Raw genomic sequence first — 57,671 nt, 5'->3', positions numbered from 1 at the left:
CACCTACCCGCACGACCCCCAGGCCTTCACCGAGGGCCTCTTCTACCTGGACGGTTTCCTGTACGAGAGCACGGGGCTGGAGCAGCACTCCACCATCCGCAAGGTGGATCTGGCGACCGGCACGGTGCTGCAGAGCCGGGAGCTGGATCCCCGGTACTTCGGCGAAGGCATCGTCAACTGGAAGGACCGGCTGGTGCAGCTGACCTACCGGACCGAGGTCGGCTTCGTCTACGGCCTGGGGGATTTCAAGGCGCGGCGGGAATTCCACTATCGCGGCGAGGGCTGGGCCCTGACCCAGGACGGCCATCGCCTGATCATGAGCGACGGCACGCCGGAGCTGCGCTTCCTGGACCCGGAGACGCTGGCCGAGACGGGACGCATCACCGTCACCGACAGCGGCTATCCCATCCGCAACCTGAATGAGCTGGAGTTCGTGAAGGGCGAGATCCTGGCCAACATCTGGCAGACCAACCTGATCGCCCGCATCAACCCCACCACCGGCGCCGTCACCGGCTGGATCGACCTGACGCCGCTGGAGGCGCTGTCGGGCCGGACGCAGAACGTCGACAACGTGCTGAACGGCATCGCCTACGACGCCAAGGAGGACCGGCTGTTCGTGACCGGCAAGCGTTGGCCCAAGCTGTTCGAGATCAAGCTGGTCCCGGTGAAGTAGCCGTTCAGCCCTCGCCCAACGCCGCCGCCAGCTGGTGCAGGCGGTCACGCAGGTCCGCCACCTCGTCCAGCGGCACGGGGAAACGGCACAGCATGGCGCCGGGGATGGCCAGCGCCTTGTCGCGCAGCGCCCAGGCGGCGGGGGTCAGGTCGACCAGCACGCGGCGCTCGTCCGCCGGGTCGCGCCGCCGCGCCACCAGGCCCGCCGCCTCCATGCGCTTCAGCAGGGGCGTCAGGGTTCCGGAGTCGAGGTCCAGGCGGCTCCCCAGGTCACCAACCGTCAGGGGCGCCCCCTCCCACAGCACCATCAGCGCCAGGTATTGCGGATAGGTCAGGCCCAGCGCGTCCAGCAGGGGCCGGTAGGCGCGGGTGATGCGGTTGGTCGCCTGGTAGAGGGCGAAGCACAGCTGCCGGTCCAGCGCCAGCGGGTTGTCCACAGCCAGGGGGCCGGCCACAGGGCGGGCCGGGGACTCGGTATCAGGGACGGGGGACGGAACGTTCGCGGGTTTTGCCATCGGGACCTCAATCTATCCCGGAATAGGGGCAGACCTTAAGGGCGATGGCAATGGGGGACGCGGCGGCCCAGCCCGGAAGAATTCACGCCTGCAGAACCTCGACCTTCACGCCGTTGGCGCCGGTGACGCCCTCCACCCCCGTCTTGAGTTTGGACAGGAAGGTGAAATTGATGCCATCCCGGCCCGCCAGCAGGGTGGTCAGCTTGTGGCGCGGCAGGTCGATGCGCTTGGCCAGATCTTCCATGTAGCCGCCGCCGCGCAGGGACTTCACCGCGTCCGACGACAGCTCAGGATCGACGTAAAGCTTTCCTTCCTTGCGGGTCAAGTACAGCGTGCCGGTGGCCGGCCCGCCCGTGGGCGCGGGCAACGCGCCGGCATCACCGGGGCCACGCAGGTAGGCCCTGACCGTCTGTTCCTGCCGGTCGTTGGTGAAGTCGCGCAGGGCGGGGGCCGACTGCACGATGATCTGGGCCAGCGCGCGGGACCGGGCGACGGCGCCGGTCAGGCGGCCATAGCCGGCCATGGCAGCCTCATACGAGGCCTCGACGGCGTCCAGTTTCAGCAAGGGGGCCGCCGCCTCCCCCGCTGGAACGGTCTCGGCCAGTTCGGCGGCGTGGCGGACATCGACGTGCAGGCGTTCCAGGTCGGCCATGGACTGCGCCACCTCCTGCGCCGTCACGTCCATGTGGGTGACCCACTTTTCCATGACGTAGCCAGTACCCAGGCCCATGGGCTCCGCCTTGTCCACCATGGCTTGCAGGACCGGTTCGACCGACCGGATGTGCAGTTCCGTCACCGTCTGGCGCAGTTGGGACAGACGGATCAGGGTGGCCGGCCGCTTGCTCTCATCCAGGCTTTCGCCGCGCGAAGCCAGCACGGTGATGAAGGACAGGGTGTCGCCGACCTCGACCCACAGCTTGCGGAAGGCGCTCAGCTCCTTGGTCTGGGCCACCATCTGGCAGGTGCGCTGCAGCGCTGCCACCGACTGTTCCAGCTGGCGGATGTCCCCGATGATACGGGTGTAAAGCTGGCCCTTGTCGGGCTGCTTCTTCCAAGGATTGGGCGCGTCGGCACGCAAGGTGGGGAAACTCCAGAAGGCCGGGCCCGGAACGCCGTCCGGCACCAGGGATGGTATCAGGCGTACCCAGGCCTTCCCAAACCTATAAGGCGCGCATCCGCATAGGGTCAGGGGTGTGCCCCATCCGCGGTGGACTCGGAGGCCGAGCGACGGGGGGCGGGCAACCACCGGGCACGGCGCGCGGATCGGTACAGGCGTGGGTTGATCTTCCGGCGGCGGGGACCCGGGTGTCAATTCGCCGGTATTGTTTCGAAACCGATCCCATCCTGGCGGGCCGCCGATGCGCACGAAATGACTAGGCCACCTGGACAGGCAATACCGATCCGGTCCGACGGGGCCGGCAGCACGCATAAATCTGTCGCCGCCGGGCCGGTTCCGGAAAAGCTTAGCCCATCAACATTTTTGGTCGCCGTTTAAGGTGACAGCGCCCCCGACAGCGGGTACATCGACATCCAAGCAATGCGCGACAAGCGACGCGCGGGCAAGCAATACGCGGGGCATCACATCGTGCCGGTCGTGCCTGGGCGCCAGCAAGCGTCCGCCGGCCGGTTGGGCAGAGATACGGGAGAGGTGGTTTTGAGCCTTTGGACGAAAAAGACTATCGAGGAGGCCAGCGCCGACGGTGACGGCGATGAAAGCCGCCCGACCCTGGCACGCAGCCTGAACGCCTGGAACCTGACCGCGCTGGGCATCGGCGCCATCATCGGCGCCGGCATCTTCGTCCTGACGGGTTCGGCCGCCGCCCAGTACGCCGGCCCCGGCATCGTCCTTTCCTTTGTGCTGGCGGCCACCGCCTGCCTGTTCGCCGGCCTATGCTATGCCGAATTCTCGGCCATGGTGCCGGTGGCGGGCAGCGCCTACACCTACGCCTACGTCACCGTGGGCCAATTCCTGGCCTGGATCATCGGCTGGGACCTGGCGCTGGAATACCTGTTCGCCTCGGGCACCGTGGCCGTGGGCTGGTCGGGCTATTTCGTCAACCTGCTGAAACAGGTGGGCATCGTCATCCCCGCTGCCCTGACCTCCGCCCCGCTGACGGTGAAGGACGGCTTCCACTTCCAGACCACGGGCGCGGTGCTGAACCTGCCGGCCGTGCTGATGGTCGGCCTCATCACCCTGCTGCTCTACGTCGGCATCCGCAATTCCGCCCGCGTGAACGGCATCATCGTCCTGCTGAAGCTGCTGGTGGTGTTCCTGGTCATCGGTTTCGGCCTGTTCTACGTGGTGCCGGCCCATTGGTCGCCCCTGATCCCGGCCGAGGTGGTGGACGACAAGGGCTCCCACTACGGCTGGGGCGGCGTGCTGCGCGGCGCCGGCGTCATCTTCTTCGCCTACATCGGTTTCGACGCCGTCTCCACCACCGCGCAGGAGGCGGTGAAGCCCCAGCGCGACATGCCCATCGGCATCCTCGGCTCGCTGGTATTCTGCACCGTGCTGTACATCCTGATGTCGCTGGTGCTGACCGGCCTGGTTTCCTACACCGAGCTGAACGTGCCCCACCCGGTGGTGGTCGCCATCGAGGCGGTGCGGCAGCTGCACTGGCTGGCCTTGCCGGTGGACATCGGCGCCGTCGCCGGCCTGACCACCGTCATGCTGGTCATGATGCTGGGCCAGAGCCGCGTGCTGTACGCCATGTCGCGCGACAAGCTGCTGCCGCCGGTGCTGAGCAAGGTGCACCCCACCTACCGCACGCCCCACGTGGCCACGTTGGTCACCGGCGTCCTGGCCGCCCTGCTGGCCGGCCTGTTCCCCATCGACATCCTGGGTGAGCTGGTCTCCATCGGCACGCTGCTGGCCTTCGCCATCGTCTGCGGCTGCGTCCTGGTGCTGCGCATCACCCAGCCGGCCATGGAGCGTCCGTTCAAGACGCCGCTGTTCTGGCTGGTCTGCCCCCTGGGCGTGCTGGTCTGCGGCTATCTGATGTGGGGTCTGCCGGGCGATACCTGGCTGCGTCTGATCATCTGGATGGTCATCGGCTTCTTCGTCTACTTCGGCTACAGCCGCCGCCGCGCCGCCTAAGTTCGGCGACCGGTGTGACAAAAGGGGCCGGGCGACACGTTTGCCCGGCCCTTCTTGCGCCCGGCCCTTCTTATTTTCAGGCCGTCGTAGACCAAGATCGCGGCCACCCGGCGCCTGGGGTGCCTTACCTCCGGGCGAAGCTGCCCAGGGGGCCGCCGCTCGCGGCGGGCCAGCCGAAGCCCAGCACGGCCATCAGGTCGGCGGCGACGGCGTCGTTCACCAGGCCCTCGGCCAAGGCGGTCACCATGGCGGTGCGCACGGCCGCCATCATGCGGGGGCCGGCATCGGCCGGCGCGGGGTCATCCGGCGGGCGCTTCAGGGCCGCCAGCACAGCCGCGGCCCCCTCCTCCCCCACCAGGTCGGTCACGGTGGCGTAGCCCAGCCGGCGGGCCAGGGCCCAGGGGCCCTCCGCCAAGCCGGCGGCGCGGGCGGCGGCGTCAACGTCGGCGGCCCCCACGGTGGGGCCCAGATCCAGCGCGGCGCGGAAATAGGCGGCGGTCAGCCGGGCCAGGAAGCGGCCCTCGCCATCCTCCACCCGGAAGGGCGTGCGGCCCAGGCGCCGCGCGGCGTCCACGGCGATGGATAGGGCGGGCGCCGAGGTCGCGGGCCCCGCCACCACCTCCGCCACCCCGCCGTCGGCTGGCAAGTACAGGCCCACCAGCCGATCGGCCCAGGCCAGCCCCTGCGCCACCGCGCCAACGCGCAGGCGCGGCCCCGTCAGCACCAGCAGCACATCCTCGCCCAGCGCCGCCTCGGCCGTCGCCAGCAGGGCGTGCTTGGCCGCCACATCCTCGCGGCTGGCGTCGAACAGGATCTCGATCTTGCGCTCACCCAGCCTGGCGGGCGTCAGCTCGTCCAAGCCATCGGCATCGGCCACGGCATGCACGTCCAGGCCGGCGCGGCGGGCCGCCAGGGCCACGGCGTCGGCCGCCGGTCCCCGGCCCAGCACGGCCGCGCGCGACAACTCCGCCGCCGGCAGGGCCGGCCGCCAGGCGGCCTTGTCCGCCTCCCCCTTCGCCACCACCAGGGTACGGACCAGGGCCGCCACCTCCCCCCGGCGCAGCAGGCCGGCGGCCAGCGCCCGCTCCAGGGCCAAGCCCTCGTCCAGCGACAGGCCCAGGCCTTGGCTGACCGCCGTCTCGATGGCGGCGGTGGCGGAGGCCACGGCGATGGGGCGGCGCTTCTGCCCGACGATGAAAGGCGCCTCCACCGCGTTGCCCAGCCGGGCGCGCACCCACGCCTTGGCGGCGCTGCGCACGTGGCTGGCCGGCACCACCTCGTTCACCAGCTTCAGCTCCAGCGCCGCCGACGCCGTCACCATGTGGCCGCCCGACAGCAGGTCATGCGCGCCCACCCAGCCCAGCAGGCGGGGCAGGCGCTGGGTGCCGCCGGCCATGGGCATCAGGCCCAGGCGCTGGTCGGGAAAGCCGAATCGCGCGGCGGGGTGGTCGGTGGACACGCGGTAGCCGCAGGCCAGCGCCAGTTCCAGCCCCGGCCCCAGGGCGGAGCCGCTGAGCGCCGCCGCGATGGGCTTGGCCGTCCCCTCCAGCCGGCGCAGCGCGTCGCCGTAGGGAGCGATTGCGGCCAGCAGCGCGTCGTCGGACAGGCCAGGGGCCGCATCCGCCAAGGCGAGCAGGCCCAGCGGCTCCCGCCCCAGCAGGAAATGCCCCTTGGCCGAGGCGATGACCAGGCCCCGCACCTCCTCCCGGTCCTCCAGGATGGCAGCCAGCTCGTCCAGCGCCGCGATCAGGGCGTCGTCCAGCAGGTTGGCGCGCCCGGGCGCGTCCAGCGTGGCATAGGCGATGCCGTCGTCGTCGAGCGTCAGGTGCAGGGGGGACGGATGGTCGGTCATGTCCGCACTGTGCCGGGCGTCCGGTGCGGCGGCAAGTGTCCCCGATGCCGCAAAGCCACCCCGCGCGAAGGGAAAAGGGCGCCGGCGGTTGCCCGCCGGCGCCCCTCATGAACCCAACTGCCAGGTTGGTTCCAGTTATTTAGAACTCGCAGGTCACGCCCCACAGGAAGGTGCGGCCGCTGGAGGTGTTCACCTCGATGCGATGCGCGGTCAGGTCGGTGAACTGCACGATGTGCTCATCGGTCAGGTTCAGGCCTTCCAGCGTCACCTTTATGTGCGGGGTGACGTTGTAGTGGGCGGAGAAGTCGACGTTGTTGGTCGGCTCATAGGCCTCGCCCACGTTGCCGTTGCCGCCGATGCTGTCCAGGTACTGGCTGCGGTAGGCCTCCGAGATGCGCACGCCCCAGGTTTCAGTCTCGTAGTACAGCGTGGCGTTGGCCGAGAAGCGCGAGAGGTTCACCAGCGGCAGGTCGTAGGACTTGCCGTTGATGATGGCGGGGGAGCTGCCGTCGGCGAAGGTGCCGTTGGCGACCATGCCCAGGTGGTTGAAGGGAGCCGGCAGGAAGTCGAAGTCGCGCTGCACGGCCACTTCCACGCCCTTGATGCTGGCGCCGGAGACGTTCACCGGCTGGGAAACGTTGTAGGGCGTGGCGCCCGTCTGCCCCGGCAGCAGGAAGGACAGCGGATAGCCGGTGGCGGAATACGGCTCCGTCACCGTGGTGGCGCTGATGAAGGAGTTCAGCTTCTTGTAAAAGGCGCCGATGGATACGAAGCCGACCTTGCCGTCGTAGTACTCCAGCGAGCCTTCCACCGCGTCCGCCGTGAAGGGCTTCAGGTCGGGGTTGCCGATGGTCAGGCTGCCGCCGAAGGGGGCGGTGGTGATGGTGCCGGCGGCCTGCAGGTCGGACAGGGCCGGGCGGCTGATGTTGCGGTTGGCGCTAAGGCGCGCCACCAGGTCGGGCTCAACGAAATAGGCCAGGTTGGCCGCCGGCAGCACGCCGCTGTAGGTGTGCGGCACCGTCACCGGCTTCAGGACGCCGCCGGAGTTGATCGAACCGGCGGAGGTCAGGTCGGTGGAGTAGTAGCGCAGGCCGACATTGGCCTTCAGCCGTCGCTCCATGACGTCCGTGTCCAGGTCGTACTGGATATAGCCGCCCTTGGTGTCTTCCGTGACATGATAGTCCGAGCCCGGCGACAGGAACTTGGCGTTTTCGATGTCCCGCGTCTGACCGGTCAGCTTGTAGATGGCGTCCACGTCGCCGACGATGTAGGGCACCAGGGTGTCGTAGGGCACCGTATACTTGGTGCTGGCCGGGATCGCCCTGTCCGCCGGGACGTTGTAGAAGACCTTGTTGTTGTACTGCGCGCCTTCATCCTCGAAGCGCTTGTATTCGAAGCCGGTCTTGATGGTGGAGTTGTCGCTCAGCGCGTATTCGAAGTCCAGCTTGGCGTTCTTGTAGGAATTGATGATCTTGTTGGCCTGGGTGTCCAGGCGCATCAGGTTCCACAGCGACGGGTCGGTGGTGTTGAAGCTGTAGGTGTTGACCGGCATGGTGGTGCGATCGTCGAAACCGATGCCCTGGTTCTTCGCCTCCAGGAACACCTTGTCGAAGTAGGGCAGCTCGTAGTCGGAGCGGGAGTAGCCCACCATTCCCTTCACCAGCAGCCGGTCCGTGATTTGGTCGGACCCGTGCAGCACCGTCTGGTAGAAGTCGGTGCTGTCGCTTTCGGTGTTGTACTCGTTGCGCATGTCCACGCCGGTGTAGTTAGCGGCCACCAGGGTGTTGCCCTGGATGACGGCCGACTGCAGCACCTGGGTGCCCGACACGTTGCCGGTCAGGGCGTTGGTGCCGCCCGCCGCCATGGCGTAGTCCTTGCGGTCGTTGGTCAGGCGGCTGTACAGGGCGTCGAAGCCCAGCTTCAGGCCGTTCTCGGGCTCATACTGCAGGGCCAGCGTGCTGCCCAGGCGGGTGCGGTGATCGAACCAGGTGGAATAGGTGTCGGCCTGCGGGGCATAGATGGTGCCGGATTCCATCTTGGCGGCATCGGCGGCGCTGACGCCCGGGCCGATGTTGGCCGGGTTCACCTTGATCTGGCTCCAGCCCCAGTTGCGATAGCCGTACTCGTTGCTGTCGTTGGTGCTGTAGGCCACCGACACCAAGGCGCCGAAGTCGCCCCAGCGGTTGGACAGCAGGCCCACCATGCGGGGCGTCACGCTGTCGGTGTTGCTGTTGTTCTGGCCCTTGGCGGAAAACACGGCCTTGAAGCCGTCGTAGTCGAAGGGCTTGGCGGTGCTGAGCCCCACCGTGCCGCCGATGCCGCCCTCATCCTGTTCGGCGGCATAGGACTTCTCGACGGTCACGCGGTCGAACAGCTCGGAGGCGAACAGGCTGTAATCGAAGCTGCGGGTGCGGCTGACGGCACCGCGGTTGTCCATGCCCGAGGCCGTGTTGCCCAGCACCTCCATACCGTTCAGCTGGGTGCGGGTGAAGTCCGGGCCCAGGCCGCGCAGGGTGATCTGCCGGCCTTCGCCGGAATCGCGGTTGATGGTGACGCCGGGCACGCGCTGCAGCGATTCCGCCAGGTTCAGGTCGGGAAACGCGGCGATGTCTTCCGCGACGATCACCTCCTCCGATCCGACGGCCTCGCGCTTCAGGGCCTTGGCCTGCGCCAGGCTTTCCCGGAAACTGGTGACCACCACCTCTTCCAGCGGGTCGTCATTGACGCGCGCCTGCGGCTTGGGCGCGGCGGCCGGGGCCTTGGCCGGCGTTCCCACCTGCAGGACCACCACGGCACCGTCGTCGGACGACACCACCAGGGGCGTGCCCTGCAACAGGGTGGCCAGGGCCTTCTTGCGGTCCAGCTCGCCATGGATGGCCTGGGTGCTGATGCCGTCCAGCTGGCCCGCCGGCGCCACGATCTGGATGCCGGCCTGCTTGGCGAAGGCCGGGATGGCGCTGACCGCCGGCTGGGCCGGCAGGTCGAAGCTGCGCGTCTGGGCCACGGCGGGCGCGCTGAACGCGATGACGGCGGACGCCGCGCCGCACAGCAGCATCGGGCGCAAAGATTTGAACATTCTCACTGACTCCCCCAGCAATATCAGTGTCTGACTGCCATTCGCGGGGCGTTCATCGCCCTCACGCCCCTTAGATTATTTTGGGGAGCCAACCAAGCCATCCGTAATGAAACTTTTATATTTTGTTGTTCTCATTGTTTAATTTGGATGACGTGGGCATTTCGACTTCGCGTCATAACCGTTCATCTGGATGCCGGTCTTATTTATAAAGGGTGATGATGTCCCCTTCCCGCTTGCTTTTGATGCGCAGGCCCAGGGCGATGGCGCGGGCGAAGCCGGCGGGATCGGTGGCGGCAAACAGGCCGGAGATGCGCTCATGCGCCGGCGCCCCCTTCACCACGATCTTCTGGACGGAATAACGGGCGAATTCGGCCGCCGCCTCGGCCAGGGTGACGCCCTCGAAGGACAACAGGCCCTCGCGCCACATCAGGCTGCGTCCCAGGGCGCCCGGCGCCACGTCGCGCAGGGAGACCTGCACCTCCTCCACGCCGGCGGCGTTCAGGCCGATGCGCACCTCCGCCTCCTGGTTGGCGGTGACGTGGGTGCCGTTGGTGGCGCCGGCCGATGGCGTCCACAGCCGTTCCAGCGCCTGCCAGGCCGTGGCAGGCGGGGCGGGCGGCGGCAGTTCCACCGCCACCCGGCCACTGGTCACCTGCACGCGCATACTGCCCTTGTCATCCTCCAGCCGCACGGCATAGGCGGTGCCGACGGCCCGCGCCTGGGCCTTGGGGCCCTGGACGATGAAGGGGCGATCAGGGTTCTTGGCCACCTCGAAATAGGCCTCACCCTTCAGCAGGCGGATGGTGCGGCTGTCCTCGCGGTAGTCGACCTCCAGCACGCTGTCGGTGTTCAGAGTGATCCTGGACCCATCGGGCAGCGGGATGCGCCGCACCTCGCCCACCTCGGAGGCATAGCGGCGGCCGGCGGTCGGCGCCGGGCGGCGGACGAGAACGGCGGCACCCAGGACCGACGCGGCCGCGCCCATCAGTACGGCGCGGCGCGGCAGCGTGCCCCACTGGGCCACGGACGGCGCCGGCGGCCGGCGCAGCATGCGCATGGCCAATTCCATACGTGGGCTGATGAAATAGGCCTGGGCGCGGGCCAACGCGCCGACGCAGCGGATGTCGCTGTCCAGCCAGGCCGACAGGTCCGCTTCCTCGGCCGGGGTCAACTCACCGGCGTCCTGGCGGGCGACCCAGCGGGCCGCCGCCTCATCAATGGACTTTGCGCTTTGCCGCTGCGTGATCACGCTCTACCGACCTTGTCTTCTTCTTTTGATCCGCCACGCCGTCCTCATCGGCCTCTTCCCGGCCCAATTGGGCCAACAGCAGCTTGATGCCCCGCGCCACCTGCTTCTGGATGGTGTGCTGCGACAGGTTCATGCGCCGGGCGATCTCCTGCTGCGACAACCCCTCCACCCGGCGCATGACGAAAGCGGCGCGCGTCTTACGCGGCAGGGCCTCGATGGCGCGCCGCACATGCTCCAGTTCGGACCGGGCCAGCACCGTGTCCTCCGGCGACGGCTGATCCATCACCGCCTCCAGCGCGCCGATGTCGGACACGGCAGTGATGGGCACCACGCGGGCATGGCGCAGCTGCTGCAGGATGACGGAATGGGCGACCTGGAAGGTGTAGGTCTTGGGATCGAGGATGGCGTCCACCGAGGCCTTGGTGGCCAGGATGGCGTACGTTTCCTGCACGACGTCGTCGATATCGCAGTGCAGGCCCCCCTTGCGCTTCAGCCAGGCGCGCAGCGCCGGCTCATGCGGCACGACGTGCAGCGCCAGCCACTGCGCCCGCTCAATCGTGATCTGCTTGGTGGATTTCAATGTCGCCCCGCATCTAAGCACTGCTCCCTAGATGCGCGGACTTTGTGACAGACGCCATTTGTCATGAAAATTTAGGAATTGGCGTCTGGCGACATCGGCGCATAATCCAATCATATTGTTTCCATATCAGAACAACGGATGCCGTCATGGATTTGAACGCGGTCGCGATGTTCGTCGCCGTCATCAAAGCCCAAAGTTTTTCAAAGGCGGCCACGGAACTGGGCGTCACCAAGTCCACCATCTCCAAGAAGATCAGCGAGCTGGAGGCCTTCCTCGGCACCACCCTGATCCGGCGGACGACGCGCAGCCTGCAACTGACCCAGATGGGGGCGGAGTTCTACGAACAATGCGCCACCTCCCTCACCGCGCTGCGGGACGCGGCGGAAAACGCCCAGGCGGCGGGGACGGAACCGCGGGGGCATTTGCGCGTGACCTGCCCGGCGGACTTCGTGCCCGCCATCATGGGACCGGTCTTTGCCGGCTTCATGCAGGCCTACCCCAAGATCACGCTTGAGGTCATCCTGACGGACAAGCCGCTGGACCTCGTCATGGACAACATCGACGTGGCGATCCGGATTGGAAACCTGAGCGATTCCGCGCTCATGTCCCGCCGCATCGGGCGTGAGGTTTTCCAGTTGCTGGCCAGCCCGGCCTATTTCGACCACGCCCCGCCATTGCGCGAGCCGGGCGACCTGCGGGATCACGAATGCCTGATCTTCGCGCCCAAGCCCGAATTGCGGATCTGGCACCTGCAGGATGGTGAGCGCCGGCTGCGGATAGAACCGGGCATCAAGTTCATCTCGAACAACATCTCGATGATCAAGACTTTGGCCGTCCTGGGCGCCGGCATCACGCTGCTGCCCGTCTCAAGCTGCCAGGAGGAGATCGCCGCCGGGCGGCTGTCGGTCCTTCTCCCCGAACTGTCGATGGGCGCCACGCCCATCCACCTCGTCTACCAAAAGCAGCCCTTCAAGTCGCCCAAGATCCAGACCTTCGTCTCATACGTCGAAACGCACGTCCGGAGTCAATTTCCGTAAACATCAATAGTTTCTTATAAGAAACAATGTTTTCATGCTTTCGTTCATTATCAAACAATCCTCGCCGGGGTACGGTTTGCCCGGATCGAAACGGGCACCGACCCGTTACCCGTTGCCCCCGCGAAGGATAAAGGCGATGAAGCCCCCCTCGAAATTCGGCCTACTGATGCTGGCCCTCTTCTCCACGGCCGCCGCCCGTGGCACCTATGCCGCCCCGGCCCAAACGCAGGTGCTGGATACTGCGCCGGCGACGAATGAGCAGATCGCGGCCGCCCAGACGCTGATCGACAAGCATTTCGCGCTGTGGAACAGCAACGACATGTCGAAATACCGGCAGGCCTACGACGCGATCTACGCCAAGAATTTCCTGATGGCGGATTACAGCGGCGTGGCCCGGAGCTACGACGATGTCGTGGCGCTGATCCAAAAGGTGCAGGCGGCGCATCCCGGTTTCCATTTCACGCCCAAGCCCGTCGCCATCAACCATGGCCTGGGCCGCGTCACCTGGGGCTACGGCCCCGCCGACGACCCCACCCTCATCACCGGCGAAGACATCTTCACCATCGAAGACGGCAAGATCACCAGCCTTCGCGTCTTCCTGAACAAATAAGCCCCCAAGAGAGACATCATGAAATTCATCAACGCCTACCTGGTGGCCGGGCTGCTGGCCATCGGCGCCCCCGCCCATGCACAGGACGTGAAGGTCGCCGGCATCGACCATGTCGGCATCACCGTGCCGGACCTGCAGCAGGCGGAGGAGTTCTTCTCCAGCACCTTCGGCTGCGTGCCCGTCACCCACATCGGCCCCTTCCCGATGGCCACCTCCCTGTCGCCGGACCGCAAGCAGACCGTGGCCCCCCGCGCCACCAGCCTGTCGCTGGCCATGCTCCGCTGCGGCACCGGGTCCAACATCGAACTGTTCGCCTACAAGGACTCGACCGGTTCGACCATCATCCCCAATAACGAGGATCTGGGGCAGTCGCACATCGCCTTCTACACCGACGACGTCAAAGCCGGCGCCGCCAAGCTGAAGGCCAAGGGCCTGCAGATCATCGGGGAACCCATCACCATGCCCAGCGGCGACACCGCGGGGGAGACCTGGGTGCACTTCCTGTCGCCCTGGGGGTCGGAGATGGAACTGGTCGGCTATCCCAACGGCAAGGGATATGAAAAGACCGCCAAGGTTAAACTGTGGAGCGCCAAGCACCCGGCCGACTGACCCTGCAACAAAAAACGCCCCGACCGGTGTTCAAACCGATCGGGGCGCTTGTTCGGTAAAACGCTCACCTGCCCAGGGCCGACGCCTCGCGCGCCAGCTTGGTGATGCCGGCCCAATCCTTGGCCGCCACCAAGTCCGCCGGGGTCAGCCAAGAGCCGCCAACGCAGGCGACGTTGGGCTGGGCCAGATAGTCGGGTGCCGTCTTCACGGTGATGCCGCCCGTGGGGCAGAAGGTGATCCCCGGCAGGGGCGAGGCCAGCGACTTGATCAGCTTCAGGCCGCCCACGGCCTCGGCCGGGAACAGCTTCACATGGCGCAGGCCGCGGGCCTGCAGGGCCATGACCTCCGACGGGGTGGCGGTGCCGGGCAGGAAGGGCACACCCTGGGCCAACACCTCATCCAGCAGGGCGGGGTAGCAGCCTGGGCTGACGATGAACTGCGATCCGGCGTCGCGCACGCGGCCCACCTGGTCCGGCGTCACCACCGTGCCGGCACCGACCACGGCGTCCGGCACCTTGGCGGCGATGATCTCGATGGCGGCCAGGGCGGCCTCGGTCCGCAGGGTCACTTCCAGCACCCGCACGCCACCCTCGACCAGGGCCTCGGCCAGCGGCAGGGCGTCCTCGACCTTCTCGATGATCAGGACGGGAACGACGGGGCCCAGCGCCAGGATTTCGCCCACGCCGTACTTGCTCTGCGAACTCATGCGAAATCCTCTCCGAAGCTATGGGCGCCGTCCTCGGCGCCGGTCACATGGGCGCGCATGGCCCCGAACAGGTTGCGGCCCGTGCCCCAGGTGTTGGCGCTCAGGTCGGGCGTGGCGGCCGGGCGGGCGGCAAACTCGGCCGCGTCCACCAGGATGTCCAGCGTGCCGGCCTCACCATCCAGGCGCACCACGTCGCCGGTCTGGATGCGGGCCAGCGAACCGCCCTTCAGCGCCTCTGGCGTCAGGTGGATGGCGGCGGGCACCTTGCCCGACGCACCGGACATGCGCCCATCGGTGACCAGCGCCACCTTGAAGCCCTTGTCCTGCAGCACGCCCAGGGGCGGCGTCAGCTTATGCAGTTCCGGCATGCCGTTGGCGGCGGGGCCCTGGAAGCGGACCACGGCAATGAAGTCGCGCTCCAACTCACCGCGCTTGAAGGCGGCCAGCATCTCATCCTGGCTTTCGAAGACGATGGCCGGCGCCTCGACGACGCGGTGCTGCGGCTTCACGGCCGACACCTTGATGATGGCGCGGCCGGCGTTGCCGGTCAGCAGGCGGATGCCGCCCGACGGGTCGAAGGGGTCGCTGGCCGGACGCAGGATGCTGGTGTCGGCGCTGGTGGCCGTGCCGGGCCGCCAGGCGGCCTTGCCATCCTTCAGCCATGCCTCATGGCGGTAGGCGTCGAGGCCGCTGCCCTGTTCCGTGCCGTCCACCACCGTGGCGACGTCGCCGTGCAGCAGGCCGGCATCCAACAGGCTGCTGATCAGGAACTGCAGGCCGCCGGCGGCGTGGAAATGGTTCACGTCCGAGACGCCGTTGGGGTAGACGCGCGCCAGCAGGGGCACGGCCCCCGACAGGTCGCTGAAATCCTGCCAGTCGATATGAATGCCCGCGGCGCGCGCGATAGCTACCAGGTGCAGGGTATGGTTCGTCGACCCGCCCGTGGCCAGCAGGCCCACGATGGCGTTGACGATGCTGCGCTCATCCACCAGGCGACCGATGGGCGTGTAGTTGCCCGCCTGCTCCGTCAGCTGGGCCGCGCGCTGGGTGGCCGCCACGGTCAGGGCGTCGCGCAGCTCCGTGTTCGGATTGATGAAGGAGGATCCGGGCAGATGCAGGCCCATGATCTCCATCAGCATCTGGTTGGAGTTGGCGGTGCCGTAGAAGGTGCAGGTGCCGGGGGAGTGGTAGGACTTTGACTCCGCCTCCAGCAGGTCGTCACGGGTGGCCTTGCCCTCCGCGTACAGCTGGCGGATGCGCGCCTTCTCCGGATTCGACAGGCCCGACGGCATCGGGCCGCCCGGCACGAAGATGGCCGGCAGATGGCCGAAGGACAAAGCGCCGATCAGCAGGCCGGGGACGATCTTGTCGCAGATGCCCAGGTACAGCGCCGCGTCGAACATATCGTGCGACAGGGCGATGGCCGTGGCCTGGGCGATGACATCGCGGGAGAACAGCGACAGCTCCATGCCGTCGCGGCCCTGGGTCACACCATCGCACATGGCGGGGACGCCGCCGGCGAACTGGGCCACCACGCCCGCCTCATGCGCCGCCTTCTTGATGATGGCGGGGAAGCGCTCGAACGGCTGATGGGCCGACAGCATGTCGTTGTAGGCCGACACGATGGCGATGTTGGATTTGCGGTTGCCGGCCAGCGCCGCCTTGTCGTCGGCGGCACAGCCGGCGAAGCCGTGGGCCAGGTTGCCGCAGCCCAGCGCGCCGCGCCGGGGGCTCTGGCCCTTCTGCGCGTCCAGGCGCTGCAGGTAACGGGCGCGGCTGTCCGCGCTGCGCTGGATGACGCGGTCGGTAACCCGCCGCAGGGTGTCGTGTAGCGCCATGGGGTCCTCCCTGGCTGATGAGCCATGAACGTGGATACGCCGGCGGGACCGGCGATGCGGCGCCGGCCCCGGGGGCTGAAGTCGAATAAACGCCCGCGAACCCTTAGAGTTCGGGGTCGTGCCAACGGCGGCCGTCGCGGTCCAGCAGCAAGGCCGCGCTGATAGGGCCCCAGCCGCCGGCGGCGTAGGGGTCCGGGCGCATGTCCGTCTGCTCCCAGCCGGCCAGGATGGTGTCGATCCAGGACCAGGCGGCGTCCACCTCGTCACGGCGCATGAACAGCGACGGATTGCCCCGCACCACGTCCATCAGCAGCCGCTCATAGGCCTCGGGATACCGGTCCTTGAACGCCTCGGCATAGGAGAGGTTCAGCGGCACGGAGCGCAGGCGCAGGCCGCCCGGGCCCGGCACCTTGGTCATGATGTTCAGCTGCACGCCCTCGTCCGGCTGCAGGCGGATGACCAGGCGGTTGGCCATCAGCTCGCCCGAGCCTTTGGGGAAGACGCTGTGCGGCACGTCCTTGAACTGGACGACGATCTCGGAATAGCGGACTGGCAGGCGTTTCCCCGTGCGCAGGTAGAAGGGCACGCCGCTCCAGCGCCAGTTCTCGATCTCAGCCTTGATGGCGACCAGGGTCTCGGTGTTGCTGGACCGGGTCAACTCATCGGCGTAGCCGGGCACCGGCTGGCCGTTGATGGAACCGGCGCGGTACTGGCCGCGCACGGTCTTGACCTTCACGTCGGCCTGGGTTATGGGGCGCAGGGCCCGCAGCACCTTGATCTTCTCATTGCGGATCTGGTCGCCCGACAGGTGGGCCGGCGGCTCCATCGCCACCAGGCACAGCAACTGCAGGAAGTGGTTCTGCACCATGTCGCGCAGGGCGCCGGCCTTGTCGTAGTACTCGGCCCGGCCTTCCACGCCCACGCTTTCGGCGACGGTGATCTGGATGTGGTCGATCCAGCTGCTGTTCCACAGCGGCTCGAACAGGGCGTTGCCGAAGCGCAGGACCATCAGGTTCTGCACCGACTCCTTACCCAGGTAATGGTCGATGCGGTAGATGCGGTCTTCGGGGAAGACGGCGCCCACCTCCTCGTTCACCGCGTTGGCCGACTTGCCGTCATGGCCGATGGGCTTCTCCAGCACCACGCGGCAGGTATCGGTCACCAGGCCGGCGCTGGCCAAGTTGCGGCAGATGGCGCCGAACAGGCTGGGGGCCGTCGCCAAGTAGCAGACGCGGGCCTTGTCCTCATGCCCCTTCAGCAGGGTCTGCAGGGGTTCCCAGCCGGCCGACTTGGTCGCGTCCAGCGACACATAGCCCAGGCGGGCGGCGAACCGCTCCCACACCGCCGTCTCCAGGTCGGCGGCGGGGACGTGGCGCTGCAGCGCCGCCCACACCGTGGCCCGGAAATCCTCCACCGTCTGGTCGGTGCGGCTGACGGCGATGATGCGGCTTTCGTCCGTCATCTGCCGGTCGCGCTCCCGGTAGTAGAGGCCGGGCAGCAGCTTGCGCATGGCAAGATCGCCGGTACCGCCGAAAACGACGAAATCGAAGGGATTGACTTGCAGCACTTCAGCCATGATGGCGCCTTGGCTTGGTTTCCCAGGGATGGCAGGGCCATCCGCCCGTTATCGATTATGCGGTTATTTCACTACCACAATTCCCTGGAAGCGCCACCGGAAAATCACCTCCTATGTAATCCGGCGGGTGATTTTCCGGTAATTCCGTAACATGACAGCTATTCCGTAAGGCTTTCGGTCGGGATCGATCGAAAGCCCCCTCATGCGCCGGGCGCGGCCATCCGGCCGCTTGGCTTCCTCGCTTTCCAGTCTGCTGACGCGTCCCGGAAAGCTGCGGCGGCCCCGGTCGGGGCCTAGGCGGCATGAGGGAAACCTCACGCCGCAGCCCGTCACCTGCTCGTGGGGGCTCAGGCCTTCAGGCCGCCCATCAGCAGGTATTTCACCACCAGGTAATCCTCGATGCCGTACTTGGAGCCCTCTCGGCCCAGGCCGCTCTGCTTCACGCCGCCGAAGGGCGCCACCTCGGTGGAGATGATGCCTTCGTTGATGCCGACCATGCCGTATTCCAGCGCCTCCGCCACCCGCCAGATGCGGCCGATGTCACGGCTGTAGAAGTAGGCGGCCAAGCCGAACTCGGTGTCGTTGGCCATGCGGATGGCCTCGGCCTCGTCCTTGAAGCGGAACAGCGGCGCCACCGGGCCAAAGGTTTCCTCGCGCGCCAGGATCATGTCCGGCGTGGCGTCCAGCAGCAGGGTGGGCTCGAAGAAATTTCCGCCCAGGGCGTGCCGGCGGCCGCCCATGGCCACGCGGGCGCCCTTGGACACCGCGTCGGCGATGTGGCGCTCCGCCTTTTCCACCGCGGCGGCATTGATCAGGGGGCCGGTGGTCACGTCCTTGTCGGCGCCGTTGCCCACGCGCAGGCGGCCCACCGCCTCCGCCAGGCGGGCGGCGAACGCCTCGTAGACGCCATCCTGCACCAGGATGCGGTTGGCGCAGACGCAGGTCTGGCCGGCGTTGCGGTATTTGGAGGCCATGGCCCCCTCCACCGCCGCATCCAGATCGGCGTCGTCGAAGACGATGAAGGGCGCGTTGCCGCCCAGTTCCAGGCTCAGCTTCTTCAGCGTGTCGGCGCTCTGCTTCATCAGCAGCTTGCCCACCGGGGTCGAGCCGGTGAAGGACAGCTTGCGCACCAGCGGGTTGGACGTCATTTCCCCGCCGATGGGCTTGGGATGGCCGGTGATGACGCTCAGCACCCCCGGCGGCACGCCCGCCCGCTCCGCCAGAACGGCCAGGGCCAGGGCGCTGTAGGGCGTCACCTCCGACGGGCGCACCACGATGGGACAGCCGGCGGCCAGGGCCGGCCCCACCTTGCGGGTGATCATGGCGATGGGGAAGTTCCAGGGGGTGATGGCGGCGGCCACGCCGATGGGCTCCTTCACCACCACGATGCGCTTGTCACCGGCGAAGCTGGGGATGGTGTCGCCGTAGGCGCGCTTCCCCTCCTCCGCGAACCATTCGATGAAGCTGGCGCCATAGGCCACCTCGCCGCGCGATTCGGCCAGGGATTTGCCCTGCTCCGCCGTCATGATGCGGGCCAGGTCCTCCTGCGCCGCCATGATCATCTCGAACCAGCGGCGCATGACGGCGGCGCGGTCCTTGGCGGTGCGGGCGCGCCAGCCGGCCCAGGCGGCGTTGGCCGCTTTGATGGCCAACGCCGTCTCGGCGGCGCCCATGGCGGGAATGGTGCCGATGACCTCACCCGTCGCCGGGTTGTCCACGTCGATGGTGCCGCCGTCGTCGGCATCAATCCACGACCCGCCGACATAGGCCTGGTCGCGCAGCAGGTCGGGGTCCGCCAGCTCCAGCCGGCGGGCCGTCGCGGCCAGGGATGGATGGGCGGGACGGTGGGCGGGCATAGCCATGGGCGGTTTCTCCGATGTCGGGGCCGATTATGGAGTTGGTTAATAAATAGGACGCCCCGGCCGCCGATGAAAGCGACGCAAGGCACCCTCCCCAATCTCGCAACGGTCGGCCAACCCTACCGGTTCCCCAATGAGCATGACTGCCAGGACATGAGTCAAAATCATGACGGGCTGGATGTCTTCCGCGTCAAAATGAAAAGGTTGCGCCGCATGCCGCATGGCCTTAGACGGGAGATATTCTCTCTTCTGGTCGACGGCGGATGGAATGCGTTCTTGGATCGATGTCGCATCTCAATTGCCACTTCCGGATGCCGCGTTCCTATTGCTGATCCGCACAATCGACGTCGATAATTGGCTTCGAAAGCAAGTTGCCGCAGCGTCGACAAATAATTCCGTGCCTGACTTGAAATACAGCGATTCCCGCAGGGCCTTCACTGTGTTAAGGGCTATTCGTCAAGACGTCACCGACGATGAATTACACGCCGCCGTAGAGCGTGCGAAGAAATTCTGGATGGATTGCTGTAGTAATTACCGCGATTCTGCCGCAGGCCTCGTTTCGGATGCTCACCGAGCGGTCGATCTTGCCTTGCCAAATTATCCAGGATTTCTGAAAGAGACACGAAACTGGGCAATAGATCGACTTTGCTTTGAAAATAGGTAATCGCGCCCTCCCCCGGTTTCCATCCCTACGTCAGCCCTTCTTCTGCGCCGCCTTACGCGCCTTCTGAAATGCGGCGAAGGCGGCGGCCCAGCCTTCCTTCACCACCTCGCGGCCGCGGCCGATGGCCAGGGCGTCGGCGGGTGCTGGCTCGGTAATGATGCTGATGAGAGCGCCGTCACCCACCTGCACCGGGGCCACCAGGGTAGCGTTGGTGCCGACGAAGACGTTGCGGGCGGCCCACATGGGTGCGGTACTTAAAGGTGCCATCATAGTTGCAGGTGATGACGCCGTCGCCACCGACCCAGGCCCCGCCGATGTGGGCCTGGTCCTGCAGCAGGTCGGGTCCTTCAGCCCACGGGCCTGAGCCGTGTAGATGAGGGGCCCGTGGGGGGAGCGGACGGTATCCACCCCCAGCCTGTGTTCCCAGGCTGGGCTGAAGTCCGGATCCTGTGTCTTCCAAATCTTGGGGCTCAGGCCGCTTCGTGACCCGTGTCCGGCAGGTCCCCCGGCCGGCCCAAGGCACGGCGGACGCGAACCAGGGCCTGGTCCAGGGTGCGGCCGACATGAACCCGTGGCGGCTTCAGGCCTTGGGTCAGCAGCAGGCGCCGCGCCTCCGGATCGGCCAGGGCGATGGCCACGACCGCCCCCTGCTTGCGCGCCTTGGCAGCCAGCCCGTCGATGACGGTGACGGCCGTGGAGTCCAGCAGCGGTACCGCCGTCAGGTCCAGCACGTAAGCCCGCGGCCGGGCGGCGATGCGGTCGAACAGGGCGGACACGCCGGCCGCCGCCCCGAAAAAGAACGCACCGGACAGGCGGAACACCAGGATGTCGTCGTCGCGCGTCTGGGGTTGGTCCGGCAGCGGGCCGGCGTGATCGGCCACGTCGGGGGCCACCAGGGGGGCGTCCCCCTCAATCCGCAGGGTCCCGGCCATGCGGTGGATGAACAGCAGCGACCCGGTGGCGAAGCCCACGACGATGCCCAGCGTCAGGTCCCGCAGGATCGTCAGCAGGAAGGTGGACAACAGCACCGCGGCATCCCCCCAGGACGCCCTCAGCAACAGGCCGAAGGCATGCTTCTCCGCCATGTTCCAGGCGACGATCGCCAGCACCGCCGCCAGCGCCGGCAGGGGGATATAGCTGGCCAGCGGGGCGGCCACGGCCATGAACAGCGCCAGGAACACGGCGTGCGCCATGCCCGACACCGGCCCGCGCGCACCGGCCCGCACATTGGTGGCCGTGCGGGCGATGGTGCCAGTGACGCAAATGCCGCCGCAGAGCGCACTGGCGATGTTGGCGACACCCTGCGCCACCAGCTCGGCATTGGCGCGGTGGCGCCGGCCGGTCATGCCGTCGGCCACCACGGCGGACAGCAGGCTTTCGATGGCGCCCAGCAGCGCGAAGGACACCGCGTCCGGCAAAACCGCCAACACCAGGTCCGGCGACAGGGGCGGCAGATGGGGGGCCGGCAGGCTGCGCGGGATGCCGCCGAAGCGCGTGCCGATGGTCTCGACGGGCAGGTGGGCAACCGCCGCGGCCACACTGGCCGCCGCCACCGCGATCAGCAGGACGGGCCATTGCGGGCGCCAGCGCCGCAGCAGCACGATCAGGGCGATGGTCGCCACTGCCGTGCCCAGGGCGGCGGGGTTCAGCGTGGGCAGGGCCTGCCCCAAAGCCAGCAGCTTGGGCACGAGCGGCCCCGGCTCCTTGCCCGGCAGCGTCAGGCCCAGCAGGTCACGCGCCTGGCTGGCCGCAATGATGACGGCAATGCCGGCGGTGAAGCCCACTGTGACGGGATAGGGGATGTACTTGATGAAGGTCCCCAGGCGCAGGGCACCGATGGCCATCAGGATCAGGCCGGACAGGATCACGGCCAGCGCCATGCCCTCCACCCCCAGCCGCTCCACCGACGCGGCGACCAGCACGATGAAGGCCCCCGCCGGACCGCCGATCTGGAAGCGGCTGCCGCCCAGCAGCGAAACCAGGAAACCGCCGACGATGGCGGTGTACAGCCCCCGATCCGGTGTGACGCCCGAGGCGATGGCGATGGCCATGGACAGCGGCAAGGCCACGATGGCCACGGTCAGGCCAGCCACCAGGTCGGCCCGCAGGTCGCGCAGGCCGTACCCCTCACGCAGTACCGTGACCAGTTTGGGCTTATAAAGCTCCCGCCAGCCTGGCTCCGCCATCGTCCTGTGCATGACGCCCCCTGTCGTTAACGCGCCGCACCCATCCTTCGTCCCATACCATCATCGCCCAGCCGGGCCATCCCGGCCTAACCCTTTCCCGCTCAGCCCTTCTTCTGCGCCGCCTTGCGCGCCTTCTGAGATGCGGCGAAGGCGGCGGCCCAGCCTTCCTTCACCACTTGGCGGCCTCGGCCGATGGCCAGGGCGTCGGCGGGCACTGGCTCGGTGATGGTGCTGCCGCCGGCGATGAAGGCGCCGTCGCCCACCTTCACCGGGGCCACCAGGGTGGCGTTGGTGCCGACGAAGACGTTGCGGCCCACCTGGGTGCGGTACTTGAAGGTGCCGTCATAGTTGCAGGTGATGGCACCGGCGCCGATGTTGGTCCCCTCCCCTATGTCGGCGTCGCCGACATAGGCCAGGTGGTTGGCCTTGGCGCCCTGCCCGAGGGTGGAGGCCTTGACCTCGACGAAGTTACCGACGTGGGCGCCGGCGCCGATGTCGGACCCCGGGCGCAGGCGGGAATAAGGACCGATGATGGCGTCGCGCCGTACCACCACACCTTCCAGGTGGCAGAAGGGACGGATGGTCACGCCATCCTCCACCACCACGCCGGGCCCGAACACCACGTTCTGGCCCACGGTGACATCGCGGCCCAGCACCGTGTCGGCGGAGAACCACACCGTATCCGGATCGGCCAGGGTGGCGCCATTCAGCATGGCCTGGCGGCGCAGGCGGGCCTGCATCAGCTTTTCCAGCTTGGCCAGCTCGACACGGGAATTGACGCCCTCCACATCCGCCGGATCCCCCTCGGCCACGGCGCAGGCATGGCCCTGGGCGCGGGCCACGGCCACGGCGTCGGTCAGGTAGTATTCACCCTTGGCGTTGGCGCTGCCGATGGCGTCCAGGATGGCCCACAGGCGGCGGCCATCGAAGGCCATCAGCCCGGCGTTGCACAGGCCGATGGCCCGCTCCGCCGGCGTGGCGTCCAGGTATTCCACGATCTTGGTCAGGCCGCCGGCCTCGTCCTGCACCAACCGGCCGTAGGCGGCGGGATCGCTTGGACGCATGCCCAGCACCGCCACAGCCGGATCGCCGGCGCCGCGCCGCGCTTGGACCAGCAGGGACAGCGTCTCCGGTCGCACCAGGGGCGTGTCGCCGAACAGCACCAGCACGTCGCCATCGAAATCCCCCAGGCTCGCCCGCGCCGCTTTCACCGCGTCGGCCGTGCCCAGCTGCTGGGGCTGCAGCACGGTGGCGTGCGGCGCGACGGCCTTGGCCACGTCCTCCTGCCCGGGGCCCACCACCACGATGATCCGGTCGGGGTTCAGCGCCGACGCCGCCCGCAACACATGGGCCACCATGGGCTCATTGGCGATGGGGTGCAGGACCTTGGGCAGGTCGGACTTCATCCGGGTGCCCTTGCCCGCGGCCAGCACGATGCAAGCGAGGGCGGTCGACGTCTGAGCGGTCATGGCGATAACCTTATTCACGGCACTGTTTGGATTCACGGCACTGTTTGGGGCGCGACACGTCGTCAGATGGGATGAGCCCCAGCCCGACGCCATTGCCAGCGAGGCCCCCTTACTGCCACAACGATGGTGTCTCGCGAAACCGCCATCGCCCGGATGCCGCCCCATGAGCCTCATGCCCGCTGCCGTCCTGTTCGACTTCGACGGAACGCTGATCGACAGCGCGCCCGACATCCTGACCGGCATCAACCGTCTGCTGGATGAGGAGAACCTGCCCAACCTGGACCTGGCGCAGGTGCACCAGTTCATCGGCGACGGCGCCCCGATGCTGGTGACCCGCACCTTCGCCGCCGTCGGCCGGCCGCTGGATCCCGACTCGGTCCCCGCCATGACCGACCGCTACATGGCGATCTATGAGTCCCTGCCGGCCGATCCGTCCTGCGTCTTCCCCGGCGTGGCCGAGACGCTGGCGCGGTTGAGTGCCGACATCCCCCTGGCCCTGGTGACCAACAAGCCGGAGCGGGCGACCCACGCGGTGCTGGAGGCCATCGGCCTTGCCCCCTATTTCAAGGCCGTGGTCGGGGGCGACAGCCTGCCGACGCGCAAGCCGCACCCCGGCCCGCTGTTGCACGCCATGGCCCACCTGGCTGCCGCGCCCGGCAAAACCATCATGGTGGGTGACGGCGCCAACGACGTGACGGCCGGCCGCGCCGCCGGCTGCCAGGTCGTATGCGTTACCTATGGCTATCCGCGCATGCCCGTGGAACAACTGGGGGCGGATCGGTTGGTGGATCATTTCCGCGACCTGCCGTCCGCCCTGGCGGATTTGGCGGCGGGGTGACACCAGGCCGACGTCACCGGCTTATTGGGGAAAGTCGCATATGCGTGGTTTGGATTTGCGGGCCGATCGGGAGGAATACCTGGACGCCCTGCTAGTCACGGGCACGGCCTTCATCCTGGCGGTGGCGCAGTGGCGCCACATCGTCCACTTCTTCGATCAATACCTGCTGCAGAACCTGCAGGCTGAGGTGGGGGTGCTGCAAGGCTATCCGCACTGGCGCTTCTTCCAGTCGCGCGTACTGGCGCCCTTCCTGGAACATCTGATCGAGCTTACGGGCGTGAACCTGACCAGCGCCCACGCCGTGGTCGCCGTGTTCGGCCTGACCGGCGCCGGCCTGGCCCTGTTTTACGCCGCCCAGGCCGCGGCCGGCCAGGGAGCGGCCAGCCAAGGAGCGGACGGACGGCAGAAGGCCTGGACGGCCTTGCTGGCCATGCATGTCCTGTTCATGGCGCTGATGTCGAAGCCTTGGCTGTACATCTGGGACTTCGTGCTGCTGTTGACCACGGCGGTGTTTTACCTGTTGGTCCTGACCCGGGCGCCGTGGTGGGCCTTCCTGGCCCTGCTGGGCGTGGCCTGCTTCAACCACGAATCGGCCGTGTTCATCGGCGGCTACATGATGGCCAAGGCCGTCATCGACGCATGGGTGGAAAAGCGCCGGCCGGACTGGCGCTGGCTGGCGTCCGGCCTGCTGGGCAGCGTCGCCGCCTTCGCCATTATCGAATTCCTGCGCAAGATGCTGCTGAAGGAAGAAGTCGGCTATAAGATCTTCCGCGACATTCAGAAGTCATCCTCCACCACGTTCGACGCCTATTTCCATATCCAGGTGGGGGAGAATTTTGGCCAGTTCTACGACTGGATCACCGATCCCAGCCTGTCGCTGGATCTTCTGATCCCCATCTACCTGGCCACGGTGCTGGGCCTGACGGCGGTGATGGTGAAGCGGCACGGCGTCCGCGCCCTATCGCTTGCTGCCTTCGTCCTGGTGCAGGTGCTGGCCGTGCTGGCCTTGGGCCTGACCAATGAGACCCGCACCCTGTTGCACCTGATCCCCTTCGTGGCCCTGGCGGGCATCTGGCTGAAGAAGCCGACGGCGGAGGCGCCCGGCCCCTTCGCACCTTGACGCGGGGGCCCCCTGAAGCGGCCCTGGCGCGACCGGGCACCATCCTCAAGGTGCGATGGGCTTGGGCGGGGCAGCGCCCTGGACGTTGCCCTGAATGTTGATGGTGTAGGTCTGTTTCTGGGCCGTTCCCATGGGATAGAAAACCTGCACCTCCAGCACGTCCGCGCCGGTATAGCCGGGGGCGGGCTGGTACCACAGTTGTTGGGCGGGCATGGCCTTCTTGTTGCAGGCGGCGCGGGGATTGCCGGCGGGGAAGGTCGGATAGTCCGTCCCATCGCGCAAGCTGGCGGTGCCGTGGGCTGGCGCGGTGAGGATTTCCACCGTGATGCCAGAAATCGGGGCGCAATCCTCATGCAGGCCCTGATAGAAATTCAGCTCGCGCTCCTGTCCCACGGGAACGGTGCGGGTCAGCATGACCTTTTCCGGCGTGCCGACCGTACCAGCCGGCCGGGGCGCCGGGCCGCCGTTCATGGTGACGGGTACGACCTGCACATGCTGCACCGCGCAACCGGCCACGAGGGCCACGGCCGCCATCATCACCATCCAACGCCCAGCGGTCATCTCATCCTCAGGGTGGGAATCAGGACGCCGCCCTGCGCGGCACCTCCCGCATAGGTCGCATTATTCCAATGAATACATCCATGTGACAAACGGCCGCCCCGGGGCTTTTCCCGGGGCGGCCGTCCATCACATCATCCTTACCCAAGCGAGCCCGGCATCAGCCCAGGCGAGACAGCGCCTCGGCCAGCTTGGCACGGGTGCTGTCGGCCTCGGCCCGGCGCTCGCGCTGTTCCTCAATCACCTCGGGCGGGGCCTTGTCCACGAAGTTGGGGTTGCCCAGCTTGGCATCGACCTTGGCGATCTCACCCTCCAGCTTCTGGATTTCCTTGGCCAGGCGGGCCTTCTCCTTGGCCAGGTCGATGAAGTCCGCCAGGGGCAGAACCAGGGTCGCCTCATCCACCACCGCCTGCACGGCGCCAGTGGCCGGCGCCTCCTCCGTCAGGGTGATGTCGGACAGGCGGGCCAGCTTCAGGACCAGGTCGCGGTGGGTACCCAGGCGCGCAGCCGTCTCGGCCCCGGCGCCCTTCACCAGCAGCGGCAACTGGGCCGATGGCGGCACGTTCATTTCCGACCGGATGGTGCGGATGGTGGAGATGAAGCGCACCACCCAGTCCATCTCGGCCAGGGCGCCGGCGTCCTTGTAGGCGGCCGGGTACTGCGGCCAGGCGGCGGTGATCAGGTCGCCGCGCTGCTGGCCCTCGCCCAGCTTCTCCCACAGCTCTTCCGTCAGGAAGGGCATGATGGGGTGCAGCAGATGCAGGATCTGGTCCAGCACCCAGGCGGTGACGGCGCGGGTCTCGGCCTTCGCCGCCTCATCCTCGCCGTTCAGGATGGGCTTGGTGAATTCCAGGTACCAGTCGCAGAAGCTGCCCCAGGCGAAGTGGTACAGGGCGTTGGCGGCATCATTGAAGCGATAGCCCTCCAGCGCCTCGGTCACCTGCGCCGCGCAGTCGGCCACGGCGCCCACGATCCAGCGGTTGACCGTCTGGGTCAGGCCGGTAGGGGCGAAACCCGGGACGGGCGCCACCTGGTTCATCTGGGCGTAGCGGGCGGCGTTCCACAGCTTGGTCGCGAAGTTGCGGTAGCCCTCGACGCGCGAAGTCGCCAGCTTGATGTCACGGCCCTGGGCCGCCATGGCGGTCAGGGTGAAGCGCAGGGCGTCACAGCCGTACTGGTCTATCAGATCCAAGGGATCGATGACGTTGCCTTTGGACTTCGACATCTTCTGCCCCTTCTCATCCCGCACCAGGGCGTGGATGTAGATGGTGCGGAAGGGCACGTCGCCCATGAAGTGGATGCCCATCATCATCATGCGGGCGACCCAGAAGAAGATGATGTCGAAGCCGGTGACCAGCACATCGCCGGGGTAATAGCGCGCCAGCTCCGGCGTCTTCTCCGGCCAGCCCAGGGTGGAGAAGGGCCACAGGGCGGACGAGAACCAAGTATCCAGCACGTCGGCGTCGCGGGTCAGGGGCGTGGCGGCGCCGTAATGGGCATCCGCCTCGGCCTGGGCTTCGGCCTCCGTCTCGGCGACGAAGAACTTGCCGTCCGGCCCGAACCACGCCGGGATCTGGTGGCCCCACCACAGCTGGCGGCTGATGCACCACGGCTGGATGTTGCGCATCCACTCGTAATAGGTGTTTTCCCACTGCTTGGGCACGAACTGGGTCCTGCCCTGCTCCACCGCCTCCAGCGCGGGCTTGGCCAGGGTGACGGCGTCGCAATACCACTGGTCGGTCAGCCAGGGCTCGATGACCACGCCGCTGCGGTCACCGTGCGGCTGCATCAGGGTGTGCGGGTCGATCTTCTCCAGCAGGCCCAGGGCCTCGATCTCCTCCACCACCTTCTTGCGGGCGGCGAAGCGATCCAGCCCCTGATACTCGGCCGGCGCATGCTCGTTCAGCTTCGCGTCGCGGTCGAACAGGTTGATCATAGGCAGGTTGTGCCGCTTACCCACCTCGAAATCGTTGAAGTCATGGGCGGGGGTGATCTTCACCGCGCCGGTGCCGGTCTCCGGATCGGCATACTCGTCGGCGACGATGGGGATGCGGCGGCCGGTGATGGGCAGGATGACATGGCGGCCCACCAGATCCTTGTAGCGCTCATCGTCCGGATGCACGGCGACGCCGGTGTCGCCCAGCATGGTCTCGGGCCGCGTGGTGGCAACGGTGATAAAGGTGTCCGCCATGCCTTCCACCGGATACCGGAAGTACCACAGGCTGCCCTTCACCTCCTTCTGCTCGACCTCCAGGTCGGAGATGGCGGTGTGCAGCTTGGGGTCCCAGTTCACCAGGCGCTTGTCGCGATAGATCAGGCCCTGGCGGTACAGCTCGACAAACACCTTGCGGACGGCGGCGTTCAGCCCCTCATCCATGGTGAAGCGCTCACGCGACCAATCGGGCGAGGCGCCCAGGCGGCGCAGCTGGCGGGTGATGGTGCCGCCGGACTCGGCCTTCCACTCCCAGACCTTCTGCAGGAAGGCCTCACGGCCCATCTCGGCCCGCGTCTTGCCTTCCTTGGCCAGGTTGCGCTCCACCACCATCTGGGTGGCGATGCCGGCGTGGTCCGTGCCCGGCTGCCACAGGGCGTCGCGCCCGCTCATGCGGTGATAGCGGATCAGCAGGTCCTGCAGCGTGAAAGTCAGTGCGTGGCCCATGTGCAGGCTGCCCGTCACGTTGGGCGGCGGCATCATGATGGTGTAGGGCTGGGCGTTGCTGTCCACATGGGCGGCGAAGGCGCCGGAGCGCTCCCAGCGCTCATAGCGGCTGCGTTCGACATCGGCGGGGGAGAAGGTCTTGTCCAGCATGGCGGGCACCTGAATCACGGGCTCAAAACAAAAGAAAAGGGCGGCGCGGGGTAGAGCGCCGCCCCCTATGAAATTACCTGGGGCTTGGCAAGGTTTATCGAAGCGGCGCGCCTCAGTCGAGTCCGCGCCGTACCACCTTTTCAATCTCGCGCTTGACCAGGCGCTCGACCAGGGAGGGCAGGTTCTCATCCAGCCATTCGCGCAGGATGGGGCGGACCAGGACGTGCACGATCTCCTCCAGCGTAACGTCGGAGCGGCCGATGGGCCCCTCCCCCGTCAGGCTGGGGCCGCCGCGACGGAAGCCCGACAGACTGGAGAAGGCGCGGCTGGCGGCTTCTTCCGTGAACTGCGACATCAGCCGGTCGTCGTCCATGGGCGGCGGCGGGCGGCGCGGCGGCGGGGGCGGCGGCTCATACGCGAAGGGGTCCGGCAGGGGCTCGGGCTCCGGCTCGGGCTCGTCCGGGATGATGTCCGTCAACTCCAGCACGTCGTCCTCCGGCGGCGGAGGCGGAGGAGGGGGAGGGGGAGGAGGAGGCGGCGGCGGAGGCGGCATGGGCACCGCCTCGAAAATGTCGTCCTCCGGCGGGGGCGGAGGGGGAGGAGGAGGAGGAGGCGCCTCCGGCTCGGGCGGCGGCGCGTCGGTGTCTTCAGAAATGATCCGCCGGATGGAGGCGAGGATTTCCTCCATCGAAGGTTCTTGTTGTGACTTGTCAGCCATTGTTTGCCTAACCTGACCTGTAACGGCGTGGACCTGTAAGCGCGCCGGCCCCGCACCGACGTATGGGTACCGACATTCGGGGCAGCCTAGGGCAAGAACAGTAAAAATGCCATTGGGTTAATCACGGGCGCGCCGGTCGCCAATGCTGGCCCGCGTCATCCCACCCTGCCCTATTCGCCCCCGCTATTGCTTCTCCTCAAGAATAGGGTGCGCCGCCGCCTGTCCACAAAAGAAAAAGGCGGCCCCAAGCCATGGAGCCGCCCCGTCCGGCGCGTGCGATCAGGCTCGATCGCCGCTTACTTTTCGATGGAAGGGCCCCAGAGCTTGTCCTTGACCTCTTCATAGTGGGCCTTGGCGTCGTACAGCGGGACGTTCAGGCCCAGCTTGGCGGCAGTCAGGTCGCCCACGGCCGACAGCACCTCGTAGGACGCCACCTGCTCGTCATGTTGGGCGCGAACCAATTGGACCTTGGCGTTCACCAATTCCTGCTCGGCGTTCAGCACGTCGAGGATGGTGCGGGAACCCACCGACTGTTCCTGACGCACGCCTTCCAGCGCGATCTCGTTGGAGGCGACGGCGCTCTTGTAGGCCTCGATGGCGGCGCGGGCCGTCACCAGGGCCTGCCAGGCCTTCACCGCCGTCTCGTCGGCCGAACGCACGGCCTCCATCACTTGGGTGCGGCGCTGCTGTTCCGTCTGCTTGGCGCCGCGCACCTTGGCCGAGGTGCCGCCGCCCTCATACAGCGGAATGGTGACGCGGGCGGAAATGACGGCCGTGTCGTACTGCACGCCCGGAAGCGACTGGTCCCAGTTGCGGTAGTATTGGGCGCTGGCCGACAGCTGCGGCAGCATCTGACCAAAGGCGCCGTCAACCGCGTCCTGCGACGCCTTGTGATTGTAGCGCGCGGCAACGACCACCGGGGCCGATACCTCGGCCGCGGCCATGGTCTCTTCCTGGTTCACCGGCAGGTGCACCAGGCGGGTCGGCTGCTTCAGCGTGCCGGGCACCTGGCCCATCAGCTTGGCATAGGTGGCGCGGCTGGCGGCCAGGGCGCCCTGGGCCGAGATGCGGTCGGCGGTGGCGCCGGCCAAGCGCGACTCGGACTGGCTGACGTCGGTGCGGGTCAGCTCACCCACGCGGAAGCGATCGCGCGACGCCTCCAGCTGCCGGGTCAGCACCTGTTCGTTGTTGATGTTCAGGTCCAGAACAGCCTGGTCGCGCACCACGTCCAGATAGGCGGTGGCGGCGGCCAGCAGCACCTGCTGTTCGGTGTCCAGCAGGCTGGCCCGGCCGGCCTCCACCTGATTCTCAGCCTGGCTGATGCCGGCCTGGATGCTGCCGCCGGCGTAGATCGCCTGGTTGATGGTGACGCCGGTCTGCGCCGGATTCATGTGCGTGATGGCGTTGCCCTGGCTCAGCCGCTCCTTGCCCAGGTTGCCGTCGGCCGTGACGGTGGGCAGCATGCTGGCGCGGGCCTGGGGCACGCCTTCATCCGTGGCGCGCTGGCCGGCGCGGCCGGCTTCCAGCGTTGGATTGTTCTGGTAGGCCTGGCTCAAGGCGTCTTCCAGCGACTGCCCGTGGGCCACGGACGCCACGGTAAAGGCCAGCGCCGTCAGCGGCAGGGTGGCGGCCAGCCGGCGCGCCCGCTTCACCCAATGTCCGGTTCCCATGCCCTCTGCCCCACATCCAGCGGTGTTCACTTGCATCGCCATTTTCCCCAAACACCTTAAATAAATATTATAGGCGGGGCGCGACCGACGCACGCGACCGTAGCGGAACCGCACCCCGAATCCCCATCGGCGCCAACGCGCCCCTTAAAAAACACTCTGTAACATGATCGGTGGAACCGCAAAGGTCCACTTAAGGCCATGTTTCGGGGGACCGTCTCTCCCCCAATCCGCCCCTTCCCGGCCCAGGTCGGCCGTGAAAGGGGGAAACGAAACCCCACGGCGGACAGCGAGCATCCGGCCGTGAGGCTTCGGATCAGAACACGAATTCGGCACGACGCTCGAAGCCCGGCAGGGGCCGGACGGCGGCGTCGAACAGGATGCGGTGCGACACCACGCCACCCACCTTGCGGTAATAGCGCGCCTCGCCCAGGCCGGCGGCGTTGATGACCACCGCCACCAGGCGCCCGCCCTCGGGCAGCTGGTCCAGCAGGCTGGCCGGCACCTCGGGCACCGAGCCGTCGATCAGGATGGCACCGTAGGGCGCCTTGGCGGGGTGACCGGCGGCCAGGTCACCCTGCACCACGGTGACACCCGCGACACCGGCCAGGGCCTTGCGCGCGGCCTCGACCAGGGCGGGGTCGCTTTCCAGCGCCACCACCGAACCGGCCATCTCGGCCATGATGGCGGCGGCGTAGCCGGTGGCCACACCCACGGCCAGCACCTTGTCGGCGCGGGTCAGGGACAGTTCCTGCACCAGGCGGGCCAGGACCATCGGCTCCATCAGGTAGCGGCCGGGGGCCACGGGCACATCCTCGTCGACATAGGCGACGCCGGCCAGCGCCTCGGGCACGAACCGCTCACGCGGGATGGCCAGGAAAGCCTCAACCACGAAGGGGTCGGTGACCTTGTTGGGGCGAATCTGCCCCTCGATCATGTTGACGCGGGCGGCGGTGTAGTCGGCGGCCATGGGATATACCGATCTGATGGAAACGAGGCGGAGGAAGATGCGCGCCACAGGGCCGTTCGGCCCGCACACGCTTGAAAAACCAGGATCGGTATATATCTCCCCCGCCGCCCGAAGACAATTGATGCCTGCACCGGGCGTCCATCCGCCGCCCCCCGCCAAGCCCTCGGCCCGGCCGTGGCCCCGTGCCGTCACCGAAACGTCAGAAAGCGACGCCAGCATGCTTGACCGCCCCGACGGGCGACGCTATAGAGGCGCCCTGCCCTGACCGCAGGCGCCGCTGGACGGCCCCTCCGGTCGGTTCTCGTGGATGGCGCGGTGGCAGAATGGTGATGCAACGGACTGCAAATCCGTGAATCCGGGTTCGATTCCCGGCCGTGCCTCCAACTCCCTTTTTATATATTTGTGTTAAGCGGCCCAAAGGTTGCGCAAAACGGCGCATAATCCTGCGCGATTCGGCGCATAGCCGGCCAGTCCAAGGCGCGCAGCGTCCAGAACGAAGCCGGCGGCACGGGCAAGACCGCACTATCTCGTCCGGGGGATGAAGCCGGGCACCCCGGTTTCGACCACTGTATTGAACCGGATGTTCGTCCCGATATCGTAGCGGATCTCCTGCATGGCCGCTTCCGGCAGTGCCGTGATCTCGAAGTTTTCCCGTATATGGTCGGGATTGATCGATGTCGTCAGAAACGCGGTGCCCCGCTGCACGGCCCAGGCCAGCGCCACCTGCGCGGGCATCCGGCCAAGACGGGCCGCGATGGCGACCAGCACCCTGTCGTCCAGCACACGGGGTTCCATGGCGTGCCCCAAAGGCGCGAATGCCTGCATGAGGATGCCGTGCTGCCGGCAGAAATCCAGCAATTCCCACTCCTGCAGATAGGGATGGGATTCCACCTGCACCATGGCGGGCTTGATCCGGGCGATGGCGACGATGTCCTTCAGCGCCTCCAGCGTAATGTCCGACAGGCCGATCGAACGGCACCGTCCCTCCTCCACCAGGCTTTCCATCGCCCACCAGGTGTCCGCCAGCGTGACATCGGGATCATAGATCACCTGCCCCTGCGCATCCCGCGGATCCTGCTCCTCACCTGGGCGAAAGGCGAAGGGCGTGTGGATGATGTAGCAGTCGATGTAATCGACCCCCAGCCGCCGGCAGCTCGCCTCGAAAGCGGGGCGGACGCGCTCCGGGCGATGGTTCGTGTTCCATAATTTGGTGGTCAGGAAGACATCTTCACGCTGAACCCCGCCCGTCCGAAACGCCTCCTGCAGCGCCTCGCCCACCGCCGCCTCGTTGCGGTAGCGTTCCGCGCAATCGAAATGCCGGAACCCCGCCTCCAAGGCGGCCTTGACCGCCCGTTTCGTGGCCGCGGCGTCGGGGATCAGGGTACCGAAGCCCATGACCGGGATCTGTCCCGCCCCATGGTTGGACGGGAAGGTCGTACGGAAAAACGTCTCATTGGTGGTCATGATCATGGTTCCTTGCTTGCGCTGGCCACACGCCCGTAAGAGCCGGAGGCATTGCCGCCGAGCGCGATGAAGAATTGCACCGTGTCCAGATACCGGGCCGTCTTCGCCCGGATCTGGCCCAACAGAGCGCGTTGATAGGCCCGTTCGGCATCGAGCACCTGCAGGACACCTGTCTCACCCGCCCGGTAGCCGTCCCGGTTCAAGCGCAAGCTGGTCGCCGCGGCGGCCAGCGCCCGCTCCTGGGCCCAATACTCGTCGCCGTCGTGGTCGAGCGCCTGAAGCACATCAGCGACCTGTCCCAATGACCGGACCACGGTCCGCTGATAAGTCGCACGCGCCGCGATGTAGCCGTCAACCGCGGCCCGGCGGTTCGCTTCCAAGGCACCGCCGTGGAAAAGGGGGCCGGCCAGGCCGGCGGCGACACCCCAAAGCGAATTGCCGGCCTGGAACACCGATGTGGGATCGGCACCGGCCTGGGTCAGCGAGCCAGACAAGGTCAGGTGGGGGTAAAGGTCGGCCGTGGCCACGCCCACGGCCGCGCTGGCGGCCCGCAGGGCGGCCTCGGCCTCAAGCAGGTCGGGGCGGTCGTGCGCCATTTCCGACGGCAGGCTGAGCGGCAGATCCAGCGGCAAGGTGAAATCATCCAGGTCGAAGTCCGGCACCATCCCCTCCGCCGGCCCCTGCCCCGCCAGGACAGCCAGCGCGTGGCGCGCCGCGTCCCCTTGCTGAGCCAGCGGCGGCAACAGGGTCTGGTCCTGCGCCAGCTGCGTTTCAGCCAGTGCGACGTCGGGCTGGGCGACACCGCCCTGCATGTGCGCCCCGCGCAGAAGGGCCAGCGTGCGCTCGTCGTCGGCCAGCAAGGTCCGCACCGCCGCGATCTGGGCCTGTGCGGATGCCAGCAGAAAGGCTTGGCTCGCGACATCGCCGGTCAAGGTTAGATAGGCCGCGTCGAAACGATGTTTCTGCGCGTCGGCCAAGGCACCCTGTTGCTCGATAAGCCGCTTCGTCCCGCCGAAAATATCGAGGTCGAAGCTGACCCGCGGGCCGACGGCATAGAAGGTGGAGGTCGCAGGCGTCGGCGCGTCCGACCGGCCCCGGCCGATCTGGGCCCCCCAATCCACTTGCGGATAGAGATCGCCCCCAGCCGCCCGGACGGCCTCCGACGCCTGTGCTATCCGCGCGTCAGCGATCTTGAGATCGAAATTCGCGTCGATCGCCCCGCGCATGGTGAGGTTGAGCCGCGGCGAGTGGAACACCGTCCACCAGTCCCCGTCCAACGCTTCGCCAAGCTTGATGCGCTGGTCGCCCGGCCGATCACCGCCAGAGGCGAGCCGGCTTTCCGCCTCGCGATCATAATGCGTCGATACCGGCGGCGCCGGCGGCGTGTAATCGGGACCGACGGTACAGGCCGGCAGGAGGACCAGAGACAAGGCCGCCGCCACAGCCGTCCGGGGAAGCCGCCCGTCGGGCAGGGATGCAAGGGACGCCATTTCACAGACCTCCTGGATTAGCGGTTGGCGGAGCGCGGCGTGCGGAGAAGCGCGACGAGCGGGCTTACGGCCAGCACCGCAAGCATCAGGATCTTGAATTGGCCGACAATGGCGACCGTGGCCGCCTGGCCAGTGACCAATTCATTGAACCGGGCCAGCGTCGGTCCGGCGGCCCGCGCCAGACCATGGGCCGCGGCGCGATAAGGCGTCAGATCCTTGGCCAGCGCCAGGTGCATGGCCTGGGTGTTGCCGTAGAAGAAGATCTGGACCACCGCGATGCCGATGGTGCTGCCGTACAGGCGCGACAGGTTGAAAAGCGCGGCACCGTCCGGGTGGAACGTCCGATCGAGCGTGCTGAACGCCGCCCGCCCCAGTGCCGGCAGCACGATGCCAAGGCCCAGACCTTGCAGCAGGCCGGCAATGGCAACCGGCCGCCAATCCATCGCCGGCGAATAGCCCAGCATGCGCCAGTTGGCGTACACCACCAACGCCAGGCCAATCAGGATAAGGACGCGATTATCCACACGCGGCGGCATCCGGCCGGCCAGCATCAGCGCCCCCACCAACGCGACGCCGCGCGGGATGGCCATATAGCCGGTGGTATCGACCGGATACCCGAAGAGTTCCTCCAGCATCGGCGACGTCAAGGCTAGGGTCGGCAGCAGGACGAACCCAGCGGCGAAAACCATGATGACCGACAGGACGAAATTACGATCCTTGAACAGCGCCTTGTCCAGAAAGTGGGCCTGCGCCGTCAGGACATGGACGATGAAAAGATAGAAACCGAGCGCCGCGGCGATGGCCTCCGCCCAAATCTCCGGCGCGGCGAACCACTCCAGCCGCTCACCCCGGTCGAGAAGCATCTGCAGACCGACGATGCCCAGGGAAAAGGCCGCCCAACCGAAGAAATCAAAGTGCGGGTTCCGCTCGGCCTTCTTCTCCGGCAGCCAGAGCGCCATCGCCAGGAACACGAACCCCGCCAGCGGCAAGCTGATATAAAAGATGGAGTGCCAGCCGTGATAATCGCTGAGCCATCCGCCGAGAGGCGGGCCGCTGCTGATGCCGAGCAGCGTGCATGCCGTGTGCGCCACCCCGGCCTGGGCGTGCCGCGCCGGTGGCTGCACATCAAGCAGGAGTGCCAGCGCTAGGGGACCGAGCGGGCCACTCGCCGCCCCCTGGATGATGCGGGCCAGGACGAACTGGGTGGAGGTCTGTGCCAAGACATCGAACACGAGGCCGGCGGCAAAGACAGCGATTGACCACTGGAAGAGTGCCTTCTGCCCCAAGCGGCCGGCGAGCCAGCGTGTCATGGGCAGAACAACGATGCCGGCCGTGACATAGGCGGTGAATATCCAGCCGATCTGATCATCCGCCATCGACAGCGTGCCCTGCATGTGCGGCAGGGCGGCATTGGGGATAGATATGTTGACGCCCTGCATGAAGGTCGCCGCGAAGGCCGCGATGGTGAGCACCCGGCGGCCTTCGGAAGGGGCTCCAGCGGTCATTTGGCGCCCCCCGCCCCGGACGCGGGCTCAAAAGGTGCGAACCAGTTACGCCGGTGCGCGGTATCGACCCGGGCCGTGACGCTGATGCCGGAGAACAGCGGCCCGTTTGGCGTCGGGCCATCGAGTTCCAGGCGCACCGGCAGGCGCTGCACCACCTTAACCCAATTGCCGGTCGCGTTCTCAGGCGGCAGGACGGCGAAGTCCGACCCCGTGCCCGGGCTCATGCTGACGACATGGGCGCGGAAGCGGCTGTTGGGAAAGGCATCGATGCGGATGGTCGCGGACTGGCCAGGTTTCATATGGGTCAGGTCGGTTTCCCGGAAATTGGCTTCCACCCAGACATGCTGGCTGGACAACAGGGTGAACACGGGCGCGCCGGGGGTGACGAAGTCACCGACCTGCAGCTCATCGACCCGAGTCACGATGCCGTCGTCGGGCGCGGTCACGGCCGTGTAGGAGAGGTCGAGCCGGGCCCGGTCGAGTTCGGCCCTGGCCGCACGCACAGACGGGTGGCGGTCGATTGCGACATCCGGATCCCCGTCCAGGGCGACCACGGTGCTCGCCATTTGTTGCTCCAGGGATGAGATGCGCCGGCGTGCGACCTTGAGGTCCGTCTCCGCCCGCTCATAAACGGCGCGCGAGGCGAAATCCGACGCGACGAGCGCCTTCTTACGGGCATAGTCGCGATCATAGAATTCGGCGGAGTCCCTGGCAGACTGCAGCTCCGCCAACTGTTGGCGGTAGGTCGCCTTCAACGCGCCGATCTGAAGGCGCGCCGTGTCGAGCCGCGCCTCCGCTTGGTCGACCACCAAGCGGTAAGGCTGGGGATCGATCTGGAACAGCAGTTGCCCTTTGCTGACGCGCTGATTGTCCCTGACGGCTACGTCGACAGCCTGGCCACCAACACGGGCGTTGACCGATTCCTTGGCCATGCGGACGAAGGCGTCGTCAGTCGAAACATAGGGTTCGTCGGCGATGTACAGCCGGGCGCCCGCCGCGGCCAGCACCAGAGGGAACGCCACAAACAGGGGCAGGCGCAGTCGTTCCCTGAGGCTCTTCCCCGGCTTCGCCGCCGCCGTCCCCGGCGGGTGAACATCAAGCGGCCTTTCGATTTGCGCGTCCATCACGGGACCTCCCGTTCGAGGATGGTTGATCCGGCGGCCGCGCCCCCTGCCGCGGGGACGCGGGCCGGAACCAGGTCAATTGGGGGCCAGGCGGGCCTGGATCAGCGCGCCTTCGAGGTTGGCGGCACAGCGGGCATAGCCCGCGCTGCCGGGCAGCAGGCCGACCTCGGTGCAGGCGGAGCTGCCGCCGGGCGCACTGTGCCGCTCTGCAGGCAAGGCCACGGCCAATGCCTGTTCCAGCGTGGTGACGCAGGCAGCATAGTCCACGTCGTTGATCGTCAGGCCCAGGGTCTGGTGGCAGGTGTGCCGGACGGCGGCGGCGTCCCCGGCCGCGATCGGCGCGGTGGCCGCCGCGGCGAAGGCAGCCGGAGCGCCCAGAACCGCTGCCCCCGCCAGCACGGCGGCAGTGATGTATTTGATCGAATTAGACAAAGTCCGGGTATTCATGGCCTTTACTCCATGGTCGAGTGGGTCGGATTTTCAGTGGGGTGATCTTCAGCGTCGCCCATGACGGCGACGGGCAGTCGCCTCAGCCGGGGGGACTGGAGCCGGAATGCCGAGGCGCCGAATGGCGCGTCGGCGGCCCTTCACGTTGCGCGTTCATCATGGAACCTCTTTCAGGAAGGCGGCACTGCGCTGCCCTTGTTTTTGTACTGCTCAGTATATATATCCATCCCAAGACCCGCGCCAAAGGATTTTATGCGATATGGTACAAAAAAAAGATGGCGACGAAGCGAAGCGTCGCGGCCGCCCCCGCGCCTATGACCCGGAGGAGGCCCTTCGGCGAGCGATGGACGCATTCTGGAAAAGCGGCTACTCCGGCACCTCGCTCGATGACCTTTCCGCCGCGACAGGCATGAACCGGCCCAGCCTCTATGCCGCGTTCGGCGACAAGCGCTCGCTCTATCTCAAGGCGTTGGCTTATTATTGGCAGGTCGCCTTGGGCACCATGCGCGCCGATCTTGCCCAGGACAGGCCCTTGGCGGATTCGCTGATGCGGGCCTATGAGGGGGCCCTATCGATCTATTTTTCGGGAGACGATCGCCCACGCGGCTGTTTCGTGGTGGGCACCGCGGTCACGGAAGCGATGGAGGACGCCGAAATCAGAGAAAGCCTGATGACGGGCTTCCTGGAATTCGACGCGGACTTCGAGGCGCGGTTCCGGATGGCGCGGGACAATCGCGAGCTGCGGGAGGACGCGGACCCGGCCACGCTGGCGACGCTCGCGACCGCGGTGATGCACACCATCGCCATCCGGGCCCGGTCCGGCACCCCTCGCGCCGACCTTGCGGAATTCGCACGCAAGGCAGTCAGTGCCATTTGCGGATGACGGTAACATCGACATTGCCGGACATCCTGGCGCCCGACCTGGACGTCGTCTTCTGTGGCATCAACCCTGGCCTGGCCGCCGCGGCGGCCGGCCACCATTTCCTCGGCCGGGGGAACCGTTTCTGGCGTGTCATCCACCTCGCCGGCTTCACACCGGTGGAAATCCGGCCCGAGAACGACCGGTCGATCTTGCAGTACCGGTGCGGATTGACGGCCGTCGTTGATCGCCCAACGGCCCAGGGGGCGCAGGTGGCGGTGCAGGAGTTCGTCGCCGCGACCGCACGCTTCGAACGAAAGATCACGCATTATGCGCCACGCTTTGTCGCCTTCCTGGGAAAGGCCGCCTATGCCGCCCTGTCCGGCCAGGCCGCCCCCGCGTGGGGCCCTCAGAAGCAACTTTTTGGCGGGGCGACCGTGTGGGTTTTACCGAATCCCAGTGGGCGGAACCGGGCCTTTACCGTCGAACAGTTGGTAAGCGCCTACCGCCGTCTCCATCGGGCGGTGGCCGAAGACCGGCAAAGCGGCATGCCTCTTGCCACCCGGCCATAGGCGCGCCGTCCGTCGTGATTCGGCCGCGCCGCCCCTGGCCTCATGCCCCACCCCCGGTATCCGCGATGGAACCAGCGGGCAGGGATGACGGTTGCCACCGCCGAGACCACCGTCCGCGGCCCCCATTTCCATTTCCCGACAGGGCGTCGCATGGCGGCGCGTCCCCCGCAAAATATTGTCATATCAAAGAGGTGACGCGGGCGGGTGGCGGCCTATCTGATGGTGTCGGTCAATATTGCCGCGGTGCAACAGACATGCAAAGCTGATGCGGCGATGTCTTGCTTCGAAAGGAATGACAGCGTGATCGACCAGCCTGTCCCGTCCGTCCCCCCAGAAGACTCCGTCCAGGCAGACCCCGTCCCTATCGCTGATGAAGCGGCGCCGCCGGCGCCCGTGGACCGTGACACGATGCGCGCGGCCATCGTCGCCAAGCTGATGTACGCGGTCGGCAAGAATCCCGAGGTCGCCAGCCAGCGCGACTGGTTCATCGCCACCACGCTGGCGGTGCGCGACCGCATCGTCGACCAGTGGATGGCTTCCACCCGCGCGACCTACGAATCCAAGCGCAAGCGGGTCTATTACCTGTCGCTGGAATTCCTGATCGGCCGCCTGCTGGTCGACGCCCTGATGGAAACCGGCCTGACCGAGCCGGTGCGCCAGGCGCTGGACGACCTGGGTGTGGACCTGGATCAGCTGCGCAAGATCGAGCCGGACGCGGCCCTGGGCAATGGCGGCCTGGGCCGCCTGGCCGCCTGCTTCATGGAAAGCATGGCGACCCTGCAGATCGCGGCCCACGGCTACGGCATCCGCTACGACCACGGCCTGTTCCGCCAGGTGATCAAGGACGGCTGGCAGCGCGAATATCCGGAAAACTGGCTGACCTTCGGCAACCCCTGGGAATTCGAGCGGCCCGAGGTCGACTATTCCGTGGGCTTCGGCGGCACCGTGGAGACGGTGGAGGTCAGCGAGGAGATCACCCGGCACTACTGGCGGCCGGAGGAGACGGTGGACGCCATCGCCTTCGACACGCCGGTCCCCGGCTGGCGGGCGCGCCACGTCAACACCCTGCGCCTGTGGTCGGCGCGCGCGCCGGACGCTCTGCGGCTGGACGCCTTCAATCAGGGCGACCACGTCGGCGCCCTGGCCGCCCGCGTGCGGCTGGAGGCCATCTCCAAGGTGCTGTACCCCAGCGACGCCACCCCGGCCGGCCTGGAACTGCGCCTGCGGCAGGAGTACTTCTTCGTCTCCGCCTCGATGCAGGACATCATCCGCCGCCACAAGCAGCACCATGGCGAGCTGGAACTGCTGCCCGAGAAGGTGGCGATCCAGCTGAACGACACCCACCCGGCCATCGCCATCGCCGAGCTGATGCGCGTGCTGATCGACCTGGAGGATTTCGGCTGGGACGAGGCGTGGGAGATCACCAAGGCCGTCTTCTCCTACACCAACCACACCCTGCTGCCGGAGGCGTTGGAAAGCTGGCCCGTCCCGTTGATGGAACGCTTGCTGCCCCGCCACATGCAGATCATCTATATGATCAACGCCCGCCACCTGGACCTGGTGCGGTCGAAGGGCGAGCATGACGGCGGCGTGCTGTCGGAACTGTCGCTGATCGACGAGAGCCACGGCCGGCGCGTGCGCATGGGCAACCTGGCCTTCATCGGGTCGCACAAGATCAACGGCGTGTCGGCCCTGCATTCCGACCTGGTGCAGCGCACCCTGTTCTATCAGCTGAACCGCTTTTATCCCGGCCGCATCGTCAACAAGACCAACGGCATCACCTTCCGCCGCTGGCTGTTCGAGGCCAACCCCGGCCTGACCGAGCTGCTGGTCGATTGCTGCGGCTCGCGGGTGATGGACGACCCGGCCGCCCTGATCGACTTCGAGAAGTACGCCGGCGACGCGGGCGTGGTGGACCGCTTCCGCGCCATCCGGCGGGCCAAGAAGGCGGAGCTGGCCGGCCTGATCCGCCGCCGGCTGGACGTGTCGGTCAGCCCCGACGCCCTGTTCGACGTGCAGATCAAGCGCATCCACGAGTACAAGCGCCAGCTGCTGAACATCCTGGAGATCGTGGCGCTGTACGACGCCATCCGCGCCAACCCCGGCGGCAACTGGGTGCCGCGGGTGAAGATCTTCGCCGGCAAGGCCGCCGCCAGCTATCACCAGGCCAAGCTGATCATCAAGCTGGCCAACGACGTGGCCCGGCTGGTCAACCGCGACCCGGTGGTGCGCCGCCTGCTGAAGGTGGTGTTCCTGCCCAACTACAACGTCAGCCTGGCGGAGGCCATCATCCCCGCCGCCGACCTGTCGGAGCAGATTTCCACCGCCGGCATGGAGGCGTCGGGCACCGGCAACATGAAGCTGGCGCTGAACGGTGCGCTGACCATCGGCACGCTGGACGGCGCCAATGTCGAGATCAAGGAGCATGTCGGCGACGACAACATCTTCATCTTCGGCCTGACGACGGAACAGGTGGAAGAACGCCGGCGCAAGGGCATCGACATGAGCGACGTCATCGCCGCCTCCCCCCTGCTGGAGGAGGTGCTGGACGCCGTCGGCGCGGGTGTCTACTCCCCCGGGGAGCCGGGCCGCTTCGGCGACCTGGTGAACAGCGTCCGCCACCACGACTATTTCATGGTGGCCGCCGACTTCGACGCCTATTACGCCGCCCAGCGCGCCGTCGATGCCCGCTGGCAGGACACGGCGGCGTGGTGGCGCTCGGCCATCATCAACACGGCGCACATGGGCTTCTTCTCGTCCGACCGGGCCATCGCCGAATACGCGACGGACATCTGGGGCCTGCCGGCCCCCCGCATTGGTTGAGGGAGGCCTGATGGCGCGGACCAAAGGCGAGGCATCCTGGACCGCCCGGCAGGAGGACATGGACGCCTTGCTGGGCGCCCGGCACGACGATCCCTTCGGCGTGCTGGGGCCCCACGTGTCGGAGCGGGGTGTCACCATACGCGCCTTCGTGCCCGGGGCGGAAACGGTGGAGGCGGCGACCCCCGACGGCACCCTGGTCCTGCCGCTGACCCGTGTGCATGACGCCGGCCTCTTCGAAGGCCGGGCCGCCCGGCGCAAGCGCCCCTTCCGCTACCGCCTGCGCTGCGCCAACGCCGGCGGCGCCTGGGAGTTCGACGACCCCTACAGCTTCGGCCCCCTGTTGGGCCCCATGGACGACTATCTGTTCGCCGAAGGCACGCACAAGCGGCTGTATGAAAAGCTGGGCGCCCATCTCAAGACCCACGAGGGCGTGGACGGCGTGCACTTCGCCGTCTGGGCCCCCAACGCCCGCCGGGTGTCGGTGGTGGGCGACTTCAACGGCTGGGACGGACGGCGCCATCAGATGCGGCGGCGGCTGGACAGCGGGGTGTGGGAGATCTTCGCCCCCGGCCTGGGCCAGGGTGCCGTCTACAAGTACGAAATCGTGGGACCCGACGACACCGTGCTGCCGCTGAAGGCCGACCCCTTCGGCTTCGCCAGCGAGTTGCGCCCCTCCACCGCCTCCGTTGTCACCCGCACCGACAATTTCACCTGGGCTGACGACGCCCACATGGCGCACCTCAAGACCATGGACGCGCGCCGCTCGCCCATCAGCATCTATGAGGTGCACCTGGGATCCTGGCGGCGGGGTGACGGCAACCGCTATCTGACCTGGGATGAGCTGGCGGACCAGCTGGTGCCCTATGCCGCCGACATGGGCTTCACCCACCTGGAATTCCTGCCCATCTCGGAATTCCCTTTCGACCCCTCCTGGGGCTACCAGCCCATCGGCCTGTTCGCCCCCACCGCCCGCTTCGGCACGCCCGACGGCTTCGCCCGGCTGGTGGACCGCGCCCACCGCGCCGGCTTGGGCGTGCTGCTGGACTGGGTACCCGCCCACTTCCCCACCGACGTGCACGGCCTGGCCCGGTTCGACGGCACCGCGCTGTACGAACATGCCGACCCGCGCCAGGGCTTCCACCCCGACTGGAAGACCGCCATCTACAATTTCGGCCGGCATGAGGTGGTGAACTACCTGGCGGCCAACGCCCTCTACTGGATCGACCGCTTCCACGTCGACGGGCTGCGCGTGGACGCCGTCGCCTCCATGCTCTACCTCGACTATTCCCGCAAGGACGGGGAGTGGATCCCCAATCGCGAGGGCGGCAACCAGAACCTGGAGGCGGTGGCCTTCCTGCAAGCCGTCAACACCCTGGTCTATGGCGAGCATCCGGGCGCCATGACCGTGGCGGAGGAGTCCACCTCCTGGCCCGGCGTGTCGCAGCCCACCTACGCCGGCGGCCTGGGCTTCGGCTTCAAATGGAACATGGGCTGGATGCACGACACCCTGGAATACGTGTCCAAGGAACCGGTCCACCGCAAATGGCACCATGACAAGCTGACCTTCGGCCTGCTCTACGCCTTCTCGGAAAACTTCGTCCTGCCGCTCAGCCACGACGAGGTGGTCTACGGCAAGCGCTCCATCATCGAGAAGATGCCGGGCGACGACTGGCAGAAGTTCGCCACCGCCCGCGCCTACTACGCCTTCATGTGGGGGCATCCCGGCAAGAAGCTGCTGTTCATGGGCCAGGAGTTCGGCCAGCGTGCCGAATGGAATTTCCAGCAGAGCCTGGACTGGCACCTGCTGGCCTATCCGGCGCATGAGGGCCTCCGCCGCCTGGTGCGCGACCTGAACGCCGGCTACCGCCGGGAACGCGCGCTGTATGAGACCGATTGCGTGCCCGAGGGATTCCGCTGGATTGTCGCCGACGACAAGGACCAGTCGGTGTTCGCCTTCCTGCGCTTGGGCGGCGAGGGCGCGCGGCCCGTGGCCGTGCTGTGCAACTTCACCCCCGTGCCGCGGCCGAACTACCGGGTGGGACTGCCCAAGGCGGGCCGATGGCTTGAGATTCTCAATACCGATGCCGGCGGCTATGGCGGCACCGGCATGGGCAACCTGGGGGCGGTGACGGCCACCGACCAGCCCGCACACGGCCTGCCGGCCTCGGCCGTGGTGACCTTGCCGCCCTTGGCCACCCTATGGCTGGCTCTTGACGAGCATCAAAGCTAAGCGACGGATAAAACTTGATAATTTCAGGCGGCGCGAATAGCCGCCCCAGGGAGGAAGAACGTGACAGGACCCGCGAAGCGTTTCAATAGGGCAACCAGCGATCGTCACGCCGGCCGCGGTCCCCTCGCCCGACATGCCATGGCCTATGTGCTGGCGGGCGGGCGCGGGTCGCGCCTGATGGAATTGACGGACCGGCGGGCCAAGCCGGCGGTCTACTTCGGCGGCAAGTCGCGCATCATCGACTTCGCCCTGTCCAACGCCCTGAACTCCGGCATCCGCCGCATCGGCGTTGCCACGCAGTACAAGGCGCACAGCCTGATCCGGCACCTGCAGCACGGCTGGAACTTCTTCCGCCCGGAACGGAACGAGAGCTTCGACATTCTGCCCGCGTCCCAGCGCGTGTCGGAAGAGCACTGGTATGAGGGCACGGCCGACGCCGTCTACCAGAACCTGGACATCATCCAGGACTATGAGCCCCGCTACATGGTCATCCTGGCCGGCGATCACATCTATAAGATGGACTACGAGTTGATGCTGCAGCAGCACGTCGACTCCGGCGCCGACGTCACCGTGGGCTGCCTTGAGGTCAGCAAGGAAGAGGCCAAGGGCTTCGGCGTCATGCATGTGGATGCGGAGGACCGCATCATCTCCTTCGTGGAGAAGCCCAAGGATCCACCCACCATGCCGGGGTCCACGGACCGCTGCCTAGCCTCGATGGGCATCTATGTCTTCAACACCGAGTTCCTGTTCGACCAGCTGCGCCGCGACGCCGCCACGCCGGGATCCAGCCGCGATTTCGGCAAGGACATCATCCCCTACATCGTGAAGCACGGGAAGGCGGTGGCCCACCACTTCTCCCGCTCTTGCGTGCGCTCCAGCTCTGAGGCCCAGCCCTATTGGCGCGACGTCGGCACGGTGGATGCCTATGCCGAGGCCAACCTGGACCTGACGGACCTGGTGCCGGGCCTGGACCTTTACGACCAGGACTGGCCCATCTGGACCTACAGCGAGATCACGCCACCCGCCAAGTTCGTCCATGACGAGGAGGGCCGGCGCGGCCAGGCCATTTCCTCCCTGGTGTCGGGGGGCTGCATCGTCTCCGGCGCGTCGCTGAAGCGGGCGCTGCTGTTCACCGGGGTGCGCATCAATTCCTTCTCCTCCGTGGAAAACGCCGTGCTGCTGCCCTATGTCGATGTCGCCCGGTCGGCCCGGCTGACCAATGTCGTCGTCGACCGCGGCGTCCACATCCCCACCGGCCTGGTAGTGGGCGAGGATCCGGAGGAGGACGCGCGCCGCTTCCGGCGCAGCGCCAACGGCACCTGCCTCATCACCCAAGCCATGATCGACCGCCTCGCTTGATTTGCCTGCCCTGATCGCCTGCCCTGATCGCCTGCCCTGATCGCCTGCCCCGATCGCCTGAAGGACTGATGCCCCATGCCGATTTCCGTGCTCTCGGTCGCCTCGGAGGTGTTTCCCCTGATCAAGACCGGGGGGCTGGCGGATGTGGTGGGGGCCTTGCCCGGGGCGCTGGCGGCCGAGGACGTGGCCGTCACCACCCTGGTGCCGGGCTACCCCGCCGTGACCGAGGCCCTGCAGGACGGGCAGGAGGTGCATGCCTTCGCCGACCTGTTCGGCGGGCCGGCACGGCTGGTGGCCGGCACGGCCCACGGCCTGGACCTGATCGTGGTGGACGCCCCGCACCTGTATGCACGGTCGGGCAACCCCTACATCGGCCCGGACGGGCGCGACTGGCAGGACAACCCCCTGCGCTTCGCAGCGCTGTCGCGCGCCGCGGCGGAGATCGGCCTGGGCCGGGGCGGCGTGCCCCAGCCCGACATCGTCCACGCCCACGACTGGCAGGCCGGCCTGACCCCGGCCTATCTGGTCTATGACGGCTGGCAGCGGCCGGCCACGGTGATGACGGTGCACAACCTGGCCTTCCAGGGCCAGTTCGAAGCGACGCTGCTGCCCCGCCTGGGGCTGCCGGCGCACGCCTTCAACATGGAGGGTGTCGAGTATTACGGTGCGGTGGGCTACCTGAAGGCGGGACTGCAGCTGGCCGACCGCATCACCACCGTGTCCCCCACCTACGCCCAGGAAATCCGGGGGCCCGACGCCGGCATGGGCCTGGACGGCCTGTTGCGCGCCCGGGCGGGTCAGCTGAGCGGCATCATCAATGGCGTCGACACCGCCATCTGGGACCCAGCCGCCGACCCCTTCCTGCCCGCCCCCTTCTCGCCCAAGCAGATGAAGGGCCGGGCGGCCGCCAAGGCCGCGCTGCAGGAGCGCTTCGGCCTGGCCACCAACCCCAACGCCCTGCTGTTCGGCGTGGTCAGCCGCCTGTCCTGGCAGAAGGGGCTGGACCTGCTGCTGGAGGCCATCCCCACCCTGATCGCCGCCGGCGGCCAGCTGGTGCTGCTGGGCGCCGGCGAGGCCGCGCTGGAGCGCGGCTACCGCAACGCCGCCGCGGCCCACCCCGGCCGCATCGGCTGCGTCATCGGCTATGACGAGCCGCTGGCCCATCTGATCCAGGCGGGGGCGGAGGCGCTGATCGTGCCCTCGCGGTTCGAGCCCTGCGGCCTGACCCAGCTGTACGCCCTGCGCTATGGCGCCATCCCCGTCGTCTCCAGCGTTGGCGGCCTGGCCGACACCATCATCGACGCCAACGAGATGGCGCTCGCCAGCGGGGTGGGCACGGGCCTGCGCTTCCAGCCGACCACCACCCTGGCGCTGGAGGGGGCCATCCAGCGCGCGGCCGCCCTGTATGCCGACCAGGCGGTATGGAAACGTCTGCGCCGCAACGCCATGGCGACGGATGTGTCCTGGACCAATCCGGCCCGCCGCTACGCCGCCCTGTACCGCGACCTGGTGGGGAATCGCGCGCCGTGAGCGTCCGCCGCCCCGCCGACGGCCCCGGCACCCCCGAACCGCTGGGCGTCACCCTGACGGCGCACGGCATCAACGTCGCCGTCCATTCCGCCCACGCCACGGCCATGGAGCTGTGCCTGTTCGACGCGGGAACCGAAGGCGAGGCGCCGACTGAAACCGTCCGCGTCGCCCTGACGGAGCGTACGGGCGACGTCTTCCATGGCTTCGTGCGGGGCATCCGCGCGGGGCAGCGCTATGGCCTGCGGGCCCATGGCCCCTTCGATCCCCGCGCCGGCCACCGCTTCAACCCGGCCAAGCTGCTGCTGGACCCGCACGCCACCCGGCTGGACGGGCCTTTCCTGCCCCATCCCGCCCAGTTCGGCCACAAGCCGGGGGAGCCGGACGCCGACTTGGCCGCCGACACGGTGGACAGCGCCCCCTTCGTGCCCAAGGCGGTGGTGGAGGGGCCGTTCGATCCCGGCCCGGTGACGCGCCCGCGCGTACCCTGGGGCCGGACCGTGATCTACGAATGCCACCTGAAGGGTTATACCGCCCTGCATCCTGAGGTGCCGGAGGAACTGCGCGGCACCTTCGCCGGGCTGGGCCACCCGGCGGCGGTGGACTACCTGAAGCGGCTGGGCGTCACCACGCTGGAAATCCTGCCGGCCATGGCCTGGGCGGACGAACGCCACCTGGCGCCGCTGGGCCTCCGCAACGCCTGGGGCTACAACCCCATCGCCTTCTGTGCGCCCGACCCTAGGCTGGCACCGGGCGGGTGGGCGGAGGTGCGCGCCGCCGTGGCCGCCCTGCATGCCGCCGGCATCGAGGTCATCCTGGACGTGGTGCTGAACCACTCCGCCGAATCCGACGAACTGGGTCCCACCCTCAGCCTGCGCGGCCTGGACAACGCCAGCTACTACCGCCTGCGCCCCGATGATCGCCGCTATTATGTGAACGACACCGGCTGCGGCAACACCTTGCCTGTCGAGCGGCCGGCAATGATGCGGCTGGCGCTGGACGCGCTGCGCACCTGGGCGACCCGGGCTGGCCTGGACGGCTTCCGCTTTGATCTGGCCGCCACCCTGGGACGGACGGACAGTGGCTTCGACCCCAACGGCGCCTTCCTGTCCGCCCTGTCCCAGGATCCGCTGTTGCGCGACCTGAAACTGATCGCGGAGCCGTGGGACATCGGCCCCGGCGGCTACCGTCCCGGCGGCTTCCCCGCCGGCTGGGGCGAATGGAACGACCGCTTCCGCGACGACGTGCGCCACTTCTGGCGGGGCGACGGCCACAAGCTGGGGGCGCTGGCCACCCGGCTGGCGGGGTCCGCCGATCTGTTCGGGGCCAAGCGCCGACCTTCGCGCAGCATCAACTTCATCGTCGCCCATGACGGCTTCAGCCTGGCCGATTTGGTGAGCTACCAGGCCAAGCACAACGAGGCCAATGGTGAGCACAACCGCGACGGCACGGACGACAACTCCAGCTGGAACCATGGGGTGGAAGGTCCCAGCGACGATCCGGCCGTGATCTCCGCCCGCCGCCGCGACATGCGGGCCCTGATCGCCACGCTGACGGTGGCGCGGGGCACGCCCATGCTGGGCATGGGGGCGGAGGCGGGACGCACGCAGGACGGCAACAACAACGCCTACGCCCAGGACAACCGCCTGAACTGGCTGGACCATGGCGCCATCGATGCCAGCCTGTACGATTTCACCCGTCGCGTCATCGCCTTGCGGCAGGCACACCCGGCCCTGCGCGCCGACCACTTCCTGACCGGTGAACCGGATACGGCCGGCGTGCCCGACGTGGAATGGCTGCGCGCCGATGGGCACGCGCTGTCCGGCGGCGACTGGGATGGCGAGGGCCCGCTGGTCGCGGTCTTCGCCGCACCGGCCGGGACGGGCGACATCGACCGCGTGGCCGTCATTGTCAACCGCGCCTGGGAGGCACGGACCATCACCCCGCCGTGGAACCGCACCGGCCACGGCTGGCGCCGCGTCCTGGATAGCGGCACCGAGGCCGACGGCGATGGCGACGACACCCCCGTTGACGGCCCCTTCCCCGTCGGGCCGCGCAGCGTTCTGGTCCTGGCGGAGCAGCCGGCCGACGAAGGCCGCCGGCGCTCCCCGCCCACAGCCGACCTGCTGGACCGCTACGCCCGCGCCGTCGGCATCGCGCCGGACTGGTGGGATGAGATGGGCGGCCACCATCCCGTGCCAGACCAGACCAAGCGCGCGCTGCTGGGCGCCATGGGCCTGGACGCGGAAACCCTGGGCGCTGTCCGCGACGGGCTGGAACGGCTGTCCGAAGAGGGACCGTTCCGCCCCCTGCCTCGCACCGTGGTGGGCACGGCCGCGCGACCGCTGCGCCTGGTGGTGCCCCTACCGGACATGCCGGCGCTGGACCTGGCGCTGCGGCTGGAGGACGGGACGGCCCGCATGCTGAAGGTGGCGCTGGATGGCCGGCGCCTGCCCGTCACCGCCCCGGACGGGCGCCGGTGCACGATGGTGGAGGTGACGTTGGACGCCTTGCCGGCGGGCGTGCACCGGCTCTGCCTGGCCAACAGGCCGGAGATCGCGGCCACCCTGGTGGTCGCCCCGCCCCGGGCCTACCAGCCGCCGACCCTGGTCGGCGCGCCGCGCTTCGGCATCGGCGCCCATCTCTACGCCCTGCGACGCGCGGGCGACCAGGGCGTGGGCGACTTCACCACCCTGGCGCGGCTGGGTGCCGGCGCGGGCGCGCAGGGCGCCGCCACCGTCGGCATCAACCCCCTGCACGCGTTGTTCGGTGGGGACCGCGACCGCGCCAGCCCCTACCAGCCGTCCGATCGCCGTTTCCTGGACCCCCTCTACATCGACCTGGCCGACCTGGGCGAGGCCGATCCCGCCGGCGCCGCCGCCGCCACGGTGGCGGCCGAGGGGGCGGCGTTGGACCAGCTGTCGGCCCGGCGGGCCATCGACTATCCGGGGGTGTGGGCCTTGAAGCGCCGGGCCTTGGCCGCTGCCCATGCCGGCTTCCGTGACCTGACACGGTGGCAGCCGGACCACGCCCTGGCGCGGGACCTCGCCGCCTTCGTCCACGCGGGCGGCGAAAGCCTGCAGCGCTTCGCCCGGTTCGAGGCCTTGGCCGAGATGCATGCCGGCCCTTGGGCGCATTGGCCCGAAGTGGCGCGCGTGGCGGACGCCCCCGTCGCCCCGGAGGGCATGGACTTTTCCCTCTGGCTGCAATGGCTGGCCGACCGCCAGCTGGCCGCAGCCGACCAGGCCGCCCGCCAGGGCGGGCTGCAACTGGGCTTCTACCGCGACCTGGCGGTGGGGGCCGCCTTCGACGGGGCCGAGACCTGGGGGAATAGGGCGGAATTCGCGCTGGACGCCTCTATCGGCGCGCCGCCGGACCTGTTCTCGGCCGAAGGCCAGGTGTGGAACCTGCCGCCGCCCAATCCCCTGGCGCAGGAAGCCAATGCTGGCGCCGCCTTCGCGGAGTTGCTGGCCGCCAACATGCGCCATGCCGGCCTGCTCCGCATCGATCATGTCATGGGCCTGAAACGCCTGTTCTGGGTACCCAAGGGGGCCGCCGGCCGCGACGGCGCCTATGTGGCCGCCCCATTCGACCTGCTGCTGGCGCGCACGCTGCTGGAAAGCCAGCGGGCCGGGGTGGTCGTGGTGGGGGAGGATCTGGGCACCGTACCCGAAGGCTTCCGCGAACGGCTGGGCGAGGCCGGCATCCTGTCCTATCGCGTGCTGTGGTTCGAGCGGGAGGACGGGCGCTTCCGTGACCCGCCGCGCTGGCCGGCCAACGCCGCCGCCTGCGTTTCCACCCACGACCTGCCCACCTTGGCCGGCTGGTGGATGGCGGCCGACATCGCCGAGAAGCGCGCCCTGGGCCTGCTGGACGACGCGGGCGAGGCCCAGGCCCGGGCCGCCCGGAGGGAGGAGAAGCGCGGGCTGCTGGACCAGTTGACCGGCGCCGACCTGCCGGGCGCCAACGATGTCGACTTGGACGGCCCGTTGGACGACACCTTGGCCGCGGCCATCCACGCCTTCGTCGCGGCGGCACCCTCAACCCTGATGCTGGCACAGGTTGACGACCTGGCCGGCGAGGTGGACGCCGTGAACCTGCCCGGCACGGACCGGGAGCGGCCGAACTGGCGCCGCCGCCTGGCCCCAGACGTGAACACACTGCTGTCCACCAGCCGCAGCCGCGCCATCATGGCAGCGGTGGCGCGGGAGCGCCGGTAGGGCCACCGCCTATCCGGCGAACCCGGCCGCCACCAGGGGCGCCAGATCGGGTGGCAGCGTGCCTTCCAGGTGCATGAGGCGCACCCGCAGCAGGGCGGCGATGGTCATGGCATCGAGAATCCCGCCCGACAGCGCCATGTCCAGCGCCGCGCGCAGGGGCAGGCGGCGGATGGTCAGTTGCTCCGTCTCATCCGGCGCCACCGGAACCTCAGTCAAATCCCACGCCAGATAGAGATGGGCATGCTCGTTGCCGACGCTGTTGGACATGTCCATGCGTTGGATTTCCAGCCAGCGGCCGGCGCGCAAGCCCGCCTCCTCCCGCAGTTCCTCGGCGGCGCCGGCCAGGGGTCCGATCGCCTTGGGACCCGCCAGGGGTATGCCGCCCTCCACCATTTCCCAGCTGTAGCGGCCGGCGCCGAAGCGCCACTGGCCGACCAGCCAGGTGTCGCCGTTGGCGGCCACGGGCAGGACGCCCACCGCCACGGTGGCGAACTCCACCGTGCCGAAGATGCCCGGGCTGCCGTCGGGGCGCAGGACCTCATGATGGAACACGCGCAGCCATGGGGTCTCATACCGCAGGTCGCGCGACAGCACGGTCCACGGGTTCTGCTCGGACGATGGCGGCGGGCGGGCGGGGTCGGACATGGGCTTTCGGATTCCTGATGGGGCATCGGCCCTAGGGATACGGCAAACGGCGCCGGGGTTCACCCCCTATCCGGCGATGCGCCATCATCCATTGCTTCGGCCACCACCCGCAAAGGACTGTTTTCCAAGCTTTTCCCGAAGGGGGCACCCCGCCCCCACCCCTCTCCATCCGGGGTCCGCCATATTTTTTTCGATTTTGCCAAACAAAGGGGTTCCCATCCCAAAAACGCTTTGCTATATCACCGCCCACCGCAGCGCCGCTGACTGATCGGTCAGACGAAAACGAAGCAGGCGCGCTGATCCCAGGTAGCTCAGCCGGTAGAGCAGGTGGCTGTTAACCACCGGGTCGGGGGTTCGAGTCCCTCCCTGGGAGCCAATAGGGCCCCCGGAACCGCAAGGTTCCGGGGGTTTTTCTTTGCCTAATGGCCACCATCTCCTTAATTACATGATATTTCTGGTACGTCGTCGCACCGGGTCGTTGGCGAGCGCAGGTGGTCCAACGAGGGTCGCTGTACGAAATTGTTGGTATCCTGGCTGTACCGACGTCGCCGCGTTGGTATCCTTGGCTGTCACTGGACAGGTGATGGCCATGGCCCTTAACGACTTGAAACGTCGCGTGCTTCGGCCCACCGGCAAGCTCAAGAAGCTTTCGGGGGTCGGCGGTCTGTAAATCATCAAGATAAATGACCTTGCTGATTTCAATAAAATCAGACGGTTGCTCTTTTTTACTTCTTCAACTGCCTTGGTACGTTGCCTCACCTTTCCCAAGAGGCCCACTTCGATGCCGGTTCACACTTGGCGGAGAGATCGACTGGGGCTTCCTGGAACAACGCCTGGGCGGGGTCTATCGCGACGACCTGGCCCTCCCGCTTAAGCTGGCGTCAGACCTTGCGTACGCCATGGACGGCCAGCCTACGCGCATAAGTGTGCCCAACCCCCTAGATCCGAAGGGGTTGGGCACCCATTCAGTGGGTCGGAAAGTCCTTGGCCTCTTCCAGTACCGGCAGCGTGACGGCACCGCTGGCGGCCCATTCGGTTCCCCGGAGCATCAAAGTCTGCAAACCTGCGAAATGCAGTGAAACCTCGTCGTGCCCCAGCGTGATCGAGAAGACGCGCCCTTTGCCATAGTCCGCCGTCCAGACCTGTGGATGGTCGGCGTCCATGCCTTTCATCGCCTTGAGCTTATCAGGAGTATAGGCCGCGACTGGATATTTCGGCCCGGCCAGTTCGGGGGCGTAGCTGGCCGAGGAATCGTGGGCCGTGGCCAACACGTGGATCTTCGCCTCGGGATCCATCTGCATGTTGGTGTACATGTCGTCGTTGTACGTCCAGATATATTCCCGCATCCCCTGGGTGATGGGATTGGTGCGATCGACGATGTGGACCGGGAAGGCACCAGGCGGTGACCGGCGGCTGTCATGCGGAGTCATCACCGCACCGATCAGCTTCCGATACTCTGGAATGTCTCGGCCCCAGGTGAAGGACGAGTGATAGGCGACCAGGCCGCCGCCCTGACGCACATAGTCATAGAGGGCTTTGAAGGCCTGGTCGGACCAGAGGTGCTGTGAGGCGTCTGCATAATTCCACCGGCTTGAATAGTTCAGCAGCACGACATCATAGGCCTTGAGCATTTCCAGCGTGCCCTGGTCGAAGTCCTCCGTCACTCGGACGTCGAAGCGTCCGGTGTCCTGCATCAGGGTGCGCAGCATGTTGTTCACGCCGGTCCAGTCATGCTCATAGCTGTTTTGGCCGCTGATAATCAGCACCTTGAGGCGCTTCTCCGCCGGGTTTACCGGGATGGCCACGCGCTGCACGGTTTCAGGGGGCCGATAGTTGATCGTCACGATGACTTGCGCGCTGGCGGTCGTCGCCACCAGCGTCAGCGCCGCGATCTTCAGAGCCTTGCCTACATTCATGATTTTTCCTCCCGGAATGGTTGATTGCCTCACCGCCATCAGGTACCCGCGGCGGTTCTAAGTTGTCTGCCCTCCATGGGTTTGTCTATATAGAATTAATGTTCTCATTATAATGTAAGGGCGCCGCTAGGGCCATCTCGGTTTTAAACGGGCGAACCGCGCCTAACCGGCTGACCGAAAGCATTTTCGCGTAGCTGAAGAGGCTGAGAGGCCTTAAATCGCTTTCCCGCCAGGGGAGAAATGTGGAAGCCCCTTGACAGGAGACGCAGCATTTTAGAAATTAGAATTCTAATTTCATGGTTCGGAAAGCGCATTGCCGTCGAACCATTACGCAAAAAAAACCGGGGAGGGATTGCCTATGTCGAAAATGTTCCTGAGAGGCATTTTGCTGATCGGCGCGTGTGGCTGCGCCCTGAACACGGCCGCCCGCGCACAGAGCGTGCCGACGGCCGACAGCGATATTCTTCAAGAAGTGATCGTCACCGCGCAGCACCGTGCAGAGAACGTGCAGGATGTTCCGATTGCCATGTCCGTGGTTTCGGGTGAGGCGCTGGCACAGAAGGGCGTGACCGATTTCACGTCGATGCAGAAGCTGGCGCCATCGCTCAACATCACCAACGACACCAACAACACCCGCGTCAGCGTGCGCGGCATCGGCACGCTCAGCAATAACGAAGCCCAGGACCAGTCCATCGCCGTCAATATCGATGGCGAGTACATCAACCGCCCCACCATTCTGAACGCCGCGATCTTCGACGTCGATCGCGTGGAGGTGTTGCGCGGCCCCCAGGGCACGCTCTATGGGCGGAACACCACGGGCGGTGCCGTGAACTTCATTACGCGCAAGCCCGGCGATACCTGGGGCGGGAACGCGGCGGTGACCTACGGCAACTACGACCAGGTCATTGTCGAGGGCGGCATCGACATCCCGCTCGGTAACGTGGGTGGTCTGCGCATCTCTGGCGTCCACCGCTCGCACGACGGTTATGACGAGCATACCAATACGCCATTCAGCCCGACCTCGGCCTATATCCCCAGCAACGCCAACCGCAGCGACACCGACGACACCAACGCTGGCCGTGTCACCTTGGTCCTGAAGCCGGTGGAGGGCTTGACCGTCCAGGCAGCGGTGGAGCGCATCGTGCAGGACATCATCCCGGCCTCCCAGGCCTGGGCCGATATGACCAGCGCGCAGAACAACCCCGGCACCAGCACCACCACCTGTGGCAACGGCTGGGTATCGGCGGGCACCGCGGGCGGCAGCGTGGCCTGCATACCGCAGAACACCCATGCCCTGTCCGGCATCAATCGCCATACCTATGATTCACCGCTGATGGGCGTGGGCTGGCTGCAACAGCATTCCACCGCGGCGCGCGGGCAGATCGCCTATGATTTCGGGCCGGCCACGGTGACCTACACCGGCGGCTACCGCACCACGGCAGACACCAACGTCCTGACCTTGGCGCCTGCCTTCCTCTTCACGCACTACAACGAGACGGTGGAAACCCAGAGCCACGAGTTGCGTTTCAATGGCGTGTGGGACGGTGTGCTGTGGCAGGGCGGCGCCTTCTATTTCCGTGAGTTGCAAGCCACGAATGGCGGTCTCTACACGCCCTTCGTCAGCGACAAGGGCTCCTACGTGAACTACTTCCAGCACCCGACCGACAGCCGCAGTTGGTCCGGCTTTGGGCAAGTCGAGGTGCCGCTTTTCGATGCGCTGACCGCCGTGGTCGGCGGCCGCTACACGTCGGATGTGCGTACGGCCACCTTCGCGAATTTCAATCCGTTCTACTATGTCTTCTCCGGCGGCACCGGCGCCTACAACACCGGCCCGACGGACCTGTCCGGCATCGCCAGCTCGATCGGCGCCAGCCGGTTGCCGCTGCATTACGAAGGCAGCAAGTTCACCTGGCTGGCTGGCCTGAACTACAAGCTGGACGCCGATACACTGATCTACGGCAAGGTTTCGACCGGCTTCAAGGCCGGCGGCTTCGACGGGACGGGAAATTCGTTCCGGCCGGAGACCAACACGGCGTACGAGGGCGGCGTGAAGCTGACGCGCGGCGACAACAGCCAGTACACGCTGGACGTCGCCGGCTTCTATTACGACTACAAGGACCTGCAGAACGACGTGCTGCTCAATCCCGCCGCCGGCGCACAGACCTTCAATGCCGGCAAGGCGACCATCTATGGCATCGAAGTGGAGGGCAAGGTGCGGCCGACCCGCGACGACACCATCTCCGCCTCGGTGAACTGGCTGCACGCGACATACGACAAATTCCTCGGCAGTGTCAGTTATTACAATGAATCAGGCACCGAGGCGCCGACCATCGACTTGTCCGGCAATCGCCTTCCCCAGGCGCCCGAATGGGTGCTGACATTGGGCTACGACCACGTCTTCCATCTCGGCACTGCCGGCAGCCTTACGGCGTCGGCCTATACGCGATATAAGGGCGACTACTATCTCGACTTCTACAATTACAACGACTCCCATCAAGTCGGGCATACCGAGACCGACCTAAGCATGACTTACAAGCCTGAGAGCAAGGCCTACAGCGTTCAGCTGTATGTGCACAATCTGGAGGACTACCGGTCCCTTGCCTACGCCGGTAACACCGTTGTCCCCGGCCAAGCGAATATCTGGAACTGGCAGTTCGGCCCGCCGCGTACCTTCGGTGTCCGCGCATCGGCCGACTGGTAAGCAATCCCTCCCGTTGCTCCCGGTCCTCTTCTCACCCGGCGCCGCCTCCCTGCGGCGCCGGGCTTTCTTTTGGTTCATCGCGGAACACCGGGGCATCGGAAGAGCGAGGCAACAGACTGAAACAGCTGAAGAAAGTAGCAGAGGAGTTGGGCTCCGACGAGTGCCGGCCGGGACCCGGCCTCTATACAATTTCTGCTGATTTGTCAGGCTGTTGAGTGCGAGCAAGCTCGGGGGCCCTTTCGGCGCCGGTTTACAGTGGGGCTGGGCCTTATGCGGCAGCGGCCCGCAAGAAGGCGCCCATGCTGGCCGCACAACAAAAAGCCCCGCCAGATCGCTCCAGCGGGGCTTTTTGTTGTGCGCTCGACCCCGCTGGTGACCGTGGCACCGGCGTAGTTGGACCCCGTGCCGCCCTGGATCAGGGTGACCCGGTCGCCGGCGATGTAGTTGCCCACCGCGCTGACCCCGGCGTTGACCACGCCGCCCGCCACGGTGGCCGCACCGCTGACGGTCAGCA

The 57,671-nt window shown here is 67.3% G+C and carries 41 protein-coding genes, 2 tRNA genes and 1 pseudogene (1 of these 44 running past the window's edge); 18 read left to right on the top strand and 26 right to left on the bottom strand.

Annotated elements, in window-relative coordinates; translation table 11 throughout:
* Window positions 1-673: the 3' portion of a glutaminyl-peptide cyclotransferase gene (locus P5F91_RS24585; RefSeq protein WP_277908536.1), read on the top strand. 134 nt of this gene lie to the left of the window's left edge; 673 of the gene's 807 nt are visible here — the last part of the coding sequence; its start codon lies off the left edge, out of view; it ends in the stop codon at window positions 671-673.
* Window positions 674-677: 4 nt separating this feature from the next.
* Here P5F91_RS24585 and P5F91_RS24580 read toward each other — a convergent pair whose 3' ends face one another.
* Together P5F91_RS24580 and P5F91_RS24575 are read right to left on the bottom strand one after the other, a co-directional pair.
* The gene (locus tag P5F91_RS24580) at window positions 678-1,187 is read right to left on the bottom strand and encodes a MarR family winged helix-turn-helix transcriptional regulator (protein ID WP_277908535.1); all 510 of its coding nucleotides are present in this window, start codon (window positions 1,185-1,187) and stop codon (window positions 678-680) included.
* A gap of 82 nt (window positions 1,188-1,269) precedes the next feature.
* Window positions 1,270-2,310, bottom strand: a complete 1,041-nt coding sequence (locus P5F91_RS24575; protein ID WP_145609885.1) for a hypothetical protein — start codon at window positions 2,308-2,310, stop codon at window positions 1,270-1,272.
* A gap of 525 nt (window positions 2,311-2,835) precedes the next feature.
* On the opposite strand from P5F91_RS24575, the gene P5F91_RS24570 reads away from it, so the two are divergent.
* Window positions 2,836-4,284: an amino acid permease gene (locus P5F91_RS24570; RefSeq protein WP_145609884.1), complete on the top strand. Its 1,449-nt coding sequence runs from the start codon at window positions 2,836-2,838 to the stop codon at window positions 4,282-4,284.
* Window positions 4,285-4,408: 124 nt separating this feature from the next.
* Here the strand turns inward: P5F91_RS24570 and P5F91_RS24565 are convergent, their stop codons facing one another.
* From P5F91_RS24565 to P5F91_RS24550, 4 genes are all read right to left on the bottom strand, one after another.
* Window positions 4,409-6,136 (bottom strand): enoyl-CoA hydratase-related protein, encoded by a 1,728-nt coding sequence (locus P5F91_RS24565; protein ID WP_277908534.1) that lies wholly within the window; start codon window positions 6,134-6,136, stop codon window positions 4,409-4,411.
* A 139-nt stretch (window positions 6,137-6,275) separates the two neighbouring features.
* Window positions 6,276-9,212 carry a TonB-dependent receptor gene (locus P5F91_RS24560; protein ID WP_277908533.1) on the bottom strand — a complete coding sequence of 979 codons (2,937 nt, stop codon included), beginning with the start codon at window positions 9,210-9,212 and terminating at the stop codon, window positions 6,276-6,278.
* A 199-nt stretch (window positions 9,213-9,411) separates the two neighbouring features.
* Window positions 9,412-10,461 (bottom strand): FecR family protein, encoded by a 1,050-nt coding sequence (locus tag P5F91_RS24555; RefSeq protein WP_145609882.1) that lies wholly within the window; start codon window positions 10,459-10,461, stop codon window positions 9,412-9,414.
* Complete coding sequence (locus P5F91_RS24550) at window positions 10,427-11,041, bottom strand: RNA polymerase sigma factor (RefSeq protein ID WP_186464588.1); 615 nt, start codon at window positions 11,039-11,041, stop codon at window positions 10,427-10,429. Before P5F91_RS24550 ends, P5F91_RS24555 begins: the two co-directional genes overlap by 35 nt.
* A gap of 146 nt (window positions 11,042-11,187) precedes the next feature.
* Here P5F91_RS24550 and P5F91_RS24545 point away from each other — a divergent pair, with 146 nt between their 5' ends.
* The 3 genes from P5F91_RS24545 (at window position 11,188) to P5F91_RS24535 (ending at window position 13,297) form a co-directional block, all read left to right on the top strand.
* Window positions 11,188-12,078: a LysR family transcriptional regulator gene (locus P5F91_RS24545; protein ID WP_145609880.1), complete on the top strand. Its 891-nt coding sequence runs from the start codon at window positions 11,188-11,190 to the stop codon at window positions 12,076-12,078.
* 136 nt (window positions 12,079-12,214) lie between these two features.
* On the top strand, window positions 12,215-12,688 hold the full coding sequence (locus P5F91_RS24540) for a nuclear transport factor 2 family protein (RefSeq protein ID WP_277908531.1): 474 nt from the start codon (window positions 12,215-12,217) through the stop codon (window positions 12,686-12,688).
* An 18-nt stretch (window positions 12,689-12,706) separates the two neighbouring features.
* On the top strand, window positions 12,707-13,297 hold the full coding sequence (locus tag P5F91_RS24535; RefSeq protein WP_145609879.1) for a VOC family protein: 591 nt from the start codon (window positions 12,707-12,709) through the stop codon (window positions 13,295-13,297).
* Window positions 13,298-13,361: 64 nt separating this feature from the next.
* On the opposite strand, the gene eda is transcribed toward P5F91_RS24535, so the two are convergent.
* From eda to P5F91_RS24515, 4 genes are all read right to left on the bottom strand, one after another.
* A complete protein-coding gene (gene eda, locus P5F91_RS24530) occupies window positions 13,362-14,003 on the bottom strand; it encodes a bifunctional 4-hydroxy-2-oxoglutarate aldolase/2-dehydro-3-deoxy-phosphogluconate aldolase (RefSeq protein ID WP_145609878.1) in 642 nt (213 codons plus the stop codon).
* Window positions 14,000-15,841 carry a phosphogluconate dehydratase gene (gene edd / locus P5F91_RS24525; protein WP_145609877.1) on the bottom strand — a complete coding sequence of 614 codons (1,842 nt, stop codon included), beginning with the start codon at window positions 15,839-15,841 and terminating at the stop codon, window positions 14,000-14,002. Before edd ends, eda begins: the two co-directional genes overlap by 4 nt.
* Window positions 15,842-15,944: 103 nt before the next feature.
* Window positions 15,945-17,417 (bottom strand): glucose-6-phosphate dehydrogenase, encoded by a 1,473-nt coding sequence (gene zwf, locus P5F91_RS24520; RefSeq protein ID WP_277908529.1) that lies wholly within the window; start codon window positions 17,415-17,417, stop codon window positions 15,945-15,947.
* 347 nt (window positions 17,418-17,764) lie between these two features.
* Window positions 17,765-19,279: an NAD-dependent succinate-semialdehyde dehydrogenase gene (locus P5F91_RS24515; RefSeq protein ID WP_277908528.1), complete on the bottom strand. Its 1,515-nt coding sequence runs from the start codon at window positions 19,277-19,279 to the stop codon at window positions 17,765-17,767.
* A 265-nt stretch (window positions 19,280-19,544) separates the two neighbouring features.
* Here P5F91_RS24515 and P5F91_RS24510 point away from each other — a divergent pair, with 265 nt between their 5' ends.
* On the top strand, window positions 19,545-19,940 hold the full coding sequence (locus tag P5F91_RS24510; RefSeq protein ID WP_277908527.1) for a hypothetical protein: 396 nt from the start codon (window positions 19,545-19,547) through the stop codon (window positions 19,938-19,940).
* 30 nt (window positions 19,941-19,970) lie between these two features.
* Here the strand turns inward: P5F91_RS24510 and P5F91_RS24505 are convergent, their stop codons facing one another.
* The 3 genes from P5F91_RS24505 to glmU form a co-directional block, all read right to left on the bottom strand.
* Entirely contained in the window at window positions 19,971-20,183 is a 213-nt protein-coding gene (locus P5F91_RS24505; protein WP_277908526.1) for a hypothetical protein, read from the bottom strand.
* 227 nt (window positions 20,184-20,410) lie between these two features.
* Window positions 20,411-22,138 (bottom strand): SulP family inorganic anion transporter, encoded by a 1,728-nt coding sequence (locus P5F91_RS24500; protein WP_277908525.1) that lies wholly within the window; start codon window positions 22,136-22,138, stop codon window positions 20,411-20,413.
* A gap of 89 nt (window positions 22,139-22,227) precedes the next feature.
* Window positions 22,228-23,595, bottom strand: coding sequence for a bifunctional UDP-N-acetylglucosamine diphosphorylase/glucosamine-1-phosphate N-acetyltransferase GlmU (glmU, locus tag P5F91_RS24495; protein WP_145609873.1), 1,368 nt, complete (start codon window positions 23,593-23,595; stop codon window positions 22,228-22,230).
* A gap of 163 nt (window positions 23,596-23,758) precedes the next feature.
* Between glmU and gph the strand changes: the two genes are divergently transcribed.
* Window positions 23,759-24,433, top strand: coding sequence for a phosphoglycolate phosphatase (gene gph, locus P5F91_RS24490; RefSeq protein WP_145609872.1), 675 nt, complete (start codon window positions 23,759-23,761; stop codon window positions 24,431-24,433).
* Window positions 24,434-24,473: 40 nt separating this feature from the next.
* Complete coding sequence (locus P5F91_RS24485; protein ID WP_277908524.1) at window positions 24,474-25,553, top strand: hypothetical protein; 1,080 nt, start codon at window positions 24,474-24,476, stop codon at window positions 25,551-25,553.
* 45 nt (window positions 25,554-25,598) lie between these two features.
* Here the strand turns inward: P5F91_RS24485 and P5F91_RS24480 are convergent, their stop codons facing one another.
* The 5 genes from P5F91_RS24480 to P5F91_RS24460 all read right to left on the bottom strand — a co-directional run bounded on the left by P5F91_RS24480 (window position 25,599) and on the right by P5F91_RS24460 (window position 32,275).
* Window positions 25,599-26,114 (bottom strand): hypothetical protein, encoded by a 516-nt coding sequence (locus P5F91_RS24480; RefSeq protein WP_277908522.1) that lies wholly within the window; start codon window positions 26,112-26,114, stop codon window positions 25,599-25,601.
* 157 nt (window positions 26,115-26,271) lie between these two features.
* Complete coding sequence (locus tag P5F91_RS24475; protein ID WP_277908521.1) at window positions 26,272-28,920, bottom strand: valine--tRNA ligase; 2,649 nt, start codon at window positions 28,918-28,920, stop codon at window positions 26,272-26,274.
* 112 nt (window positions 28,921-29,032) lie between these two features.
* A complete protein-coding gene (locus tag P5F91_RS29835; protein WP_246134353.1) occupies window positions 29,033-29,407 on the bottom strand; it encodes a PopZ family protein in 375 nt (124 codons plus the stop codon).
* Window positions 29,408-29,934: 527 nt separating this feature from the next.
* Window positions 29,935-31,308 (bottom strand): TolC family outer membrane protein, encoded by a 1,374-nt coding sequence (locus P5F91_RS24465; RefSeq protein ID WP_277908519.1) that lies wholly within the window; start codon window positions 31,306-31,308, stop codon window positions 29,935-29,937.
* 313 nt (window positions 31,309-31,621) lie between these two features.
* The gene (locus P5F91_RS24460; protein WP_145609866.1) at window positions 31,622-32,275 is read right to left on the bottom strand and encodes a protein-L-isoaspartate O-methyltransferase family protein; all 654 of its coding nucleotides are present in this window, start codon (window positions 32,273-32,275) and stop codon (window positions 31,622-31,624) included.
* Window positions 32,276-32,584: 309 nt separating this feature from the next.
* On the opposite strand from P5F91_RS24460, the gene P5F91_RS24455 reads away from it, so the two are divergent.
* Window positions 32,585-32,658: transfer RNA gene (locus P5F91_RS24455), tRNA-Cys, on the top strand.
* Window positions 32,659-32,797: 139 nt separating this feature from the next.
* Here P5F91_RS24455 and P5F91_RS24450 read toward each other — a convergent pair.
* The 5 genes from P5F91_RS24450 to P5F91_RS24430 form a co-directional block, all read right to left on the bottom strand.
* Window positions 32,798-33,739 carry an aldo/keto reductase gene (locus P5F91_RS24450; RefSeq protein WP_277908518.1) on the bottom strand — a complete coding sequence of 314 codons (942 nt, stop codon included), beginning with the start codon at window positions 33,737-33,739 and terminating at the stop codon, window positions 32,798-32,800.
* 2 nt (window positions 33,740-33,741) lie between these two features.
* Window positions 33,742-35,229, bottom strand: a complete 1,488-nt coding sequence (locus P5F91_RS24445; RefSeq protein ID WP_277908517.1) for an efflux transporter outer membrane subunit — start codon at window positions 35,227-35,229, stop codon at window positions 33,742-33,744.
* A 17-nt stretch (window positions 35,230-35,246) separates the two neighbouring features.
* Window positions 35,247-36,734 carry a DHA2 family efflux MFS transporter permease subunit gene (locus tag P5F91_RS24440; RefSeq protein ID WP_277908516.1) on the bottom strand — a complete coding sequence of 496 codons (1,488 nt, stop codon included), beginning with the start codon at window positions 36,732-36,734 and terminating at the stop codon, window positions 35,247-35,249.
* Window positions 36,731-37,858 (bottom strand): HlyD family secretion protein, encoded by a 1,128-nt coding sequence (locus tag P5F91_RS24435; RefSeq protein ID WP_145609862.1) that lies wholly within the window; start codon window positions 37,856-37,858, stop codon window positions 36,731-36,733. The genes P5F91_RS24440 and P5F91_RS24435 overlap by 4 nt, the downstream gene beginning before the upstream one ends.
* Before the next feature lie 75 nt (window positions 37,859-37,933).
* Complete coding sequence (locus P5F91_RS24430; RefSeq protein ID WP_145609861.1) at window positions 37,934-38,305, bottom strand: hypothetical protein; 372 nt, start codon at window positions 38,303-38,305, stop codon at window positions 37,934-37,936.
* Window positions 38,306-38,564: 259 nt separating this feature from the next.
* Here P5F91_RS24430 and P5F91_RS24425 point away from each other — a divergent pair, with 259 nt between their 5' ends.
* The 7 genes and pseudogenes from P5F91_RS24425 to glgX all read left to right on the top strand — a co-directional run bounded on the left by P5F91_RS24425 (window position 38,565) and on the right by glgX (window position 51,895).
* Complete coding sequence (locus P5F91_RS24425) at window positions 38,565-39,188, top strand: TetR/AcrR family transcriptional regulator (RefSeq protein WP_145609860.1); 624 nt, start codon at window positions 38,565-38,567, stop codon at window positions 39,186-39,188.
* 14 nt (window positions 39,189-39,202) lie between these two features.
* On the top strand, window positions 39,203-39,736 hold the full coding sequence (gene mug / locus P5F91_RS24420) for a G/U mismatch-specific DNA glycosylase (protein ID WP_211106892.1): 534 nt from the start codon (window positions 39,203-39,205) through the stop codon (window positions 39,734-39,736).
* A gap of 393 nt (window positions 39,737-40,129) precedes the next feature.
* Entirely contained in the window at window positions 40,130-42,559 is a 2,430-nt protein-coding gene (locus P5F91_RS24415; protein WP_422394497.1) for a glycogen/starch/alpha-glucan phosphorylase, read from the top strand.
* A gap of 10 nt (window positions 42,560-42,569) precedes the next feature.
* Entirely contained in the window at window positions 42,570-44,789 is a 2,220-nt protein-coding gene (glgB, locus tag P5F91_RS24410; RefSeq protein ID WP_145609858.1) for a 1,4-alpha-glucan branching protein GlgB, read from the top strand.
* Window positions 44,790-44,918: 129 nt separating this feature from the next.
* Window positions 44,919-46,148 (top strand): annotated as a pseudogene (gene glgC / locus P5F91_RS24405) (glucose-1-phosphate adenylyltransferase); the annotation flags it as partial.
* Between the two features lie 75 nt (window positions 46,149-46,223).
* Window positions 46,224-47,678, top strand: a complete 1,455-nt coding sequence (glgA, locus tag P5F91_RS24400) for a glycogen synthase GlgA (RefSeq protein ID WP_422394496.1) — start codon at window positions 46,224-46,226, stop codon at window positions 47,676-47,678.
* Complete coding sequence (gene glgX / locus P5F91_RS24395; RefSeq protein WP_277908514.1) at window positions 47,675-51,895, top strand: glycogen debranching protein GlgX; 4,221 nt, start codon at window positions 47,675-47,677, stop codon at window positions 51,893-51,895. The genes glgA and glgX overlap by 4 nt, the downstream gene beginning before the upstream one ends.
* 9 nt (window positions 51,896-51,904) lie before the next feature.
* Here glgX and P5F91_RS24390 read toward each other — a convergent pair whose 3' ends face one another.
* Window positions 51,905-52,540, bottom strand: coding sequence for an NUDIX hydrolase (locus P5F91_RS24390; RefSeq protein ID WP_145609854.1), 636 nt, complete (start codon window positions 52,538-52,540; stop codon window positions 51,905-51,907).
* A gap of 300 nt (window positions 52,541-52,840) precedes the next feature.
* On the opposite strand from P5F91_RS24390, the gene P5F91_RS24385 reads away from it, so the two are divergent.
* Window positions 52,841-52,916: transfer RNA gene (locus P5F91_RS24385), tRNA-Asn, on the top strand.
* A 589-nt stretch (window positions 52,917-53,505) separates the two neighbouring features.
* Here the strand turns inward: P5F91_RS24385 and P5F91_RS24380 are convergent.
* Window positions 53,506-54,456, bottom strand: a complete 951-nt coding sequence (locus tag P5F91_RS24380) for a ThuA domain-containing protein (RefSeq protein WP_277908513.1) — start codon at window positions 54,454-54,456, stop codon at window positions 53,506-53,508.
* 358 nt (window positions 54,457-54,814) lie between these two features.
* Here P5F91_RS24380 and P5F91_RS24375 point away from each other — a divergent pair, with 358 nt between their 5' ends.
* Window positions 54,815-57,157 carry a TonB-dependent receptor gene (locus P5F91_RS24375; protein WP_277908512.1) on the top strand — a complete coding sequence of 781 codons (2,343 nt, stop codon included), beginning with the start codon at window positions 54,815-54,817 and terminating at the stop codon, window positions 57,155-57,157.
* Window positions 57,158-57,360: 203 nt separating this feature from the next.
* On the opposite strand, the gene P5F91_RS24370 is transcribed toward P5F91_RS24375, so the two are convergent.
* A partial coding sequence (locus tag P5F91_RS24370) for a hypothetical protein (RefSeq protein WP_277908511.1) occupies window positions 57,361-57,671 on the bottom strand: 311 nt, incomplete at its 5' end.

It is taken from the genome of Nitrospirillum amazonense (assembly GCF_029594735.1).
Taxonomy (GTDB): Bacteria; Pseudomonadota; Alphaproteobacteria; order Azospirillales; family Azospirillaceae; genus Nitrospirillum; species Nitrospirillum amazonense.
The sequence above is the reverse complement of the archived record's forward strand: the minus strand, read 5'-3'. Positions and strand labels throughout refer to the sequence as shown.

Bases quoted from the DNA above. Each gene is read 5' to 3' on its own strand.
- P5F91_RS24580 (WP_277908535.1), bottom strand. From the start codon at position 1,187: ATGGCAAAACCCGCGAACGTTCCGTCCCCCGTCCCTGATACCGAGTCC.
- P5F91_RS24565 (WP_277908534.1), bottom strand. From the start codon at position 6,136: ATGACCGACCATCCGTCCCCCCTGCACCTGACGCTCGACGACGACGGC.
- P5F91_RS24560 (WP_277908533.1), bottom strand. From the start codon at position 9,212: ATGTTCAAATCTTTGCGCCCGATGCTGCTGTGCGGCGCGGCGTCCGCC.
- P5F91_RS24545 (WP_145609880.1), top strand. From the start codon at position 11,188: ATGGATTTGAACGCGGTCGCGATGTTCGTCGCCGTCATCAAAGCCCAA.
- P5F91_RS24540 (WP_277908531.1), top strand. From the start codon at position 12,215: ATGAAGCCCCCCTCGAAATTCGGCCTACTGATGCTGGCCCTCTTCTCC.
- P5F91_RS24535 (WP_145609879.1), top strand. From the start codon at position 12,707: ATGAAATTCATCAACGCCTACCTGGTGGCCGGGCTGCTGGCCATCGGC.
- eda (WP_145609878.1), bottom strand. From the start codon at position 14,003: ATGAGTTCGCAGAGCAAGTACGGCGTGGGCGAAATCCTGGCGCTGGGC.
- edd (WP_145609877.1), bottom strand. From the start codon at position 15,841: ATGGCGCTACACGACACCCTGCGGCGGGTTACCGACCGCGTCATCCAG.
- zwf (WP_277908529.1), bottom strand. From the start codon at position 17,417: ATGGCTGAAGTGCTGCAAGTCAATCCCTTCGATTTCGTCGTTTTCGGC.
- P5F91_RS24515 (WP_277908528.1), bottom strand. From the start codon at position 19,279: ATGGCTATGCCCGCCCACCGTCCCGCCCATCCATCCCTGGCCGCGACG.
- P5F91_RS24510 (WP_277908527.1), top strand. From the start codon at position 19,545: ATGCGTTCTTGGATCGATGTCGCATCTCAATTGCCACTTCCGGATGCC.
- P5F91_RS24505 (WP_277908526.1), bottom strand. From the start codon at position 20,183: ATGTGGGCCGCCCGCAACGTCTTCGTCGGCACCAACGCTACCCTGGTG.
- P5F91_RS24500 (WP_277908525.1), bottom strand. From the start codon at position 22,138: ATGCACAGGACGATGGCGGAGCCAGGCTGGCGGGAGCTTTATAAGCCC.
- glmU (WP_145609873.1), bottom strand. From the start codon at position 23,595: ATGACCGCTCAGACGTCGACCGCCCTCGCTTGCATCGTGCTGGCCGCG.
- gph (WP_145609872.1), top strand. From the start codon at position 23,759: ATGAGCCTCATGCCCGCTGCCGTCCTGTTCGACTTCGACGGAACGCTG.
- P5F91_RS24485 (WP_277908524.1), top strand. From the start codon at position 24,474: ATGCGTGGTTTGGATTTGCGGGCCGATCGGGAGGAATACCTGGACGCC.
- P5F91_RS24480 (WP_277908522.1), bottom strand. From the start codon at position 26,114: ATGACCGCTGGGCGTTGGATGGTGATGATGGCGGCCGTGGCCCTCGTG.
- P5F91_RS24475 (WP_277908521.1), bottom strand. From the start codon at position 28,920: ATGCTGGACAAGACCTTCTCCCCCGCCGATGTCGAACGCAGCCGCTAT.
- P5F91_RS24465 (WP_277908519.1), bottom strand. From the start codon at position 31,308: ATGGGAACCGGACATTGGGTGAAGCGGGCGCGCCGGCTGGCCGCCACC.
- P5F91_RS24460 (WP_145609866.1), bottom strand. From the start codon at position 32,275: ATGGCCGCCGACTACACCGCCGCCCGCGTCAACATGATCGAGGGGCAG.
- P5F91_RS24450 (WP_277908518.1), bottom strand. From the start codon at position 33,739: ATGACCACCAATGAGACGTTTTTCCGTACGACCTTCCCGTCCAACCAT.
- P5F91_RS24445 (WP_277908517.1), bottom strand. From the start codon at position 35,229: ATGGCGTCCCTTGCATCCCTGCCCGACGGGCGGCTTCCCCGGACGGCT.
- P5F91_RS24440 (WP_277908516.1), bottom strand. From the start codon at position 36,734: ATGACCGCTGGAGCCCCTTCCGAAGGCCGCCGGGTGCTCACCATCGCG.
- P5F91_RS24435 (WP_145609862.1), bottom strand. From the start codon at position 37,858: ATGGACGCGCAAATCGAAAGGCCGCTTGATGTTCACCCGCCGGGGACG.
- P5F91_RS24430 (WP_145609861.1), bottom strand. From the start codon at position 38,305: ATGAATACCCGGACTTTGTCTAATTCGATCAAATACATCACTGCCGCC.
- P5F91_RS24425 (WP_145609860.1), top strand. From the start codon at position 38,565: ATGGTACAAAAAAAAGATGGCGACGAAGCGAAGCGTCGCGGCCGCCCC.
- glgB (WP_145609858.1), top strand. From the start codon at position 42,570: ATGGCGCGGACCAAAGGCGAGGCATCCTGGACCGCCCGGCAGGAGGAC.
- glgA (WP_422394496.1), top strand. From the start codon at position 46,224: ATGCCGATTTCCGTGCTCTCGGTCGCCTCGGAGGTGTTTCCCCTGATC.
- P5F91_RS24390 (WP_145609854.1), bottom strand. From the start codon at position 52,540: ATGTCCGACCCCGCCCGCCCGCCGCCATCGTCCGAGCAGAACCCGTGG.
- P5F91_RS24380 (WP_277908513.1), bottom strand. From the start codon at position 54,456: ATGAATGTAGGCAAGGCTCTGAAGATCGCGGCGCTGACGCTGGTGGCG.
- P5F91_RS24375 (WP_277908512.1), top strand. From the start codon at position 54,815: ATGTCGAAAATGTTCCTGAGAGGCATTTTGCTGATCGGCGCGTGTGGC.